52 protein-coding genes, 2 tRNA genes and 1 pseudogene (2 of these 55 running past the window's edge) are annotated in these 56,239 nt (G+C 71.1%); 32 read left to right on the top strand and 23 right to left on the bottom strand.

Annotation, left to right across the window (positions count from 1 at the left end):
* The 7 genes in view from ACE7GA_RS24620 to ACE7GA_RS24590 are tightly spaced (at most 14 nt apart) and all read left to right on the top strand, a layout consistent with a single transcriptional unit that may run on beyond the window.
* A protein-coding gene (locus tag ACE7GA_RS24620) for a fumarylacetoacetate hydrolase family protein (RefSeq protein WP_376092945.1) crosses the window boundary here: on the top strand, window positions 1-863 show its 3' portion. 4 nt of this gene lie to the left of the window's left edge; only the last 863 of its 867 coding nucleotides appear in the window; the start codon falls outside the window, past its left edge; the stop codon is at window positions 861-863.
* Window positions 863-1,570, top strand: coding sequence for a polysaccharide deacetylase family protein (locus tag ACE7GA_RS24615; protein ID WP_376092942.1), 708 nt, complete (start codon window positions 863-865; stop codon window positions 1,568-1,570). Before ACE7GA_RS24620 ends, ACE7GA_RS24615 begins: the two co-directional genes overlap by 1 nt.
* A complete protein-coding gene (locus tag ACE7GA_RS24610; protein ID WP_376092939.1) occupies window positions 1,567-2,526 on the top strand; it encodes a Bug family tripartite tricarboxylate transporter substrate binding protein in 960 nt (319 codons plus the stop codon). The genes ACE7GA_RS24615 and ACE7GA_RS24610 overlap by 4 nt, the downstream gene beginning before the upstream one ends.
* A gap of 14 nt (window positions 2,527-2,540) precedes the next feature.
* On the top strand, window positions 2,541-3,446 hold the full coding sequence (locus ACE7GA_RS24605) for a dioxygenase (RefSeq protein WP_376092936.1): 906 nt from the start codon (window positions 2,541-2,543) through the stop codon (window positions 3,444-3,446).
* An 8-nt stretch (window positions 3,447-3,454) separates the two neighbouring features.
* Window positions 3,455-3,844, top strand: coding sequence for a nuclear transport factor 2 family protein (locus ACE7GA_RS24600; RefSeq protein WP_376092933.1), 390 nt, complete (start codon window positions 3,455-3,457; stop codon window positions 3,842-3,844).
* Between the two features lie 6 nt (window positions 3,845-3,850).
* Window positions 3,851-4,888, top strand: a complete 1,038-nt coding sequence (locus ACE7GA_RS24595) for a 5-methyltetrahydropteroyltriglutamate--homocysteine methyltransferase (protein WP_376092930.1) — start codon at window positions 3,851-3,853, stop codon at window positions 4,886-4,888.
* Window positions 4,888-5,946, top strand: a complete 1,059-nt coding sequence (locus ACE7GA_RS24590; protein ID WP_376092927.1) for a maleylacetate reductase — start codon at window positions 4,888-4,890, stop codon at window positions 5,944-5,946. The genes ACE7GA_RS24595 and ACE7GA_RS24590 overlap by 1 nt, the downstream gene beginning before the upstream one ends.
* A 4-nt stretch (window positions 5,947-5,950) precedes the next feature.
* Here the strand turns inward: ACE7GA_RS24590 and ACE7GA_RS24585 are convergent, their stop codons facing one another.
* Window positions 5,951-6,361: a response regulator gene (locus ACE7GA_RS24585; protein ID WP_376100514.1), complete on the bottom strand. Its 411-nt coding sequence runs from the start codon at window positions 6,359-6,361 to the stop codon at window positions 5,951-5,953.
* Window positions 6,362-6,538: 177 nt separating this feature from the next.
* Window positions 6,539-6,985 carry a hypothetical protein gene (locus ACE7GA_RS24580; protein WP_376092924.1) on the bottom strand — a complete coding sequence of 149 codons (447 nt, stop codon included), beginning with the start codon at window positions 6,983-6,985 and terminating at the stop codon, window positions 6,539-6,541.
* A gap of 150 nt (window positions 6,986-7,135) precedes the next feature.
* Here ACE7GA_RS24580 and ACE7GA_RS24575 point away from each other — a divergent pair, with 150 nt between their 5' ends.
* The gene (locus tag ACE7GA_RS24575; protein ID WP_376092921.1) at window positions 7,136-7,846 is read left to right on the top strand and encodes a response regulator; all 711 of its coding nucleotides are present in this window, start codon (window positions 7,136-7,138) and stop codon (window positions 7,844-7,846) included.
* Between the two features lie 25 nt (window positions 7,847-7,871).
* Here the strand turns inward: ACE7GA_RS24575 and ACE7GA_RS24570 are convergent, their stop codons facing one another.
* Both ACE7GA_RS24570 and ACE7GA_RS24565 read right to left on the bottom strand, forming a co-directional pair.
* Window positions 7,872-11,792: a PAS-domain containing protein gene (locus tag ACE7GA_RS24570; protein ID WP_376092918.1), complete on the bottom strand. Its 3,921-nt coding sequence runs from the start codon at window positions 11,790-11,792 to the stop codon at window positions 7,872-7,874.
* 690 nt (window positions 11,793-12,482) lie between these two features.
* Window positions 12,483-13,256 (bottom strand): FCD domain-containing protein, encoded by a 774-nt coding sequence (locus ACE7GA_RS24565; protein WP_376092915.1) that lies wholly within the window; start codon window positions 13,254-13,256, stop codon window positions 12,483-12,485.
* A 261-nt stretch (window positions 13,257-13,517) separates the two neighbouring features.
* Between ACE7GA_RS24565 and ACE7GA_RS24560 the strand changes: the two genes are divergently transcribed.
* The 6 genes from ACE7GA_RS24560 to ACE7GA_RS24535 are packed head-to-tail and all read left to right on the top strand — an operon-like array spanning window position 13,518 to window position 20,825.
* Complete coding sequence (locus ACE7GA_RS24560) at window positions 13,518-14,495, top strand: ABC transporter substrate-binding protein (RefSeq protein WP_376092912.1); 978 nt, start codon at window positions 13,518-13,520, stop codon at window positions 14,493-14,495.
* A gap of 49 nt (window positions 14,496-14,544) precedes the next feature.
* Window positions 14,545-16,092, top strand: coding sequence for a sugar ABC transporter ATP-binding protein (locus ACE7GA_RS24555; RefSeq protein WP_376092909.1), 1,548 nt, complete (start codon window positions 14,545-14,547; stop codon window positions 16,090-16,092).
* Window positions 16,085-17,032 (top strand): ABC transporter permease, encoded by a 948-nt coding sequence (locus ACE7GA_RS24550; protein WP_376092906.1) that lies wholly within the window; start codon window positions 16,085-16,087, stop codon window positions 17,030-17,032. The genes ACE7GA_RS24555 and ACE7GA_RS24550 overlap by 8 nt, the downstream gene beginning before the upstream one ends.
* Before the next feature lie 52 nt (window positions 17,033-17,084).
* Window positions 17,085-18,044 (top strand): ABC transporter permease, encoded by a 960-nt coding sequence (locus ACE7GA_RS24545; RefSeq protein ID WP_376092903.1) that lies wholly within the window; start codon window positions 17,085-17,087, stop codon window positions 18,042-18,044.
* 13 nt (window positions 18,045-18,057) lie between these two features.
* Complete coding sequence (locus ACE7GA_RS24540) at window positions 18,058-19,146, top strand: mandelate racemase/muconate lactonizing enzyme family protein (protein WP_376092900.1); 1,089 nt, start codon at window positions 18,058-18,060, stop codon at window positions 19,144-19,146.
* Entirely contained in the window at window positions 19,143-20,825 is a 1,683-nt protein-coding gene (locus tag ACE7GA_RS24535) for a GMC family oxidoreductase (protein WP_376092897.1), read from the top strand. The genes ACE7GA_RS24540 and ACE7GA_RS24535 overlap by 4 nt, the downstream gene beginning before the upstream one ends.
* Before the next feature lie 399 nt (window positions 20,826-21,224).
* On the opposite strand, the gene fdhD is transcribed toward ACE7GA_RS24535, so the two are convergent.
* From fdhD to ACE7GA_RS24505, 6 genes are all read right to left on the bottom strand, one after another.
* Window positions 21,225-22,028 (bottom strand): formate dehydrogenase accessory sulfurtransferase FdhD, encoded by an 804-nt coding sequence (gene fdhD / locus ACE7GA_RS24530; RefSeq protein WP_376092894.1) that lies wholly within the window; start codon window positions 22,026-22,028, stop codon window positions 21,225-21,227.
* Window positions 22,025-24,322 (bottom strand): FdhF/YdeP family oxidoreductase, encoded by a 2,298-nt coding sequence (locus ACE7GA_RS24525; RefSeq protein WP_376092891.1) that lies wholly within the window; start codon window positions 24,320-24,322, stop codon window positions 22,025-22,027. Before ACE7GA_RS24525 ends, fdhD begins: the two co-directional genes overlap by 4 nt.
* A gap of 470 nt (window positions 24,323-24,792) precedes the next feature.
* Complete coding sequence (locus ACE7GA_RS24520; protein WP_376092888.1) at window positions 24,793-26,040, bottom strand: cytochrome P450; 1,248 nt, start codon at window positions 26,038-26,040, stop codon at window positions 24,793-24,795.
* Entirely contained in the window at window positions 26,037-26,618 is a 582-nt protein-coding gene (locus ACE7GA_RS24515; protein ID WP_376092885.1) for a TetR/AcrR family transcriptional regulator, read from the bottom strand. Before ACE7GA_RS24515 ends, ACE7GA_RS24520 begins: the two co-directional genes overlap by 4 nt.
* Before the next feature lie 431 nt (window positions 26,619-27,049).
* The gene (glnA, locus tag ACE7GA_RS24510; protein WP_376092882.1) at window positions 27,050-28,471 is read right to left on the bottom strand and encodes a type I glutamate--ammonia ligase; all 1,422 of its coding nucleotides are present in this window, start codon (window positions 28,469-28,471) and stop codon (window positions 27,050-27,052) included.
* A gap of 117 nt (window positions 28,472-28,588) precedes the next feature.
* Complete coding sequence (locus ACE7GA_RS24505) at window positions 28,589-28,927, bottom strand: P-II family nitrogen regulator (RefSeq protein ID WP_376092879.1); 339 nt, start codon at window positions 28,925-28,927, stop codon at window positions 28,589-28,591.
* Window positions 28,928-29,284: 357 nt separating this feature from the next.
* Between ACE7GA_RS24505 and ACE7GA_RS24500 the strand changes: the two genes are divergently transcribed.
* From ACE7GA_RS24500 to ACE7GA_RS24475, 6 genes are all read left to right on the top strand, one after another.
* A complete protein-coding gene (locus tag ACE7GA_RS24500) occupies window positions 29,285-30,484 on the top strand; it encodes an aminotransferase (protein ID WP_376092877.1) in 1,200 nt (399 codons plus the stop codon).
* Window positions 30,485-30,587: 103 nt separating this feature from the next.
* Window positions 30,588-30,663, top strand: a tRNA-His gene (locus ACE7GA_RS24495).
* Window positions 30,664-30,688: 25 nt separating this feature from the next.
* Complete coding sequence (locus tag ACE7GA_RS24490; protein ID WP_376092875.1) at window positions 30,689-31,456, top strand: SDR family oxidoreductase; 768 nt, start codon at window positions 30,689-30,691, stop codon at window positions 31,454-31,456.
* Between the two features lie 31 nt (window positions 31,457-31,487).
* Window positions 31,488-32,294, top strand: a complete 807-nt coding sequence (locus ACE7GA_RS24485) for an aspartate dehydrogenase (RefSeq protein WP_376092872.1) — start codon at window positions 31,488-31,490, stop codon at window positions 32,292-32,294.
* Window positions 32,295-32,298: 4 nt separating this feature from the next.
* Window positions 32,299-32,925 carry a MarC family protein gene (locus ACE7GA_RS24480; protein WP_376092869.1) on the top strand — a complete coding sequence of 209 codons (627 nt, stop codon included), beginning with the start codon at window positions 32,299-32,301 and terminating at the stop codon, window positions 32,923-32,925.
* Window positions 32,926-33,014: 89 nt separating this feature from the next.
* Window positions 33,015-33,257: a hypothetical protein gene (locus ACE7GA_RS24475; RefSeq protein ID WP_376092866.1), complete on the top strand. Its 243-nt coding sequence runs from the start codon at window positions 33,015-33,017 to the stop codon at window positions 33,255-33,257.
* Window positions 33,258-33,270: 13 nt separating this feature from the next.
* Here ACE7GA_RS24475 and ACE7GA_RS24470 read toward each other — a convergent pair whose 3' ends face one another.
* The 4 genes and pseudogenes from ACE7GA_RS24470 to ACE7GA_RS24455 form a co-directional block, all read right to left on the bottom strand.
* Window positions 33,271-33,495 carry a hypothetical protein gene (locus tag ACE7GA_RS24470; protein WP_376092863.1) on the bottom strand — a complete coding sequence of 75 codons (225 nt, stop codon included), beginning with the start codon at window positions 33,493-33,495 and terminating at the stop codon, window positions 33,271-33,273.
* 154 nt (window positions 33,496-33,649) lie between these two features.
* The gene (locus ACE7GA_RS24465) at window positions 33,650-34,825 is read right to left on the bottom strand and encodes a M20 aminoacylase family protein (protein ID WP_376092860.1); all 1,176 of its coding nucleotides are present in this window, start codon (window positions 34,823-34,825) and stop codon (window positions 33,650-33,652) included.
* Window positions 34,826-34,841: 16 nt separating this feature from the next.
* Window positions 34,842-35,698 (bottom strand): annotated as a pseudogene (locus ACE7GA_RS24460) (SDR family oxidoreductase).
* A 58-nt stretch (window positions 35,699-35,756) separates the two neighbouring features.
* On the bottom strand, window positions 35,757-36,425 hold the full coding sequence (locus tag ACE7GA_RS24455) for an extensin family protein (protein ID WP_376092857.1): 669 nt from the start codon (window positions 36,423-36,425) through the stop codon (window positions 35,757-35,759).
* A 152-nt stretch (window positions 36,426-36,577) separates the two neighbouring features.
* On the opposite strand from ACE7GA_RS24455, the gene rplM reads away from it, so the two are divergent.
* From rplM to ACE7GA_RS24425, 6 genes are all read left to right on the top strand, one after another.
* The gene (gene rplM, locus ACE7GA_RS24450) at window positions 36,578-37,063 is read left to right on the top strand and encodes a 50S ribosomal protein L13 (RefSeq protein ID WP_376092854.1); all 486 of its coding nucleotides are present in this window, start codon (window positions 36,578-36,580) and stop codon (window positions 37,061-37,063) included.
* A gap of 5 nt (window positions 37,064-37,068) precedes the next feature.
* Window positions 37,069-37,584, top strand: coding sequence for a 30S ribosomal protein S9 (gene rpsI / locus ACE7GA_RS24445; RefSeq protein WP_376092852.1), 516 nt, complete (start codon window positions 37,069-37,071; stop codon window positions 37,582-37,584).
* 122 nt (window positions 37,585-37,706) lie between these two features.
* Complete coding sequence (argC, locus tag ACE7GA_RS24440; protein WP_376092849.1) at window positions 37,707-38,663, top strand: N-acetyl-gamma-glutamyl-phosphate reductase; 957 nt, start codon at window positions 37,707-37,709, stop codon at window positions 38,661-38,663.
* Window positions 38,660-39,229: a gamma carbonic anhydrase family protein gene (locus ACE7GA_RS24435; RefSeq protein ID WP_376092847.1), complete on the top strand. Its 570-nt coding sequence runs from the start codon at window positions 38,660-38,662 to the stop codon at window positions 39,227-39,229. Before argC ends, ACE7GA_RS24435 begins: the two co-directional genes overlap by 4 nt.
* Window positions 39,230-39,288: 59 nt before the next feature.
* The gene (locus ACE7GA_RS24430; RefSeq protein ID WP_376092845.1) at window positions 39,289-39,873 is read left to right on the top strand and encodes a hypothetical protein; all 585 of its coding nucleotides are present in this window, start codon (window positions 39,289-39,291) and stop codon (window positions 39,871-39,873) included.
* A gap of 85 nt (window positions 39,874-39,958) precedes the next feature.
* A complete protein-coding gene (locus tag ACE7GA_RS24425) occupies window positions 39,959-40,600 on the top strand; it encodes a hypothetical protein (protein WP_376092842.1) in 642 nt (213 codons plus the stop codon).
* Window positions 40,601-40,619: 19 nt separating this feature from the next.
* On the opposite strand, the gene ACE7GA_RS24420 is transcribed toward ACE7GA_RS24425, so the two are convergent.
* Both ACE7GA_RS24420 and ACE7GA_RS24415 read right to left on the bottom strand, forming a co-directional pair.
* A complete protein-coding gene (locus ACE7GA_RS24420; protein ID WP_376092840.1) occupies window positions 40,620-41,279 on the bottom strand; it encodes a hypothetical protein in 660 nt (219 codons plus the stop codon).
* A gap of 111 nt (window positions 41,280-41,390) precedes the next feature.
* Window positions 41,391-43,163, bottom strand: a complete 1,773-nt coding sequence (locus ACE7GA_RS24415; RefSeq protein ID WP_376100512.1) for a PHA/PHB synthase family protein — start codon at window positions 43,161-43,163, stop codon at window positions 41,391-41,393.
* A gap of 1,308 nt (window positions 43,164-44,471) precedes the next feature.
* Between ACE7GA_RS24415 and ACE7GA_RS24410 the strand changes: the two genes are divergently transcribed.
* From ACE7GA_RS24410 to ACE7GA_RS24385, 6 genes are all read left to right on the top strand, one after another.
* Entirely contained in the window at window positions 44,472-45,689 is a 1,218-nt protein-coding gene (locus ACE7GA_RS24410) for an LL-diaminopimelate aminotransferase (RefSeq protein WP_376092837.1), read from the top strand.
* Window positions 45,686-46,972, top strand: a complete 1,287-nt coding sequence (locus tag ACE7GA_RS24405; protein WP_376092834.1) for a homoserine dehydrogenase — start codon at window positions 45,686-45,688, stop codon at window positions 46,970-46,972. Before ACE7GA_RS24410 ends, ACE7GA_RS24405 begins: the two co-directional genes overlap by 4 nt.
* On the top strand, window positions 46,969-47,952 hold the full coding sequence (gene glpX, locus ACE7GA_RS24400; protein ID WP_376092831.1) for a class II fructose-bisphosphatase: 984 nt from the start codon (window positions 46,969-46,971) through the stop codon (window positions 47,950-47,952). Before ACE7GA_RS24405 ends, glpX begins: the two co-directional genes overlap by 4 nt.
* Before the next feature lie 4 nt (window positions 47,953-47,956).
* The gene (recJ, locus tag ACE7GA_RS24395; RefSeq protein WP_376092828.1) at window positions 47,957-49,738 is read left to right on the top strand and encodes a single-stranded-DNA-specific exonuclease RecJ; all 1,782 of its coding nucleotides are present in this window, start codon (window positions 47,957-47,959) and stop codon (window positions 49,736-49,738) included.
* A 102-nt stretch (window positions 49,739-49,840) separates the two neighbouring features.
* Entirely contained in the window at window positions 49,841-50,491 is a 651-nt protein-coding gene (locus ACE7GA_RS24390) for a hypothetical protein (protein ID WP_376092825.1), read from the top strand.
* A 45-nt stretch (window positions 50,492-50,536) separates the two neighbouring features.
* Window positions 50,537-50,612: transfer RNA gene (locus ACE7GA_RS24385), tRNA-Glu, on the top strand.
* Between the two features lie 63 nt (window positions 50,613-50,675).
* Here ACE7GA_RS24385 and ACE7GA_RS24380 read toward each other — a convergent pair.
* From ACE7GA_RS24380 to ACE7GA_RS24350, 7 genes are all read right to left on the bottom strand, one after another.
* Window positions 50,676-53,012: a hypothetical protein gene (locus ACE7GA_RS24380; RefSeq protein ID WP_376092822.1), complete on the bottom strand. Its 2,337-nt coding sequence runs from the start codon at window positions 53,010-53,012 to the stop codon at window positions 50,676-50,678.
* A 4-nt stretch (window positions 53,013-53,016) separates the two neighbouring features.
* Window positions 53,017-53,469: a phage virion morphogenesis protein gene (locus ACE7GA_RS24375; protein ID WP_376092819.1), complete on the bottom strand. Its 453-nt coding sequence runs from the start codon at window positions 53,467-53,469 to the stop codon at window positions 53,017-53,019.
* A 159-nt stretch (window positions 53,470-53,628) separates the two neighbouring features.
* Window positions 53,629-54,048: a hypothetical protein gene (locus ACE7GA_RS24370; RefSeq protein ID WP_376092817.1), complete on the bottom strand. Its 420-nt coding sequence runs from the start codon at window positions 54,046-54,048 to the stop codon at window positions 53,629-53,631.
* Window positions 54,048-54,260 (bottom strand): hypothetical protein, encoded by a 213-nt coding sequence (locus ACE7GA_RS24365; protein ID WP_376092814.1) that lies wholly within the window; start codon window positions 54,258-54,260, stop codon window positions 54,048-54,050. Before ACE7GA_RS24365 ends, ACE7GA_RS24370 begins: the two co-directional genes overlap by 1 nt.
* Window positions 54,253-54,609 carry a DUF6651 domain-containing protein gene (locus ACE7GA_RS24360; protein ID WP_376092811.1) on the bottom strand — a complete coding sequence of 119 codons (357 nt, stop codon included), beginning with the start codon at window positions 54,607-54,609 and terminating at the stop codon, window positions 54,253-54,255. Before ACE7GA_RS24360 ends, ACE7GA_RS24365 begins: the two co-directional genes overlap by 8 nt.
* Window positions 54,606-55,217 carry a hypothetical protein gene (locus ACE7GA_RS24355; RefSeq protein WP_376092808.1) on the bottom strand — a complete coding sequence of 204 codons (612 nt, stop codon included), beginning with the start codon at window positions 55,215-55,217 and terminating at the stop codon, window positions 54,606-54,608. Before ACE7GA_RS24355 ends, ACE7GA_RS24360 begins: the two co-directional genes overlap by 4 nt.
* Window positions 55,218-55,234: 17 nt before the next feature.
* Window positions 55,235-56,239, bottom strand: the 3' portion of a protein-coding gene (locus ACE7GA_RS24350; protein WP_376092805.1) for a hypothetical protein. Its footprint extends 402 nt past the window's final position; the window shows 1,005 of its 1,407 coding nt (coding positions 403-1,407); its start codon lies off the right edge, out of view — the gene reads right to left on this strand; its stop codon occupies window positions 55,235-55,237.

Below are 56,239 nucleotides of genomic sequence, written 5' to 3'. Positions count from 1 at the left end.
GGCTGATCGCGTATCGCGAGGACGGGCGCGCGTCGCTCGGCATCCGGCTGGGCGAGGAGGTCGTGCCGCTCGGCGCCGTCACGCCCGGACTGCCGGCGGACCCGGTCGCGGCGATCGCCGCCCTCCACCTCCCCGCCGCCGCCCCCGACCTGGCCCGCCGCGCCGCGGCCTGCGGTACGCGCCGTCCCCTCGCCGGCCTGCAACTGCTTCCCCCCGTACCGCGGCCGGGGAAGATCGTCTGCATCGGCCTGAACTACGCGCTGCACGCGAAGGAGGGGAACAACCCCATTCCCGACTACCCCGCCGTGTTCATGCGCGGCGCCACCTCCCTCGTCGGCCCGGACGCCGCGATCGTGCGGCCGAAGGCCTCCCAGAAGCTGGACTGGGAAGCGGAGCTGGTGATCGTCATCGGCCGCCGCGCCCGGCACCTGTCGGAAGCCGACGCACTGTCCTGCGTCGCCGGCTATTCCTGCATGAACGAGGGGTCCGTCCGCGACTACCAGCGCAAGTCCACGCAGTGGACGATCGGCAAGAACTTCGATTCCAGCGGCTCCTTCGGGCCGGAGATCGTCACGCCCGACGAGATCCCGCAGGGCCCGAACAAGCTGCGCATCTCGCTCCGCGTGAACGGGGAGACGATGCAGGACAGCAACACGGACGACATGATCTTCTCCGTCCCGAAGATCATCGCGACGCTCTCCGAGGCCATGACGCTGGAGCCCGGCGACGTCATCGCGACCGGCACGCCGTCGGGCGTCGGCTACCCCCGCACCCCGCCGCGCTTCATGACCCCGGGCGACGTGGTGGAGGTGGAGATCGAGGGCATCGGCATCCTCCGCAACACCATCGTGGACGAGGCCTGATGGCGCGCGCGGCGCCCGACACGGCCGCGCCGCGGAGAGGGGCGCCCGCGCCCGCCATCACGCTGACCTTCGACAACGGCCCGGAGCCCGAGGTCACCCCCGTTGTCCTCGACGTGCTGCGCGCGCGCGGGCTGCGCGCGACCTTCTTCGTCCTCGGGCACAAGCTGGCCGAACCCGGCCGCCGCGCCCTCGCCGAGCGAGCGGCGGCGGAGGGCCACTGGATCGGCAATCACTCCTGGAGCCACGCCGTGCCACTCGGCCAGGCGCCGGACGAGGCGCGCGTGGCCGATGCGGAGATCGGGCGCACCCAGGCCCTCCTCGGCCCGCTCTCACACCCCGACCGTTACTTCCGGCCTCAGGGCGGGGCAGGGGCCCTGGGCCAGCACCTGCTCAGCCAAGCCGCACTCGACCACCTTGTCCGGCACCGCATGACCTGCGTCCTCTGGACTGCCGTGCCCGGCGACTTCCGTGACCCCGAGGGCTGGGCGGAAACGGCCGAGGCGCAGTGCGCCGGGCCGGACCCTGTCGTGCTCGTCCTGCACGACCTGCCGAACGGCGCGGTGCGGCACCTCGACCGGTTCCTCGGCACGGTGGCGGACCGCGGCGCGCGCTTCGTCCAGGATTTCCCCGACCGTGTCGTCCCGCTTCGCCGGGGTGAGCGGACCGGCCGGATCGCCGACTACGTCACCCTGGGAGAAGTCGCGTGACCCCGCGCCGCATCCTCCTCGCCGCCGCGGCGGCAATGCCGGCCGCCGCCCGCGCGCAGATCGCCTGGCCCAACCGCCCCATCCGACTGATCGTGCCCTTCGCCGCGGGCACGACCACCGACATCCTCGGACGCATCCTCGCCGAGGCCATCGCGAGGGAGGTCGGCCAGCCCTGCGTCGTGGACAACCGGGCGGGGGCCGGGGGCAATGTCGGCAGCGTCGCCGTCGCCCGTTCCGCGCCGGACGGGTACACGCTCCTGCTCGGCACCAACGGCACGCACGGGATCAACACGTCCCTCTACCCCGATGCGGGCTTCGACCCGGTGCGGGACTTCACCCCGGTGGTGCCCTTCGTGACCACGCCAGTGATTCTGGGCGTGCCCCCTGCGCTCGGCGTGTCGTCGGTTGCGGAACTCGTCGCCCTCGCGAAGCGGCGGTCGCTGTCCTTCGCCTCCGCCGGCAACGGCACGACGGGCCACCTGTCCCAGGCCTTGTTCAACCTGCGGGGCGGGGTCGAGACGCAGCACATCCCCTACCGCAACGCCGGCCAGGCTGTGACCGACCTGATCGCAGGGCGGGTGGACGCGATGTTCTACCACCCGCTCGGCTTCAAGCCGCACATCGAGGCGCGGACCGTCCGCCCGCTGGCGATCACCGGGGCTGCGCGCCTTTCGAACCTGCCCGACCTGCCGACGATCCAGGAGGCGGGCCTGCCGGACTTCATCGTCCTCGGCATCTGGTCGCTCTACGGCCCCACCGGGCTGGCCGAGGAGGTCGTCGCCCGGCTGAACCGCGCCGCCAATGCCCTGCTCGCCGACCTCGCCGCCCTCGCCAACCTCCGCGCCCAGGGCGTGGAGCCGCTGGGCGGTCCCCCGGAACGCCTCGCCGTCATGACGCGCGATGAGGTTTCGAAGTGGCGCCCGATCATCGCCGCCGCCAACATCCGCCCGGACTAGCCGGAGGAACCGCCATGGCCGACCTGAACGAAGAGACCCTGACCGACGCCGTCATCGCACAGATGGCGTCAACGCCCGACCCGCGGATGCGGGAGGTGATGGAGAGCCTGGTCCGCCACCTCCACGCCTTCGCGCGGGACGTCCGGCTGACGCCGCAGGAATGGCTCGGCGCGATCGACTTCCTCACCCGCGTCGGCCAGGCCTGCACACCCTACCGGCAGGAGTTCATCCTGCTCTCCGACACGATCGGCCTGTCGCGCCTCGTCAACCTGATGGACGACAAGGCGAACCGCACGGGCGAGGCGACGGAGGCCAGCCTCCTCGGTCCCTTCTACCGCGAGAATGCGCCGGAATTCGGCCATGCCGAAAGCATGGCGACCCGCGCCAAGGGCCCGGAGATGATCCTCTTCGGCCGCATCCTGGACGATGAGGGACGCGGCGTGCCGAACGCGGTCGTGGAGGCCTGGCAAACCGACGCCGATGGCGCCTACGACCTTCAGGCCAACGACCCGGAGGTAATGGACATGCGGGGCCGCTACCACACGGACGCGGACGGGCACTACGCCGTCCGCACCCTCATACCGCTCGGTTATTCCATCCCCATGGACGGGCCGGTCGGCGCGATGGTGCGCCAGCAGGAGCGCCACGGCATGCGGCCCGCGCACATCCACGTCCTGGTCGCCGCCGACGGCTACCGGGAACTCGTCACCGCCCTCTACCTCGGCCACGACGCCAACATCGACACGGACACGGTCTTCGGCGTATCCGAATCCCTTGTCGTGAACCTGCGGGAGAACCTTCCCGGATCCCCCGTCCCGAGCCTGCCAAGCGTCCGCTACGACTTCCGGATCTCGAAGCGGGCGGCGGGCGACACCACGGGTCGCGTCGGCGCCGACCCGTCGAAGATCGCCGCGGAATAGTCGCCGGCGTGTCCACCGACGACCTGATCCGCGGCCTCGAGGCCCGCCGTTACGACGCGATGGCGGCGGGCGACTTCGCGGCGCTGCGCGAACTCCTGTCGGACCGCCTGACCTACGCCCATTCCGATGCGACCCGCGACACGAAGGCAACCTACCTCGCGACGTTGGCGGACGGGTCGCTGCGCTACCTCAAGACCTGGCACGAAACGGAGCGGGTCATCGCACTCGGCGACAGTGCCGCGGCGATCGGGCGGATGGGCGCCGACATCGTCCGCAACGGCAGCGCGCGCACCATCGGCTCCATCACCCTCGCCCTCTGGGCGAAGGAAGGCGACGCTTGGCGCCTCGTTGCCTACCAGCCCACCGCACTTCCGCCCTCCACGAACAGACAGGCCTGACCTCGCGTGAACACACTGCTGCCCACGACCGTCGTCGGTTCCTATCCGCAGCCCGACTGGCTCGTGGACCGCTCCGCCCTCGCGAAGAACCTCGTCCCCCGCATCCGCATGGCCTCCATGTGGCGGCCGGCACCCGACGTGCTGGAGGGGGCACAGGACGACGCCACGATCCTCGCGATCCGCGACATGGAACGCGCGGGCGTGGACATCATCACGGACGGCGAGGCGCGACGCGAATCCTACTCGAACCGCTTCGCCCTCTCGCTGGAGGGGATCGACCACGAGAACCCGGCCCGAGTCATGGGCCGGGCAGGGCGGGAGACGCTCATCCCCCGCGTCGTCGGGCCCATCCGCCGCATCGGCCCCGTGGAGCTGCGCGACGCCCAGTTCCTCATCGCGAACACGGACCGGCGGACGAAGATTACGCTCCCCGGCCCCTTCACCATGTCGCAGCAGGCGCATGACGAGCACTATGGCGACGAGGAAGCGATGGCGATGGCCTACGCCGAGGCGGTGAACGCCGAGGCCCGCGACCTCTTCGCCGCCGGCGTGGACGTCGTGCAGATCGACGAGCCCTGGATGCAGGCGCGTCCCGAGCAGGCCTCCCGCTACGGCGTCCGCGTCCTGAACCGGGCGTTGGAAGGGCTTACCGGCACCACCGTCGTCCACCTCTGCTTCGGCTACGCCGCGATCGTGAAGGACAAGCCCGCAGGCTACACGTTCCTGCCCGCGCTGGCCGACTGCGGCGCCGACCAGATCTCCATCGAGGCCGCGCAGCCCCGCCTCGACCTCGGCGTCCTGCGCGACTTCCGGCACAAGACGATCATGCTCGGCGTTCTCGACCTTGGCGCCGAGGAGGTGGAGACGCCGGAGACGGTCGCCGGCCGCATCCGCGCCGCCTTCGCCCACCTGCCGCCGGAACAGGTCGTCCCCGCCCCGGATTGCGGCATGAAGTACATGCCGCGCGAACGCGCCTTCGGGAAACTGAAGGCAATGGCTCAGGGCGCGGCCATCGTCCGCCGGGAACTCACCGGACAGGCTTGATGCAGCCCTTCACCTACGAGTCCCTGCCCCAGCGGGTCGTCTTCGGCTGGGGCACGCTGGACCGCGTGGCGGAGGATGTGGAACGCCTGGGCTGCCGCCGCGCCCTCGTCCTCTCCACTCCCGAGCAGCGCGAAGCTGCCGAAGCACTGGCCGTGCGCCTCGGCCCGCTCGCCGCGGGCACCTTCCCCGGCGCCGTCATGCACACGCCCGTCGAGGTCACGGAACGCGCGATGCAGGTCGTCCGCGACCTCGGCGCCGACTGCACCGTCGCCCTCGGCGGCGGTTCCACCACGGGCCTCGGCAAGGCGATCGCCCTGCGCACGGACCTGCCTCAGGTCGCCATCCCCACGACCTATGCCGGCTCCGAAGCCACCCCGATCCTCGGCGAGACGGAGGGCGGGAAGAAGACGACCCGGCGCACCATGAAGGTCCTACCGGAGGTCATCCTTTACGACGTCGCGCTGACGCTCACCCTGCCGCCTGCCCTCACCGCGACCTCCGGCATGAACGCCATCGCCCACGCGGTCGAAGCCCTCTATGCCCGCGACGGGAACCCGATCACCGCGGCGATGGCAGAACAGGGCATCGCCGCCCTCGCCCGCGCCCTCCCACGCCTCGTCGCCGACCCGTCGGACCGCGACGCCCGCTCCGACGCTCTCTTCGGCGCCTGGGCCTGCGGCGTCTGCCTCGGCACGGTCGGCATGGCCTTGCATCACAAGCTCTGCCACACCCTCGGCGGGACCTTCGACCTGCCGCACGCCCAGACGCACACAGTCGTGCTACCCCACGCGACGGCCTACAACGAGGCCGCCGCGCCGGAGGCCATGCGCGCCGTCGCCCGCGCCCTCGGCGTGGATCGCGCGCCCGCCGGGCTGCACGATCTCGCCCGGTCCCTCGGCGCCCCACTGTCGCTCCGCGAACTCGGCATGCCCCAGGACGGCCTGGACCGCGCCGCCGACCTCGCGGCCGCGAACCCCTACTGGAACCCGCGCCCGGTCGAACGCGCCGCCATCCGTGACCTGCTCGGCGCCGCCTGGGAGGGCCACCGCCCGGGCTGACGCGTCAAGCCCTGGCTCCGCTGTTCAGGGCCAGGCGCAGCGTCTCCGCGACATGCTCCAGCGGCACCGGCTTCTCCAGCATCCGATCTTCCGGCACGCCGAGGAGGAGCAGCGCCTGGCGGTCGATCGAGGTCATGTAGCCGCTGAGGACCACGATCGGCAGCGCGGGGCGCCGTTCCCGTACTGCGCGGACCAGTGAGACCCCATCGAGGTTGGGCATTCGCACGTCGGTCAGCAGGGCATCGCACGGATCGCGCGCTTCCTGCTCCAGCGCCACCGCGCCATCCTCGGCCCAGGTCACCGTGAAGCCGGCATCCTCCAGTGCTTCGCGGAGGAGCAGGGCGATGTCGGGCTCGTCCTCTGCCATGAGCACGCGCGGTGCCGTCCCACCGACCATCGGCCGGTTCACCATCATCACTCGTGCAACCCCCGGCAACCCCTGAGGCGGCGCGTCCGGAACGGACAGCACGCCGCCGCTGCCATGATGGTCAGGTCGCGAAGTGTTGTCTGCCCGGGCCTCGGCAGGACACGGCGCACGTCCTCGTGAGGGCGGCCGCATGGCCGGACGGTTGCGCCGGCTGGCATAGGTCCGTCAGGCGACGAGCTTCACCGGCTCAACCGCGAGGCGAAGGCCGTCGATGCCGTTGCCAGTGGCGGGGTCGAAGCGCGCCGCGATCTCGACCGCTTGCATCGCATCGTGGCCGAGCGCCATGACCGCCATCGCGTAATCCCGACCTGACCCGACCGCGACGAAGGGGTCCTCGACGCGCCAGCGGCTGTCGCGGTTGTGCATCCAGCAGGTGCCGTTCGGCATGATCTCCAGCGCCGTCGCCCAACGGTCGGTCTCCTGGCAGGCCGGGCGGGCACCACCGTTCTCGAGCCAGTCCAGCACCTGCCCGCAGACGCCGAAGTCACCGGTCGCGCCAATCAGGCGGCCATCGGCCGTCCGCCGGATCTTTGTCGTGCTGTAGGTGACCGTCCCGCTGGAAATCCGGCGGTCGGCCGTCAGCGTGGTCCCGTCCCATGCGATCGTCGTCACCGGCCGTCTCCATTACCCGGGTGTGACGGTGCCTCACGGGTACGTGATCGGCAAGCGTGAACGGAAGAGCCTCCGACCCGTCCCCTCCGGTTTGACGGGTACGTGTCCGATCCGGCACTTTCCGCCTGGGTTACGAGGCAAGCAGGGTCCATGGCCGCGCCGCGGGTCGTTCTGGTGGAGGATGAGGCGCTCCAACGCCATATCGTGGCGGAATACCTTGCCCAGCACGGCCTTCGCCCCACCACTTGCGCGTCCGGTACGGAGTTCCGCCGACTGGCCGCCCAGAACGTTCCCGACCTCGCCCTGCTCGATGTCCATCTCGGCGAGGCTGAGGACGGCTTCGCCCTGGCGCGCTGGCTGCGCGCCAGATCCTCCCGCGTCGGGATCATCATGCTGACCGCGGCAGGGGAGACGGTGGACCGCGTGGTCGGCCTCGAATCCGGCGCCGACGACTACATCACAAAGCCCTTCGAGCCGCGGGAGCTGCTGGCGCGTATCAAGGCCCTGCTGCGGCGTGCCACGGACGCCGCCCCGCCCCCCCCCCGCCTGACACAGGTCCGTTGCGGCACCGCGATGCTCGACATGGAGCGCCATGTCCTCGTCCGCGCCGACGGCACGGAGGAGCAGCTCGCGGCGAGCGAGTTCGATCTGCTCAAGCTCTTCGTCGAGAACCCGGGCCGGCCGCTGGCCCGCGATTGGCTCCTCGAGGTGACGGCCCACCGGGAGGCCGACGCCTTCGACCGCGCGATCGACAACCGGATCATGCGCCTTCGCCGCAAGGTCGAAGCCGATCCGTCGAAGCCCGAGGCCATCCGGAGCGTCCGCGGCGTCGGCTACATGTTCGTCCCGACTCGGGACTGACGTCGGGGGCCGTCTCGCGCGGCTCTCAGACCCGCGCGCCGTAGGTCGCGCGTGCCGCCTTCAGGGTCCGCTGCAGCAGACCCTCCATGCCCAGGCCTGCCTTCGCCACGGCCTCCTCGTCGCCGTTCCGCGCCGCGGCCTCGATCTTCGCCGCCTGCTCGGCGAGCAGCCGCGCCCCGACCATCCGCGCAGCACCCTTCAGGCGGTGCGCGACGTTCGCGGCCTCCTGGGTCTCGGGACGCGACATCAGGGCGGACACCTCCCGCTCCGCGCTCTCGGCGAAGGAGTCGATGATCCCCTGCAGGCGCGGCCCGTCCGTCCCGAACAGGCCCCGCAGCGCCTCGGGGTCGTAAAGCGCTCCCTCGCTCGGATCGCGCGCCTCGCCCGACAGGCCCGGCACCCAGCGGCCGAGTGTCCGGGCCAGCGCGTCGAGGGCGACGGGCTTGGCGAGGAAGCCGTCCATGCCTGCCGCGTAGCAGCGCTCATCCTCGCCCTTCAACGCATTCGCCGTCACGGCGATGAGGGCGGTTCGCGCGCCTGGATCCGTGATCCCCGCCGCCTCCTCGTCCCGCCGGATCGCGCGCGCCACGTCCAGGCCGTCCATGCGCGGCATGTGCAGGTCGAGCAGGACGACGGGATGACGCTCGCGCTGCCAGGCCTCGAGCGCTGCGACACCGTCCTCGACGAGGTCCGCCCGCAGGCCGAGCAGGTCGAGCTGCCGCTCGATCACTTCCCGGTTCACCGGATGGTCGTCGGCCACCAGCAGGCGCGCCGCGCCCGGCGTCGCCGTGCGGGCGGAGGCAGGGATGCGGTCGGCGCCGGGGACCTCGGCCAGGGCTGGCGCCGCGGAGCCGAGGCGGAGCGTCACGATGAAGCGGCTGCCCCGCCCCGGCTTGCTCTCGACCGAGACGTCGCCGCCCATCAACTGCGCGAGGCGCCGCACGATGGACAGCCCCAGCCCCGTGCCGCCGAAGCGGCGGGTCGTGCTGCTGTCGGCCTGCGCGAAGGGGCGGAACAGCCGGGCGATCGTCTCCGCATCCATGCCGATGCCGCTGTCCTCGACCGTCAGGGCCACGTCCACGGCATCGCCCTCCCTCCGCGTCTCGGCGTTCAGGCGGACGAAGCCGCGTTCGGTGAACTTGATCGCGTTGGACAGCAGGTTGAACAGGATCTGCCGGACCCGCGTCGCGTCGCCCGTTACCCGGTCCGGGCCACCGCCCGGCGGATCGGCGAAGAGGGCCAGACCCTTCGAGGCGGCCTGCGGCGTCAGCGTGTCCACGGTGCCCTCGACGAGCCCGCGAAGGGAGAAGGGCAGCGCTTCCACCTCGAGCCGCCCCGCGTCGATTTTCGAGAAGTCGAGGATGTCGTCGATGATCCGCAGCAGCGACTGCGCCGAGCCCCGCATGATGGAAATGCCCCGCGCCTGCTCCGGCGTGAGGCCCGACCGCTCCAGCACCTCCATCATGCCGAGGACGCCGTTCATCGGCGTCCGGATCTCGTGGCTCATGGACGCCAGGAAGGTCGCCTTCGCCTGGGCAGCGGCCTCGGCGGCGTCGCGCGCGGCCTCGGCCTCGGCCTTCGCGGCGAGCGCGGCTTCCTCGGACGCCTTCACCGCCGTCATGTCGCGGCAGACGATGAGCAACTGCTCCTCCGGCATCGGGACGAAGGTGAAATCCAGCCATCGGCCGGAGGCGGTGCGGCGGATCTGGCGCAGGCCGGCGGGCTGCATGACCTGCGCGCGGCGCTCCGCGACGACCTCCTCGACCGGTCGGTCGAAGCCGAACTCGCCACGGGCATAACGCCAGCGCAGGACGCCGTCGTGCCTCGCGCCGCGGACGACGAGCGCGACGGGAACCTCCAGCAGCGGTGCCGCGCGGTCGTTCGTTTCCAGGATCGTGCCGTCGCGGTCCATGAGGACGACCGCGTCCTGCATGCCGTCCAGCACCCGGCGCAGCAGGTTGCGTTCGGACTCCAGCGCGCCGGCCGCTTCCTTCAGCTCCGTCACGTCCTTGATCGTGACGAGGCGCCGGTCGTCCGGCAGCGGCCGGAAGTCGATCTCCAGCCAGCGGCCGTTGGGGAAGAGCCGGATCTGCCGGTGGCCCTCCGCCGCGGTCAGCGTCGTCCAGCGCTGCTCGACCGATTCCTCCATCGGCCGCTCGAAGCCGTAGAGGCCGATGGCGTAGAGGTGCCGCAGCAGCTCCGTATAGTGCGCGCCGCGCTCGACCACGGTCTCCGGCACGCCCATCAGCCCGGCGGCGCGGCCATTCGTCTCGATGATCGTGCCGCCGCCATCCATCAGCAGCGCGGCATCCTGCATTCCGTCCAGTACGCGGCGCAGCAGGTTGCGCTCCGTCTCCACGGCATTGGCGGCGGCCCGCGCCTCCGTCACGTCGCGCAGCACGCCCAGCAGGCGGCCGTCGGGCAGCGGCCGGAAGCCATATTCCACCCAGCGCCCGTCTTCCAGCCGCCGCACCTGGCGCGACCCGCCGGCTGCGATGCTGCGCAGCCAGTGATCCGCCACCAGCTCCTCGAAGGACTGGTCGAACCCGTAGGCGCCACGGTCGTACTGCCACCGCAGCGCCTCGGTATAGTGCAGCCCGGGCTGCACGAGTTCCGCCGGCACGCCCATGAGCGCCGCCGCGCGCTCGTTCACCTGGGCGATGGTGCCGTCGGGCGACAGCACCACGATCGCGTCCTGCAGGCCATCCAGCACGCCGCGGAGCAGGTTGCGGTCGGCCTCGACGGCAGCGGAAGCCTCCTTGATCTCCGTCACGTCCCGCATCACCGCGAGGATCCGGCCGTCCCCGAGCGGACGGTAGCTGTAGTCCACCCAGCGCCCGTCCTCCGTCCGGCGGATCTGACGCAATCCGCTCCGCCCGGTGTTCTCGGGCTGGCGTTCCCGGAGGATCTCCTCGAAGGACCGGTCGAAGCCGAAGACGCCACGGTCGTAGATCCACCGCAGCGCGTCGGCATAGGGACGGCCGGGTTGCACGAGCGGTGCCGGCACGCCCATGAGCGTGGCCGCCCGATCGTTGGATTGCAGGATCACGCCATCGGGCGAGATCACCACGAGGGCATCCTGCATGCCGTCGAGGACGCCGCGCAGGAGGTTCCGCTCCCCCTCGAGGAGCGCCGCAGCCCGCTTCAGCCCGGTGATGTCGCGGACGACGATCATCATCCGGCCGGCCGGCAGCGGGCTGACGTTGTACTCCACCCAGCGGTCGCCGGGCAGGCGCGACTCGAAGGTCGTCGGTCCCGCCGAGAGGATGGCGGCGCGGCGCTGCCGGATGAACTCCTCCTCGGGCGTGTCGAAGCCGTAGTCGCCGCGTCGGTAGAGGAAGCGGATGATGTCCTGGTGCTTCGTCCCCTTGATCGGCATCTCGGGCGGCAGGCCGAGCAGCTCGCCGCCCTGGTGCGACGTCTCCAGGATGGTCCCGTCCGCGTCGATGAGGACGACGGCGTCGGTCATGTTCGTCAGGAGATGCTCGACGCGCGCCTTCTGGTCGGTGAGGGCCGCCTGGTCCCGGCGCATGGCCGTCACGTCGCGCCAGACGCCCAGCGTTCCTTCCGCGCCTCGCCGGATCAGCAGATCCAGGACCTGTCCGTCACGCGTCACCCAGGTCGTCGGCCCCGGTCCCGTAGTGTAGGGCGCCAGGGCCGCATCCACGTCGGCCTCCGACCCCGTGCCGTCGGGAAGGGCCGGCCCTGCATCGCCGCGCCGGACGTGGTGGCGGATGAACTCGCGCAGCGGGGCGCCTTCGGCGCGCAGCTCCGGCGGCAGCCGCAGGACGGCGTCGAGGCGAGCGTTCCGGACGATGCAACGCCCTTCCGGGTCGAAGAGCGCGACCCCCGCTTCGATGGATTCGAGGCCGAGCGAGATGAGGCGTACGGCGTGCTCCGGATCGACCGGGCGGGGCGTACCATCCTGACGGGTGTCGGGGGGCATCAAGCTCATCTTGCACGCGCCGGCGTAACCGGCACGTGCCGGAACCGTCGCCGAATTGTCGCGTCGGTCGCGCGTGCCGGCGGCACCGCGCGACAAGTGCGACAGGAAGCTGGCCGGTGAGCGACGGGAACGAGACGGGCCGCGTGCGATGACCCTGGCGCCGGTGGATTGCCGGCCGCAACCCGACGAGGACCGGACCGCATGCGCCTGCTGCCGATGCTCATGATGCTGGCCCCCTTACTCCTCTCCGGCGGCGACGCGCGGGCCGAGCCGTTCCGGGAAGACGGAGCCCTGCGCTCGGCTTGCGCGACGGCCCCCCTCGCGTCGCCGGACGGCACCGGGCGCGCCCCTTCGGCGGAACGCTCGGCGAAGCCGCGTAGCCCGGGAGTCAGGCTGGCCTGCGACGGGCAGGGTCCAGCGGGCTGCGGCGCCGCGACAGCCGCATGGCGGTTCCGCGCGGACGGGCGGCCGCTCCCGGATGCCCGCGACGGATGTCCGCAACGCACGTAGCGGCGCGCTGGGGAGGGTGGCCCCGCCCGAAACGGGATCGCTCGGACCGGCGAAGCCGCTCCCCGTGTAATCAAGGGAGCCGGTCGGTGCCGATGACCGTCGGCCTGTGCCGCCTTCGGCTCCACCTGCGCGGTAGGCCTGCCGGATGCGACGCTGCCCGGCACGAGAAGGCCGTCGGCATCAGGCCTTGACCACCTGCTCGGTCGCGGTCGGTCCAGGGGACGGCGATGACGCGAAGGTTGCGCGCAGGAACTCGAGCGCCGTCGCGAGGTGGCGGCGGAGCGCGAGCTCCGCGGCGTCGGGATCGCGGCGCAGGATCGCGTGCAGGATCGCCGCATGTCCGGCATGGTTCAGACGGTCGATGTCGGCGCCGCGCGGCAGCCGCTGCCAGTGAAGCTGCAGCCATTCGACATAGGCGCGGTGGACGGCAGGATAGATGGGATTGCCCGGAATGCGGTAGAGTTCCGCGTGGAAGATGGCATCGGTGGCGTAGAACCGTTCGGGATCGCCGATGGCCGCATGATTCCCCGCCAGGGCCGCTTCGAGCGCTTCGACGTCATCGCGGCGCGCGTGCAAGGCGGCGTGGCGTACGAGCGCCGCCTCCAGCAGGACCCGCGTCTCGAAGAGATCGAGCACGCCACGGCCATCCTCCATCAGGTGCGATACCAGGCTACCGAGCGTCGTCAGCGCCGCCTCGTATCCCGGGCGCTGCACGACCGGCCGGTGCCCGGGCCGCGCGACGATGAGGCCGCGCGCGGCAAGGGCGTGAAGGGCCTCACGCACCGCGGCGCGGCCGACGCCGAAGCGGCGCATGAGGTCGCGTTCCGGCGGAAGCCGTGCGCCCTCCGCCAGTTCGCCGGCGCCGATGCGACGGGCGAGATCGTCGGCCACGCCATCCGCACGCCGGCCGGTCGGTCTAGCCGCATCGAACAGGCGGGGCGGGGCGTCTTGCATCGAAGTAGTGTCATCCACATCGGAACCGCGCCCAAGGGGCGATGGGCCGAAAAAACAGTATCCGGTCGGACCAAACAAGACGACTAGATCGTGCCCGATCAAAGCCAGTCCACCGACGTAACGGCTGAAGTCCTGCGTTGACATGGATCATGGCGCGGTGGAACCCTCTGTTTGGTCGGACCAAAGCCGCCGCTAAGGCGGCATCGGAGCCGGCAGAACCGCGACCGGCCGAAGCCGGCGCCGCCACGGAGGACGTCCCGCATGCCGATGTCACGGCGCAGCCTGCTCACCCTCGCGGCCGCGGCGGCCGCCTCGCCGCTGGCCTCCGCGCTCGCGCAGGGCATGCCGCCCCTGCAGCGCAAGGCGAACTACCGCGTCGGCTTCGCGCAGACCGAGAGCAACAATCCCTGGCGCATCGCGCAGACCGACAGCATGCGGTCCGAGGCGCAGCGCCGTGGCGATGCCTTCGTCTACACCGATGCCGCGGCCTCCGCCGCCAAGCAGGTGGCCGACGTCAACAGCATGATCGCGCAGCGCGTGGACCTCATCTTCCTCGCCCCGCGAGAGGAGCGGCCGCTGGTTCCTGCGGTGATGGCGGCGAAGCGCGCGGGGATCCCCGTGATCCTCCTCGACCGTCGCGTGGACGGGGCGCAGGCGCAGCCGGGCCGCGACTACGTCACCTTCATCGGCTCGGACTTCATCGACCAGGGCCGTCGCGCGGCCGAATGGCTGGACGGCGCCGTGAACGGTAGCGCGCGGATCATCGAGCTGCAGGGCACGACCGGGTCGTCGCCGGCGAACGACCGGCGCAAGGGCTTCGCGGACTATATCGCGGCGAAGTCCGGCATGCGCATCGTCGCGAGCCAGTCCGGCGACTTCGTCCGCGACCGCGGCCGCCAGGTCGCGGAGGCGCTGCTGCAGGCACATCCCGACGCGACCGCGATCTACGCCCACAACGACGAGATGGCGGTCGGCGCGATCGCCGCGCTGGAGGCCCGCGGCCGCCGTCCGGGGCAGGACGTGACGGTCGTCTCGATCGACGGCACGCGTTCGGCGTTGCAGGCCATCATCGACGGCAAGATGGGCGCGACCGTCGAGAGCAACCCGCGGTTCGGCCCCAAGGCCTTCGAGACGCTCGACCGCTACGCCGCCGGCGAAACGGTGGAGCACTGGGTGAAGGTGCCCGACCGGTTCTTCGACCGGAACAACGCGGCGCAACTCATCGGCGACGCATACTGACGGGGTTGCGGGGCGGCCTCTGCTGCCCCGCGTCGCGGAAGGCGTGGTCATGACCGATCCCGGGCCGCTGCTGGCAATGCGCGGCGTCGAGAAGCGCTTCGCCGGCGTGCCTGCCCTTTCGGGAGCGAGCCTGGAGGTCGGGCGTGGCGAGGTGCGCGGCCTCATCGGCCAGAACGGCGCGGGCAAGTCCACGCTCATCAAGATCCTGACGGGCTACCACCGCCGTGACGGCGGCGAGGTGCTTTTCGATGGCGCACCCTTCGAGGCGCGCACGCCGCAGGAGGCGCAGGCGCGGGGGATCAGCACGATCCACCAGGAAATCAACCTGGTGGGCTACCGCTCCGTCACCGAGAACATCCTGCTGGGGCGGGAGCGGCGGCGCTTCGGCCTGCTCGATTGGCCGGCGATGCACCGGGAGGCGCGGGCAGCCGTGGCGCGCCTCGGTCTCGACGTCGACGTGCGGCGGCCGCTCGCGGACTACACGACGGCCGTGCAGCAGATGGTCGCGATCGCCCGCGCGCTCGGCTTCCACGCCCGCCTGATGGTGATGGACGAGCCGACCTCCTCCCTCGACGACCGGGAGGTCGAGGTGCTGTTCGGCGTGATCCGCGGGTTGAAAGCCGACGGCGTCTCCGTCGTCCTCGTCAGCCACAAGCTGGACGAGCTCTACGCGGTCTGCGACGCGGTGACGGTCATGCGCGACGGTCGGACGGTCCGGGCAGCGCTGATGCCGTCCATCTCGCGCCTTGAGCTCGTCTCCGAGATGCTGGGCCGCGAGGGCGTGGCGGTGGCGCCGGCGACGTACCGCGCCGCATCGCGCCCCGCGGCCGAGGAGGTGCTGGCGATCGAGGGCCTGCACGCCCCGCCGCGCGTCCGGGGCGCGTCGCTCCGCGTCGCGCGGGGCGAGATCGTCGGTCTCGCCGGCCTGCTCGGCGCGGGCCGGTCGGAGACGGCCCGCGTCGCCTTTGCCGCGGATGGCGACGTCGCGACCGCCGGGCGGATGCGCTTCAGCGGCCGGGATTTCGCGCCGGAAAGCCCGCGCGACGCGATCCGCGCCGGCATCGGTTTCCTCTCCGAAGACCGCAAGGTCGAGAGCATCGTTCCCGAAATGTCGGTGCGCGAGAACCTGACCCTCGCCCTGCTGCCGCGCCTCACCCGCGCCGGCCTGGTGGACGAGGCGCGGCAGCGCGAGGTGGTGGATCGCCTGATCCGCCGCCTCGGCGTGCGCTGCGCCAGCCCGGACCAGCCGATCAGGGAACTATCCGGCGGCAACCAGCAGAAGGTGCTGCTGGCCCGCTGGCTCTGCACGGAACCGCGGCTGCTGATCCTCGACGAGCCGACGCGGGGCATCGACGTCGGGGCCAAGGCCGAGATTGCCGCGCTGATCCGCTCCCTTGCCGAGGAGGGCCTGGCCGTTCTCATGATCTCCTCCGAGGTCGAGGAAGTCGTGGGTGGCGCCGACCGTGCCTACGTCATGCGCGATGGCCGCACGGTCGCGGAACTATCGGGCCCCGATCTCACCGAAGCCGCCGTCCTCGCCGCCATGGCGCAGGGGCCGCACGAGGTGGCGCTGGCGGAAGGGACGGGCCTTGTCTGAGCTTGCCGCCCCCGCCCCCACCGCGGTTCCGACGCGCCCGCGCGACCTGCGGCGGCTGCTCGCGCGCTGGGGGGCGCTGATCGCCTTTCTCCTGCTCCTCGCGATCAACCTCGCGGTCACGCCGCATTTCGCGTCCTGGCAGACGCTGGAGGTGAACCTCACCCAGGTCGCGCCGATCGTCATCGTCGCGGTCGGCATGACGCTCGTGATCGCGACAGGGGGAATCGACCTCTCGGTCGGCTCGCTCATGGCGATCGCCGGCGCCCTGGCGCCGCTGATCTTCCTCGGGCACGTCGTGCCGATGCCGCACCCGCTGGCCGGCGTCGTGCTCGCCATGGTCCTGCCAGTGCTGGTCACCGCGGCTCTCGGGTGGTGCAACGGCCTGCTCGTCACGCGCTTCGCCATCCAGCCGATCGTCGCGACCCTCGTCCTCTTCATCGCGGGGCGCGGGGTCGCGCAGGTCATGACGGGTGGTAACCTGCAGGAGTTCCGCGTGCCGCAGTTCCAGGCCATCGGCCTCGGGCGGCTTCTCGGCGTGCCCGTGCAGGTTTGGATCATGCTCCTGGCTGTCGGTGCGGCGGCACTGCTGCTGCGCCGCGCCGTCCTCGGGCGGCAGATCCTCGCCATCGGCGGGAACGAGCGGGCCGCGCGGCTCTCCGGCGTGCCGGTCGGGCAGGTGAAGCGGCTGGTCTACGCGATCAGCGGTGCGCTGGCGGGCCTCGCGGGCCTCGTCGTCATCGCCATCAACTCCTCCTCGGACGCCAACCTCGTCGGGCTGGGGATGGAGCTTGACGCCATCGCGGCCGTCGCGGTCGGGGGGACGCTGCTGGCTGGGGGCGCGCGACGGTCCTCGGTACGCTTCTCGGGGCGCTCATCATCGGGCTGCTGCGCTTCACGCTGCTGGCCAACGGCGTACCGGACGCGGCGGCGCTCGTCGTGAAGGCGGGGGTGATCCTCCTTGCGGTCTGGCTGCAACGGGCTGGGCGTGGCTGATGGCGCGGCGGCTCGGCTCCCATGCCGTCTTCCTCGCGCTTCTCGCGCTCATCGTCTTCGGCGCGCTGCGGTACGAGCACTTCCTCGGCTGGTTCAACGTTGCGACCCTGCTCCGCTACAACGCCCTCTTCGCGCTCGTTGCCCTGGGCATGTGCTTCGTCATCTGCACGGGCGGGATCGACCTCTCGGTCGGCGCGGTCGCGGCGCTCGGCAGCGTCGTATCGGCGCTGCTCTCCGCCGCTGGCCCAGTGCCCGCCATGCTCGGCGGGGTCGGGGCGGGGCTGGCGGTCGGCGCGCTGAACGGCGCGCTGGTGACGCGCGTCGGGCTCGCGCCCTTCGTCGTCACCCTCGCGACGATGCTCGGCGCAGGCGGCACCGCGCTGCTGCTGGCCGGCAACGAGAGCGTCGCCGTCTCCTACGACAGCGGCTTCGTGGAGCTCGGCCAGGGCGACATCTTCGGCTTCCCCGTCCCCGGCTGGATCGGTCTCCTCGCCTACGTCGTCGGTGCCGTGCTGTTAAACTTAACTGCCTTTGGACGGACAGTGCTCGCCGTCGGCGGCAACGAAGATGCGGCGCGGCTCATGGGCCTGCCCGTCGGCCGCACCTTCTTCCTCGTCTACCTCATGAGCGGCGGCCTCGCCGGTCTCTCGGGCGTGCTGCTCGCCGCGCAGTTCGGCGCGGGCCAGCCGATCGAGGGCGCGGGGTGGGAGCTCTTCGCGATCGCTGCGACCGTCGTCGGCGGCACGCTGCTCACCGGGGGGATCGGGTCGATCGGCGGCACACTCGCTGGCGTGCTCCTCCTTGGCCTCATCTTCAACATCCTGAACTTCGAGAACGGCCTCGGCACGATCAGCCTGTCCGTCTACTGGCAGTCGGTGATCCGCGGCCTCTTCCTCCTCCTCGTCGTGGTGCTCCAGGCCCGGCTCCTGGCAGCCCGCGGTGCCCCGGCCACACGCTGAAAGACCCGGAACCATGGCGCGCATCGCCTCCCTCCAGATCGGCTTCTACCGCGTTCCGCTGCCCACGCTGCTGACCGACAGCACCCACGGCGAGATGCGCGACTTCGAGCTGAATACGGTGCGCGTGCGCGACGCGGACGGCGCGGAGGGCGTCGGATACAGCTTCACCGTCGGCCGCAACGGCGCCGCGGTGGACGCGGTGCTGACGCGAGAGATCGCCGAGATCGCCGCCGGCGAGGACGCCGACGCGATCGAACGGCTCTGGCACCGCTGCTGGTGGGACCTGCACTATGGCGGCCGCGGCGGGCCGACCGTGCTCGCACTTTCGGCCTTCGACATCGCGTTGTGGGACCTGAAGGCGCGGCGCGCCAACCTCCCGCTGTGGAGGCTCCTCGGCGGCTTCGACCCGAAGGTGCCGTGCTATGCGGGCGGCATCGACCTGCTGCTGCCGCTGGACGAGCTGCTGGCGCAGACAGACGCCAACCTGGCCAAGGGCTTCCGCGCAATCAAGATGAAGGTCGGGCGAAAGCGCCTGGACGAGGACGTCCAGCGCGTCGCCGCCATGCGGGAACACCTCGGGGCGGAGTTGCCCCTCATGGTAGACGCCAACATGAAGTGGACCGTGGACCAGGCGATCCGCGCCGCCCGCGCCTTCCAGCCCCACGACCTCACCTGGCTGGAGGAGCCGATCAGCCCGGACGATCTCGGCGGCCATGCACGGGTCGTGCGCGACGGCGGCCTGCCGATCGCCGCGGGAGAGAACCTCCGCACCCTGTGGGACTTCAAGAACCTCATCGCCTCGGAAGGCGTGACCTATCCGGAGCCCGACGTCACGAACTGCGGCGGCGTTACGGCCTTCATGAAGATCGCGCACCTCGCGGAGGCCTGGAACCTCCCCGTGACCTCGCACGGGGCGCATGACGTGACCGTGCACCTGCTCGCCGCGTGCCCCAACCGCTCCTTCCTTGAGGCGCATGGCTTCGGCCTGGACAGCTACATCGCCGACCCGCTGCGGATTGAGGAGGGCTTCGCGATCGCGCCGGAACACCCCGGCCACGGCATCACCTTCGACTGGGCTGGGCTCGAGCGGATCCGCGCATGATCCCGCGCTACGACCACATCGTCGTTGGCGGGGGCTCATCGGGCTGCGTTGCCGCCGCACGGCTCGTGGCCGCGGGCCACCGCGTTCTGTTGCTGGAAGGCGGGCATTCCCATCGCCACCCGCTGCTCGACATGCCACCGGGCATCTTCAAGATGATCAACGGCAGCAAGTACATGCGCTACCACCAGACGGTACCGCAGCCGCACCTGGATGGGCGCGTGCATGACATTCCCCAGGCGAACGTCCTGGGCGGCGGATCCTCCGTCAACGCACAGGTCTACATGCGCGGACGTCCTTCGGACTACGAGGGCTGGCACGATCTCCTGCGGGGCGACAACGACTATCCGGGCTGGGGCTGGCGCGACGTCCTCCCGCATTTCCGCGGCATGGAGGGAAATGACCGCCTGAACGACGCCCTGCACGGGGCGGACGGGCCGCTCCTCGTTTCCGATCCAGGGCATATCGACGACATGTCGCGCTGGTTCGTCCAGGCGGTGCAGGGGCTTGGCGAGCCCTACAACCACGACTTCAACGGCCCGTCGCAGCGCGGAGTCGGGTTCTACCAGTTCATGAACCGCCGGGGACGGCGCAGCAGCGCGGCCTACGCCTTCATCGCGGCGCTGGAGGGGAACCCGAATCTCACCCTGCGGCTGAATGCTCGGGTGCGGCGGGTGGTGGTGGCGAACGGGCGGGCCGTCGGCGTGGCATGGCGTGATGCGGCCGGGACCGAGCACCAGGCCGCGGCCGACGGTGAGGTGATCCTCGGCGCCGGATCGCTCGTCACACCGCAGCTCCTCATGCTCTCGGGAATCGGACCTGCGGATCAGCTGAGGGAGCACGGAATCGACGTCCTGATCGACCTGCCCGGCGTCGGCGAGAACCTGGTGGATCACCCGGAGGTGCCCATCATCGCCGTGGCGAACGGGAAGTACGGCTACCACAAGCAGGGCGCGGGCTGGCGGATGCTCCTGAACGGCCTGCATTTTCGCCTGTTCGGGACAGGACGTATCCTTTCCGCCGGCGTTGAGGCCGGAGCTTTCGTCAATCCGTCCGATCCAACGGCGGAGCCGACGATCCAGGCCTTCTGCGTGCCGATCGTCTACCTGGACCGCGACACGCTGACCCTGGTGAAGGACACCTACGGCGTAACGGTGACGACGGTCGTCATCAAGCCGAAGTCGCGGGGCTTTGTGCGCCTGCGCTCAGCGGATCCCGACGCGATGCCGCTCGTCTCGCCGAACCTGCTGCAGCACCCGGCCGACGTACGCTCGATGCTGGAGGGGCAGCGTTTCTTCCTTCGTGCTTTCAAGTCCAGCCCGTTGCAGGAACGGATCGCGTCGCTCGCCGTACCGGATCCGGCCGATCTGTCGGACGAGGCGCTCCTGCGCCACTGCAAGCGCTTTGTGAAGACGAACTACCACCCGGCCGGAACCTGCCGCATGGGTCCACCGGGTGACCCGTTGGCTGTGCTCGATTCCAGGCTGCAGGTGCGGGGCTTGGAGGGCCTGCGGGTCTGCGATCTCTCCGCTATGCCGGACATCAATGCGGGCAACACCAACGCACCGGCGATGATGATGGGAAGCCGCTGCGCCGAGTTCGTGAACGGCGCCGCTGGTCACTGGGCAGAGGGGAGGAGGACGACGCCGTTGGTCGGAGCGACGACGTCGTCATCAGCCTGATTCGGTCCCCTCGACGCCGATGCGCCGGGGATGGCCCGCTGACGTAGTGAATGGACCTGCGCGGGCCGACCTTCTTCAGTGTCCGGTCCAACCAGGGTATGTGCTACGGCGATCATGGTGGACGTCGAGGCCCAGGTTTTCGGTCGCGTCCGCGGCGGTGAGGCGCGACGCGTGAGCGGAAACCTGACGCGCCGGCCTCCAACTATGCCTGCTTCTTCCCGCTGAAGCCACGTTTGGAGGACAAAGGCCGCGACAGTTCCATGCCCGCGGCGCGACCGCGAGATCCGACTGCCGATCGTCGCTGCCACCCTCCGCGACGTCGGCCGATACCCGAGAGGGCGCCCGATCCTTTTGGCAAGACGCCTTCCACGCGTCGCAGGGCGCTGAGATCGGCTTCGTTCACCCGCCGACCACGCGCGTGGGATGCGAGAACACCTCGAAGCCGTCGCCGCGAACGAGCGCGACGAGCGTGATTCCGCAGGCGTCGGCGGTACGGATCGCGAGCGCGGTCGGGGCGGAGACCGCGGCGAGAACGGGCGCGCCGATGCGTGCGGCCTTCTGCACCATCTCGACGGAGACGCGGCTTGTCAGCACGACGACGCCGGTCCCCCCGTCCACCCTCGCGCGAGCGAGGGCGCCCGCAAGCTTATCCAGCGCGTTGTGGCGCCCAACGTCCTCGCGGATTGCGACGAGCCCGTCCGCCAGCGTCCAGAACGCGGCCGCGTGCAGCGCGCGCGCGTCGCGGTTCAACACCTGCTCCGCTTCCAGCGCCCGCATCGCCGCGCTGACTGCCCCGGGCCGGAGCCGCAAGGGCGCGGTGACACGGTCGGCAGGACGCGTGGCCTCCCGCAGGGACTCGATCCCGCACAGGCCGCATCCCACAGGTCCGGCCATCATGCGGCGACGTCGCAGGAGCGTTGCTCCGGCGGCTTCGGCGAGGCGCATCCGCACCTCGATCCCGAGGTCGCCCCGCTCCACGATTTCGGTGTCCGTGATCGCGCCCGGCGCGGTGACGATGCCCTCGGACAGCGAGAAGCCGAGGGCGAAGTCTTCCAGGTCGGAAGGGCTTGCCATCATCACGGCATGGCTCGCCCCGTCATAGGACAGGGCAACCGCGACCTCCTCCGCCAGCACGCGGGTACCGACGGAGGGCGAGGCGTTCGCCACCGCCACGCGCGGCGAGGATACGAGGGCGGCGGTCATGCGACGGGATGCAGGTGAACGGGGACCGACTTCGCAGCGGGCACCTTGCTCCGCTCCGCGTGGTGCCACAGCGGGATGAGCGGGTTGCATTCGGGGAAGTAGGCGGCGCAGCAGCCCGGCGGAATGTCGTAGTGGACGACGCGGAAGCCATCCACCCGCCGGTGAACGCCGTCATCGACCGCGGTGGTCATCCCCACGGTCGCACCATCGGCAAGCCCGAAGCGCGCGGCGTCGTCGCGGTTCATCAGCAGGACCATCCTCGTCCCGGAGATGCCGCGGAACCGATCCTCGTAGCCATAGACCGTCGTGTTGAACTGGTCATTGGATCGGAGCGTGATGAGCTGCAGGACGTCGGGCCGTTCGAGGTCGGTCGGCACGTCGCGATCCTCCCGCAGCGAGGTGGGGAGGTGGAAGTTCGCTTTCCCGTTCGGCGTATTCCATTCGCGCTGCCGGACGGGGAGCGGGCGATGGAAGCCGCCGGCGAAGACCCGCGTGTTGAAGTCGTTGAAGATGTGCGGATAGGTCGCCTCGATCGCGTCGCGGATGCGGCCGTAATCCGCCACCCATTCGTCCCACGGCACCCGGGGGTTCACGGGCAGTGCGGCCTTCGCGATCCCGGCGACGATGGCCGGCTCGGAGAGTAGGTGCGGCCCGGCGGGCGCGACCTGGCCGCGGCTCGGGTGGATCTTCGTCATCGTGTCCTCGCAGGTCACCGCCTGCGGGCCGCTTGCCTGTTGGTCCACTTCCAGGCGCCCGAGACAGGGGAGGAGGAAGGCGACCTCCCCGTTGATCAGGTGGTTGCGGTTCAGTTTCGTCGCGACCTGCACCGTCAGCCGGATCCGGGGCCAAGCCGCCTCCATCGCGGCCGTTTCCGGGATGGCGCGGATGAAGTTGCCGCCGAGGCCGAGAAAGGCCGTGACCCGCCCGGCAAGGATGGCCTCGCAGGCTTCGACCGTGTTCATGCCGGTGTCCCGCGGCGGCTCGAAGCCGTATTGCTCCGCAAGGCGGTCGAGCGGCACGAGTTCCGGCTTCTCCGTGACGCCGACGGTGCGCTGGCCCTGGACGTTCGAATGGCCCCGCACGGGCAGGATGCCCGAGCCCGGCTTGCCGAAGTTCCCGCGAAGCAGCAGCAGGTTGACGAGCATGCGCACGTTCTCCACGCCCGCCCGGTGCTGCGTCAGGCCCATGCCGTAGATGGCAATCGCCGTGCGGGCCCGCGCGTAGGTGGCCGCCGCCCTTCCCAGCGCCTCGCGCGCCAAGCCCGATCGCCTCTCCAGATCGGGCCAGTCGGCGGCGCGGGCGCAGGCGACGTAGTCCTCGAAGCCGTGCGTGTGCTCCGCGATGAAGCGGTGGTCGAGCCACGGTTCGCGACCCGCCGCGCGGGCCGCATCGTCGCCTTCGATCAGCGCCTTCGACAGGCCCAGGATGGCGGCGATATCGCCACCCGCGCGGACTTGGTGGTACTGCTCCGAGATCCGGGTTTCCGCGCCGGTCAGCATTTCGATCGGGTTCTGAGGGTTGGTGAAGCGTTCCCAGCCCCGCTCGCGGAGTGGGTTGAAGGAGACGATCGGGACCCCGCGCTTCGCGGCTTCCTGCAGCGGGTGCAGCATCCGCGGCGCGTTGACGCCGACATTCTGGCCGAAGCTCAGGATGCACTCGGCCTGATGGAAGTCACGTAGCGTGACCGTGCCGACGGGCGCGCCGATCGCCTCGGGCAGCGCGACGGACGTGCTCTCGTGGCACATGTTGGAGGAATCGGGCAGGTTGTTGTGCCCGTAGAGCCGCGCGAAGAGACCCCACATGTAGGACGTCTCGAGCGAGGCACGCCCGGAGGCGTAGAACACCGTCGCCTTCGGGTCCATGCGACGCAGTTCCGCGCCGATCTCGCGGAACGCCTCGTCCCAGGACACGCGGACCCACCGGTCCCGGGCGCGGTCGAGCCGCATCGGATGCAGCAGCCGTCCCCCCGCCTCGAGGTCATGGTCGGACCAGCTGAGGAGTTCGGAGATCGTGTGGCTCTCGAAGAATGCGGCCTCCCGGCGCTTGCGCGTGATCTCCCACGCCGTCGCCTTCGCCCCGTTCTCGCAGTACTCGAACCTCCGCAGTTCGTCGGGATCGGGCTTGGCCCAGGAACACGACACGCAGGAATAACCGTCGGGCTTGTTCTGCTTCAGCAGCGTCGCATTCCCGCTTGCGAGCCGATCCTCGCGGAGAAGGATGCCCTCGACCGAGCGGAGAGAACCCCATCCGCCTGCGGGTCCGGCGTACGGCTTCCTTCCATTCTGGTCCGTCATGTCCGGCTCCTGGTCTGCCCGCGTCGTGTACGGCGTGCGAGGACATGGGTAACGACTGCGGAAGGACCATGGTTCAACCGCTGGCCGAGGCAGTCGGACCTGACCCATCCGTCCGCGCGGGTGCCAGCCCAGGCACGGGACGCCGCGTCGCTGCCGCGCGTCGGGGCTCGGATCACGCCTGCCCGGCGATCAGGACGATGCCATGGCCTTAACTGCAACGCGCGGACACGGGCCATGCGGCCGGTCACCCCGACCTCGCAGCCTAAGCGCATACCCCCGGGGCGGAGGTGCAAGCGCAGGGAGACAGCAGCCGCTCGTCCGACCAGTCCAGCGTACCGGCGCCGCTCGGCCATTCACCGTGACCTCCCCTGTCATGTCGTCCTCCGGGCCGTCGTGCCGGGGCGATATGGGACGCATGAGCAGAGCGTCTTGAAGGATCGCAGCACGGGGCGAGACCGGGCGACCCTACGTCACGACCGGACCGGCAGCGCCTCAAGCCCGCGGAGGATGAAGCTGGACCGCCAGCGCAGTTCCCCCGGCGGCCGCGCGAGGCGGAGGTCGGGCGCGCGGCGCAGCAGCGCGGCGAAGGCGACGCCCGCCTCCAGCCGCGTGAGCGAGGCGCCGATGCAGGCATGCACGCCCTGGCCGAAGGCGAGGTGCCGGTTGTCAGCCCGCGCCAGGTCCAGACGGTCCGGTTCGCTAAACCGCGCGGCATCGCGGTTGGCGGAGGCGAGCACCGCGAGCACGAGCTCGCCGCGCGGGATGCGGGTCCCCGCGACCTGCGTGTCCTCCCTCGCGTAGCGCTCGGTCGCCGTCTCGGCGGGCACGACGAAGCGGAGAAGTTCCTCCACGGCGCTGCGGCCGAGCGCGGCGTCGCCGCGCCACCGCGCGAGCTCCGACGGATGGTTCAGCAGCGCGAGCGTCCCGCTGCCGATGAGGTTCACCGTCGTCTCGTGCCCGGCCGAGAGGAGGAGGAAGATCATCGCGAGGACCTCGTCCTCCGACAGCCGGTCGTCCGCCTCCCGCGCCACGACGAGGGCGGAGATGAGGTCGTCGCGCGGCTCAGCGCTCCGGCGGCGGACGAGGCGGCGCATGTACCAGAGGAATCGCAGGACCGTCGGCGCGACGAAAAGCGGATGCCGCTCGCCGAGGCCGACCAAGGCGCGGGTCCAGGCGCTGAACCGCGCGTGATCCTCGTCCGGGACGCCGAGGATGCGGCCGATGACGCGCAGCGCGACGGGCAGGGCGAAGTCGCCGACGACGTCGAAGCCTCCGCGCGGCAGCAGGCGGTCGAGGGTCTCCTCCGTCACCGCCTCCGCGGTCTCCCGCATCCGCTCGACCTGCCGCGCCGCGAAGGCCTTGTGGACGAGCGCGCGCAGCCGTGCGTGGCGCTCGCCGTCCAGGCTGAGGAGGCCCTGCTGTAGGACGCGGAACGGGCCGGGCAGCCGCAGTATGGGCGCGGTCCTCGCCTGCTCCGGCGTCATCGCGGCGCCGGCATCCTTCGTGAAGGTGCCCGGCGCCTTCAGGACCCCGAGCACGTCGTCGTAGCGAGTCACGAGCCACGCCCGCTGCTCCCTGCGCGCAAAGCGCAGCGTGACCGGGTGGACCGGTGCCTCCGCCCGGAGGCGGGCGTAGAAGGGGAAGGGATCCGCCTTGAAGGCTGCGGAGGTGATGTCCACCGCGGCGAACGACGCCGGGGCGAGGCGGGCCACGCTCACGGCGTACCCCCTTGCAGACCCGCGAGGAGAGCGTCGGCGAGTTCCTCCGCCGGGGGCAGCGGCGCGTCCCGGTCGAGGAGGCGCTGCAGGAGCAGGCCGAGGACGATCGCCGAGACGAGCCGCGGGCCCGTGGCGCGGAGGCGCTCGGGCAGGCGCTGCGCCAGCACCTCCCCGCCGGCTTCAAGCATCGGCCCGAGGACGCGGCGGCGGAACTCCTCGGCAAGGTCCGGATCCACCAGGACCTCGGCGAGAAGAACGCGGAAGAGCTCGGTCGCCTCCTCCGTCATGGCGACCAGGGGCCGGCGGATGACCTCGACGAGAAGGTCGCGGCCGCCGGCAAGCGGCGCGGGTGGCGCGGCCTCCACCGCCCGTTCTGCCAGCCGGTCGAAGATCGCAAGAAGCAGCGCCGCCTTGTTGTCGAAGTGGTTGTAGATCGAGCCGGCCGCCACGCCCGCCGCGGCAGCGACGTCGCGCATGGAGGCGGCCCGGAACCCCTTGCGGGCGAAGACAGTGACCGCCGCATCGAGGATGTGATCCTGCTTGAAGCGGGAGACCCGGGCGGCGAGGGGCGTTGTCATCGGCGCAACCTGAACAGACGTTCAGGATAATGATTGGGTGTTCAGGAAGCTCCGTTCAAGCCGTCCCTCCAGCGTGAGGCTTCCTGCCGGACCGCCGTCCAGCACGGGCCTTCCTCGAACAGCGCTCGTCATGTCGCGCCAGCGTCATGCCGCTCGGCCGGGCCCGCTTCGCTCGTGGCAGCCCGCCTTGGCCGGCGCGCTCAGGACCCCTTTGCTCCTCCTCCGTCACCGCCAAGCCGCTAGACGCCAGGCCGGAGAACGCAGCCGCCACCAGGGGAACGCCCATGAGAACACGACGGGGACTCTCGGCGTGCGGAGTCCCGGCACAGTACGCTGCTTATCATGGTTCCGGAAACCCGCGGACACGAAAACGGCCCGCGTCAGTCTGACGCGGGCCGCCCGAAAACGCTGTTGTGGACTGGGTTCTTCGCTCAGACCGAGTAGTACATCTCGAACTCGACCGGGTGCGGCGTGTGCTCGAACTTGTATACGTCCTGCCACTTCAGCTCGATGTAGCTCTCGATCTGGTCCTTGCCGAAGACGTCGCCGGCCAGCAGGAACTCGTGGTCGGCCTCGAGCGACTGCAGCGCCTCGCGCAGCGAACCGCACACCGTCGGGATGCCCTTCAGCTCCTCCGGCGGCAGGTCGTAGAGGTCCTTGTCCATCGGGTCGCCCGGATGGATCTTGTTCTTGATCCCGTCGAGGCCCGCCATGAGCATCGCCGAGAAAGCGAGGTACGGGTTCGCGCCGGGGTCGGGGAACCGCACCTCGACGCGCTTCGCCTTCGGAGACGTCGCGTAGGGGATGCGGCAGGAGGCCGACCGGTTGCGGGCGGAGTAGGCCAGCAGCACCGGCGCCTCGAAGCCCGGGATCAGGCGCTTGTAGGAGTTGGTTAGCGGGTTCGTGAAGGCGTTGAGCGCCTTCGCGTGCTTGATGATGCCGCCGATGTACCACAGCGCGTAGTCCGACAGGTCCGCGTAGCCGTTGCCGGCGAAGAGCGGCTTGCCGTCCTTCCAGATGGACTGGTGCACGTGCATGCCGCTGCCGTTGTCGCCGTAGATCGGCTTCGGCATGAACGTGGCCGTCTTGCCGTAGGAATGCGCGACGTTGTGGATGCAGTACTTGTAGATCTGCATGTGGTCGGCCTGGGTCACGAGCGGCCCGAACTTCGTGCCGAGCTCATGCTGGGACTGCGCGACCTCGTGGTGGTGCTTCTCGCCGGCGACGCCCATCTCGATCATGGTCGAGAGCATCTCGGCGCGCAGGTCCTGCTCGGAGTCGACGGGTGCGACCGGGAAGTAGCCGCCCTTCACGCCGGGGCGGTGGCCCATGTTGCCTTCGGGGAAGTCCTTCATGGACGCGCCGGGGCCCTCGCCGGATTCCAGCTTGTAGTGGCCGTAGTTGCCGCCGGTGCCGAACTTCACGTCGTCGAACACGAAGAACTCGGCCTCGGGCCCGAAGAAGGCGGTATCGCCGATGCCCGTGGACTTCAGGTACTCTTCCGCCTTCTTGGCGGTGCCGCGCGGGTCACGCGTGTAGCGCTGGCCGGTCGACGGCTCGTAGATGTCGCAGAACAGAACCATCTGCGGCTTGGCGCTGAACGGGTCCATGCAGGCGTTCAGCGTGTCGGGCATGAGGATCATGTCGGACTCGTTGATCGCCTTCCAGCCGGCGATCGAGGAGCCGTCGAACATGATGCCGTCCTCGAAGGTGCTCTCATCCACCGTCGAGACATGCTGCGCCGTGTGCTGCCACTTGCCCTTCGGGTCCGTGAAGCGGAAGTCCACGTACTCGACGCTGTTCTCCTTGATCATGTCCATGACCTTGGACACGCCTGACTTGTCGTTCGCCATTCCGGTTGGTCCTGTTCCCCTGCACAGACTGTCCCGCGCCCCCATGGCACGGGGTCACTCATCGGATCGGCGCCACGCAACCCTCAGGCCGCGCGGGAACGCCAACCCGCGAAAGCGTCAGACGGCTTCCTCGCCCCGTTCGCCCGTCCGGATGCGCACCACCTCCTGCACGTCGGTGATGAAGATCTTGCCGTCGCCGATGCGGCCGGTGCGGGCTGCGGCGGTGATCGCTTCCACCGCGCGGTCGGCCAGGTCATCCGGACAGACCACCTCGACCTTCACCTTCGGCAGGAAGTCCACGACGTACTCGGCGCCGCGGTAGAGTTCGGTGTGGCCCTTCTGCCGGCCGAACCCCTTGGCTTCCACGACGGTCAGGCCCTGCAGCCCGATCTCGTGCAGCGCGTCCTTCACCTCGTCGAGTTTGAAGGGCTTGATGATCGCTTCGATCTTTTTCATCGGCTCATCCCGCCCCATCCCGGTCCGCGTCGCCACGTCCGGGCAGGAGCTCTCCTCCCGCATTCGACCCCGCGGCGTCATCCCGCGGCTGCATGGCGGCGCCGTGACGCGCCGCGCGGGGTGTTGCATGCCCCGTGCCCACCCGTCCATGCGCCGCCGGCCGATTTCGCTCGCGCTGGCGGCGGAAGCGACCATGACGCAGGCAGACTGCCCATGTTGAAGGCAATGCGCCAGGGCCCGGTCGTTGCGCGACGAGGGACAGGGGGCCATATTCCGCGGCATGCCCGGGGCCGGGGCAGGGGAGGTTACCCCCAGGCATCGGGCCGCTCCCCAAGCCGATCGGGTGCCTCCGCCGCGATGACCGCCGACCTGAAGCCGCAGAACGACCTTCTCTCCGCGACCGGCACGACCGTGTTTACCGTAATGTCCGCGCTGGCGGTGCAGCATGGCGCGGTGAACCTTGGCCAGGGCTTCCCGGATTATGATGGCCCGGCCGACGTGGTCCGCGCCGCGGCCGATGCGCTGCTGGACGGCCGCAACCAGTATCCGCCGCTGACCGGCGTGCCGGAACTTCGCCAGGCCGTCGCCGACGCCAACCGCCGCTTCTACCGCCTGGAGGTGGACCCGGCCGCCGAGGTCGTCGTGACCTCCGGCGCGACCGAGGCGATCACCGCCTGCCTCATGGCCGTGCTGAACCCAGGCGACGAATGCGTGCTGATCGAGCCGCTCTACGACACCTACCTCCCGGTGGTGCGCATGCTCGGCGCGGTGCCGCGCCTCGTTCGCCTGACGCCGCCGAAGTGGGAGCTGCCGCGTGCCGAACTGGCCGCCGCCTTCGGCCCGAAGACCAAGGCCATTCTTCTGAACACGCCGATGAATCCGGCCGGTAAGGTCTTCACCGCCGCCGAGCTCGCCTTCATCGCCGATCTCGTCCAGCGCCACGGCGCCTACGCCGTTTGCGACGAGGTCTACGAGCACCTGACCTTCGACGGCTGGCGCCACATCCCCCTGATGACCCTGCCGGGGATGCGGGAGCGCTGCATGCGCATCGGTTCGGCGGGCAAGACCTTCTCGCTGACGGGCTGGAAGGTGGGCTACGTCACCTGCGACCGCTCCCTCGCGCCGAACGTCGCCAAGGCGCACCAACTCCTGACCTTCACGACGCCGCCGAACCTGCAGCGGGCCGTCGCGGTTGGGCTGGCGAAGGGGGACGACTACTTCGCCGGCCTCTCGGCCGACCTTCAGGCCAAGCGCGACCGGCTGGCCGCCGGCCTGGCCGCGCTGGGCTTCGGCGTGCTGCCGAGCCAGGGGTCGTACTTCGTGACAACCGACTTCCGCCCACTGGGCTTCGCGGGGGACGACGTCGCCTTCTGCCGTCACCTGACCGAGGTCGCGAAGGTCACGGCCATCCCCGTCTCGGCCTTCTATGCCGGCCCCGATGCCCCAACCCACTACGCCCGGTTCGCCTTCTGCAAGGGCGAGGCGGTGCTGGAGGAGGCGCTGCGCCGCCTCGCGGACTGGAAGGCGGGGCGGCAACAGGCCCGCGCCGCGGGCTGACCGTAAGCCTTCCGCGGGTGCGGCCCCGTTGACGAGCCGACGGCCGGCGCCCTACATCCGCCGCCGGGCCGCGATCCGCCGAAAGGCGGAGCAGCCCCGTGTGGCGGCCTTAGCTCAGCTGGCAGAGCGTCGGCTTGTGGTGCCGAATGTCACGGGTTCGAGCCCCGTAGGTCGCCCCACCCCTCTTCCCCGGATCACGTGACGATGCAGCTTTCCCTCGAAGGCCGCCGTGCCCTGATCACCGGCGGCTCGAAAGGCCTCGGCCTCGCCATGGCCCGCGCTTTCGCCGGAGCCGGCGCCCGCGTGGCGATGGTCGCCCGGGGCGAGGCGGCCCTCGCGGCTGCCGCGGCACAGATCCCGGGCGCCGTGCCCATCACCGCCGACGTTTCCACCGCCGCGGGTTGCCAGGTCGCCTTCGACGGCGCCCGGGCCGCGCTCGGCGGCGTTGACCTGCTGGTGAACAACGCGGGCACTTCCCGCACCGGCGCCTTCCTCTCCCTCTCCGATGCGGACTGGCAGGACGACCTGGACCTCAAGCTCTTCGCCGCCATCCGGCTGACCCGCCTCGCCTGGCCCGGCATGGCGGAGTGCCGGTACGGGCGGATCATCAACGTCCTGAACACCGGGGCGAAGGCGCCGCGCGCCGGCAGCGCGCCGACGACCATCTCCCGTGCCGCCGGCATGGCGCTGACGAAGGTCCTGGCGGGGGAGGGCGCGCCGCTCGGCATCACCGTCAACGCCCTGCTCGTCGGCCGGATCGACAGCGACCAGTGGATCCGCCGCCACGCCGCCGACCCGGGCGGCATGACCTACGAGGAATGGCAGGCCGAGGCCGCCGCGGGCATCCCGATGGGCCGCATCGGCCGTGCCGAGGAATTCGCCGCCATGGCCCTGGCGCTCGTGACCTTGCCGGGGGACTACGTGACGGGCACGGCGATCAACGTGGATGGCGGCGCCAGCCCCGTCGTGTAGGGGGCCGCCGCGACGAGGGGGGAAGAGAGACTTGTCCAATACCGTCGCAATCGCCGGCCTCGGCGCGATCGGGCTCGATCTGGCGCGCGCGCTGGACCGCGGGATCGAGGGCCTGCGCCTGACCGCCGTCGCGGCGCGCGACGCGACGAAGGCCGAAGCCAACCTCGCGGGCTTCGCGAACCGCCCGGCCCTCGTCCCGCTCGGCGAGTTGGCTGAACACGCCGACATCGTGGTCGAGGCCGCACCGGCCGCCGTCTTCGAGCAGGTCGCGATCCCCACCATCCGCCGCGGCCGCATCTTCGTCCCATCCTCCGTCGGCGCGCTGCTGCCGCGCATGCACCTGGTCGAGGAAGCGCGGCGCCACGGCGCCCGCATCGTCGTCCCGACCGGTGCCCTGCTCGGCCTGGACGCCGTGCGCGCTGCCGCCGAGGGCAATGTCGAGAGCGTGACGATCGAGACGCGGAAGCCGCCCGGAGGCCTCGCCGGCGCCCCCTACCTGGTCGAGCGCAACATGGACATGGGCGCGATCAGCGAACCGACGCTTGTCTTCAAGGGCAACGCCGTCGAGGCCGCGCGTGGCTTCCCGGCCAACGTCAACGTCGCGGCCGCGCTGGGCCTCGCCGGCATCGGGCCAGAACGCACGGGCGTCGAGATCTGGGCCGACCCCACCGTCACCCGGAACACCCACACCATCCGTGTGGAGGCCGAGGCCGCCCGCTTCGTCATGACGATCGAGGGTGTCCCGACCCCGTCCAACCCCCGGACCGGCAAGCTGACGCCGCTCTCGCTCATCGCCTGCCTGCGCGGCCTCGTCTCCACCCTGAAGGTCGGGTCCTGACCCGATGTGGGAGGGCGCGGCCTACGCCCTCGTCGCGCTGCTGGTGATCTTCGACCCGCCGGGGACCGCGGTGATCTTCGCCGGCATGACCCCCGGCGACAGCCCGGCCGAGCGGCGGGAACAGGCGATGCGCGCCTGCGGCATCGCCTTCCTCGTCCTCCTGGGCTTCGCGATCTTCGGTGGCTGGCTGCTGCGCGCCATGGGCATCGGCCTTCCCGCGATGAAGGTCGCGGGCGGCCTGCTGCTGTTCCTGCTCGCGGCCGACATGGTCATGGGCAGCACTGCCCTCCGCGCCACCCGCGAGGAGCAGGAGGCCGCTGCCGAAACGGCAGAGGACATCTCCGTCTTCCCGCTCGCCATCCCGCTCCTGGCCGGTCCCGGCGCCATGACGACGATGGTGCTGCTGCGGGAACAGGCGGCCGGGGACGTCGCGCAGATCGCCCTGATCATCGGGGCGCTCGCCGTGGCGCTCCTCGTGACCCTCGCCGCGATGCTTTCCGCGGCGCAGGTCGCGCGCTTCCTGGGCCGGACGGGCGGGCACGTGATCGGCCGCGTGCTCGGCGTGGTGCTCGCCGCGCTCGCGGCGCAGATCGCCCTGGACGGCATCCGGGAGAGCCTCGCCGCTCCATAGGCGGCGCCGAAGGTCGCCATCGGAAGGGCGGTACTGAAACCGCCGCGCCGTTACGCTTTCCTGCCGGTGTTCCCGCCGAGGAGGGCATCGTGAACACCATCGCTAACCACCTGATCGCAGGCGCCATGCTCGCGGTGGCCGGGTTCTCCGGCGGTGTCGCGCTGTCCCAGGGCAACGTCGTCCCGCGGCTGGCGGAGGTCGTCCGCCCCCTCCCGCCCGTCGCGGCCGCCCTTGGCTGCGCCGGGGTGGACGCGGCCGAGGAGGTGGGCCACCGGATCGTGCTGCGGTATGCCGCCACGGCCGATGAGGACGCCTGGTGCCTCCTGCGCTAACCGCAGGGCCGGATCAGGGCAGCCGCCAGACCCGCGCGTACGGATCCCAGACCGCTCCCGGCGGCGGGTAGGCCGCCGTGGACTGGTCGATCAGCGTGCCGATGGCCGCCCCCAACGCAGCCCCGGCCCCCACCGCACCTGTATCGTAGTAGGTTGGGACCGGCACGACGACGCACCCGGGCAGGGCGGCCAAGGCGGCGACGAGGGCACCCGCGCGAAGGGCGGTCGGAATGCCCAAGCCTCCGGATTTCGGACACCGCTTCATGGCTTTGCGGCCTCCTTCGCCGTGGCAATGACAACGCCGGAACGGTCAATCCGGTCACCCTGGACGCGCCGCCATCCGGGCCCGGCCATGGTGCCGCGCGGCCTGCCCCGGGTCGCCCGCCTGGCCGTCAATCCCGCCGCGGCAGTTGCTGCTCGACCAGCGTCGCCCACCAGGAGGCGCCGATAGGCAGGATGTTGTCGTTGAAGTCGTATCGAGGGTGGTGCGGCATCGCATCGTCCGCGCCCCGGGCCGCGCCGAGCATGAGGTAGGCGCCGCGCTTGACGTTCAGCATGAAGGCGAAGTCCTCCCCGCCCATCGTCGGCGCGGGCAGTTCTTCAACCTTCGCATCCCCGGCCACCGCCTTCGCGGCCTCCGCTGCCAACCCCGTGCTGGATTCCTCGTTGATCGTCGCGGGATACATCCGGTCGAAATGGACCTCCGCTTCCGCACCGAAGGCCGCAGCGATGCCGGTGATGAGCGAGCGGACCTTGCTCTCCAGCAGGTCGCCGACCTCCGGCAGGTACCAGCGTGCCGTGCCGCGCAGGGTGACGTTCTGCGGGATGACGTTGAACGCGTTGCCGCCCTTGATCTCGCCGATCGTGACGACGGCGTTCTCCAGCGGGTCCATGTTGCGGGCCACGATCGTTTGCAGGGCGGAGACGCATTGCGCCGCGATCACGATGGGATCGTTGCCGCGGTGCGGCATCGCGCCGTGCGCGCCCTTGCCGGTGATCGTCGCTCGGATGTCGGCGACGGCGGCCATCACCGGGCCGACGCGGTGCAGGAAGATACCCTCCGGCGCGCCGGGCCAGTTGTGCAGGCCGTAGACCCGGTCCATCGGGAAGCGATCGAACAGCCCTTCCTTGACCATCACCTCGCCGCCGCCACCCATTTCCTCGGCGGGCTGGAAGATGACGTAGGCCGTGCCGGAGAAGTTCCGCGTCTCCGCGAGGTAGCGCGCGGCACCCAGCAGCATCGCCGTGTGCCCGTCATGGCCGCAGGCATGCATGACGCCGGCGGTCTTGGACGCATAGGGAAGGCCGGTGTCCTCCTCGATCGGCAGCGCGTCCATGTCGGCGCGCAGGCCGATCGCGCCGCCCTCGCCCCGGCCCTTGATGACGCCGACGACGCCCGTCGTCGCCATGCCCGTCACGACCTCGTCGCAGCCGAACTCGCGTAGCTTCTGCGCGACGATCCCGCTGGTGCGGACTTCCTGGAAGTTCAGCTCGGGGTGCGTGTGGAAGTCGCGGCGCCACGCCGTCATGTCGTCGTGGAACTCGGCGATGCGGTTGATGATGGGCATGGCAGTTTTGTTGCGCCTAACCCCGGGCGAAGGTCAAGGCGAGACCGGTCTCCAGCGGGATGGGGTTCACGCCGAGAAGGTCCCGCATCGGGCCGATGTCGAAGGCCTTGTCCTCCGTCAGCCGGCGGAGTTCTGCCGCCCGCACCTTCGGCAAACCGGGGATCAGGCGTAGGGCACCCGCGGCGAGCAGGAGCGGCGGCAACGGCACCGGCAGGACCGGCGGCGGCCGAAGCCCGGCGGCCCTGCAGACGGCGCGCAGGAAATCGGCATAGGGCAGGGGGTCGGACCCGCGACCGTGACGGCGGCCGGTCCGTTCCAGTCCCGCGACAGCGCCCTCATCAGGCAGCGCGTCACGTCGGATTGATGGATCGGTTGCACCAGCGCCCGCCCGCCGCCGGGCAGGGGCGCGACGGGCAGGCGCCGCAGCAGTGCGGCGAGGCGCTGGACGTTGTCCTCGCCTTCCGCGCCGTAGATCATCGTGGGGTGCAGGACCACGCCGGGCCGGCCGCTCCCCATCAGCGCGGCCTCGCCCGCCCGCACGCCGTCCCCGTGGTCGTCGTGCCAGCGGGAGAAGCGGCGGGTGCTGCCCATCAGCACGATCGGCACGCCCTTTGGCGCCGCGTCCAGGATGGCCGGTGCGTGGCGCGCATGGGCGCCGGACGCGATGCGCCCGGCCCCGGCCAGGGCGGCCCGCAGCGCCGCCGAATCTTTCAGGTCCGCGACCCGCGCTTGGCCGGTGATGCCCGTGGCGGCCCATCGCGCCGCGTCGCGCACCACGGGGATGAAGGGCCGGCCCGCCGCGGCCAGCGCCCGGCAAAGCGCCGCGCCGGAGCGACCGGACGCGCCGATGACCGCGACGGGAGACTCGGTCACGCGCCGGCCCGCCCGCGGCGCGAGATCCGGGGGAAACGGCGGGGCTCTCGTGCAATTCTCAACGGCAGGCGCTCCATCCCCCGCGGTCCAGGTGGAAATGGTCGCGGTGGGCCGCGTTATGCTCCGGACCGAGCACGACGTCGAAGACGCGGCATGCCCCGTCCCGCGCCGCGCGGAGGAAGGCGCCCCGGCCATCCCCGGCCCCCCAGTCCCGCGGTAGCGCGACCGTCCGCCCGTCGGAAAGGGTGAAGGCCTGGACGTCCATCGCCATCCCGAAGGCGTGCCGGCTGCGGTTGCCGCGCTCCGCGTGGTTTACGTTCCGGCAATTGTAGGCGCCGAGGTGCCGCACCCCCGTCACCCGCGCCCCGAGATGGGCCTGGGCCGCGGGCTGCAGCCCGTGCCGCTCGTAGATCGCCCAGGCCGCCGCGAGTGGGCAGGCGACGACCGGGGCGGAGGGCACGTAGGCCAGGGTGCCGGGCAGCCGCACTGGGTTCGCGATCCCGCACCCATCCCGGACCGGCATCTCGGGCGCCCGCGTGACGGGGATGCCGGAATGGGCGAAGGCGGCGAGGCAGGCCTCCGGGTCCCGCTCCATCCGCCGGAGCCTGAACTCCGTCAGTACCCCCGGCGCGTCGCGCAGGTCGAGCGGGGCGAAGGGGTCGTAGTGCGCCGGCAGCTGCACCGCGCCTGGAAAAGCGAGCACGAGCAACAGGGCGACCAGCGGCACGAGGAGGAGGCCCGGCCACCGGCGCCGCCTCCGCGATGGCGGATCGGGCCGCGGCACCAAAGGCTGTGGTATCATGTTACCACAAGAAAATCCCTTGACCCGTCAATCCCTTCCGCCCCATACAGCGCGACCTTCCGCAGTCACCAGGTCCCATGCTCGCCACCCAGACACGCTCCATCAAGCCGGCGGAGGTCCAGAAGAACTGGATCCTCATCGACGCCGACGGCCTCGTCCTCGGCCGGCTCGCCTCCCTCGTCGCCATGCGGCTCCGCGGCAAGCACAAGACGACCTTCACGCCGCACGTCGATTGCGGCGACCACGTGGTCATCGTCAACGCCAAGCGCGTCCGCCTGACCGGCAACAAGGCGGAGCAGAGCGTCTTCTACTGGCACACCGGCTACGCCGGCGGCATCAAAGGCCGTACGGCGCGGGAACGTCTCGAGAGCCGCTTCCCCGAGCGTGTGATCGAGAAGGCGGTGGAGCGGATGATCACCCGCGGCCCGCTCGGCCGCCAGCAGATGCGCAACCTCCACGTCTATGCGGGCGCCGAGCATCCGCACCAGGCGCAGAGCCCGCAGCCGCTCGACGTCGCGTCCCTGAATCCCAAGAACGTCGCCGCGCGCGCGAAGGCGGCCTGAGCACCATGAGCGAACAGACCACCCAGGCGACCGCGACCTCCCTCGCGGACCTCAAGACCCTCGTGGCCGGCACCCCGGCCTCCCCGGCCTCCCCGGACGCGCCCGCGGTGCAGCGGGAGCCGAAGAAGGACGCCTTCGGCCGCGCCTACGCGACGGGCCGCCGGAAGAACGCCGTGGCCCGCGTCTGGATCAAGCCGGGCAAGGGCACCGTCACCGTGAACGACAAGCCGGTGACGCGGTACTTCGCGCGGCCCGTGCTGCGCATGCTCCTCGCGCAGCCCTTCCTCGTCGCGGACCGCTACCAGCAGTTCGACGTCATGTGCACGGTCGTCGGCGGCGGCCTCTCCGGACAGGCCGGCGCGGTGCGCCACGGCCTGTCCCGCGCGCTGGTGAACTTCGAGCCGGGGCTGCGTCCGATCCTGAAGAAGGCCGGGTTCCTCACCCGCGACCCGCGCGTGGTCGAGCGGAAGAAGTACGGCAAGCCGAAGGCGCGACGTTCCTTCCAGTTCTCCAAGCGCTGACGTCGGGCGGGCCGGCGTCGGCCCGCAACGTGTCGTCCCACAGGGGGGCGGGCCCGCAAGGGTCCGCCCCTCTTGCGTTTCGGACTGCCATTCACCCCATATCGGAGCCAGAGGAGAGCCAGATGGCCCAAGGTCACACCCCCAGCGTCTTCATCGACGGGGAATCCGGCACGACCGGCCTGCAGATCCGCGAGCGCCTGGAGACCAACCCGGCCGTCCGCCTGCTTTCCCTGCCGCCCGAGCGCCGGAAGGACCCCGAGGCCAAGCGCGACATCTATGCGGCGGCCGATGCCGTCGTGCTCTGCCTGCCCGATGCCGCGGCGAAGGAGGCCGCGGCGCTGGCCGATTCCCTGCCCGGCGGCGGGCCACGGCTGCTCGACGCGTCCACCGCCCATCGCATCAACCCGGATTGGGTCTACGGCTTCCCGGAACTCTCGGCGGAGCAGGCAGCGGCCGTCGCCGCCGCCCGCCGCGTCGCCAATCCCGGCTGCTACCCGACCGGCGGCATCGCGCTGCTGCGCCCGCTGGTGGATGCGGGGATCATCCCGCGGGACCACCCGATTACGGTGAACGCGGTCTCCGGCTACTCCGGCGGTGGGAAGGCGATGATCGCGGAGTTCGAGGGTGGCACCGCCCCGTCCTTCGAGCTCTACGGCCTAGGCTTGGAGCACAAGCACCTGCCGGAACTGCAAAGGTATTCCGGCCTGATCCGCCGCCCGATCTTCGTACCGAGCGTGGGGAACTACCGGCAGGGCATGCTCGTCTCCATCCCCCTCCACCTCGACACGCTAAAGGGGAATCCGTCGCCCGATGCGCTGCGGGACGCCCTGGTCGCGCATTACCGGGACAGTGCCTGGGTCCGCGTCATGCCGGCATCGGACAACGGCAAGATCGAGCCGGAAAGCCTGAACGAAACCAACGCCCTGGAACTCCGCGTCTTCGGCAACGCCGCGCGGCACCATGCCGTGCTCGTCGCGAAGCTCGACAACCTCGGCAAGGGAGCCTCGGGCGCCGCGGTGCAGAACCTCGGCCTGATGCTCGGCCTCGACGTGGCGCAACGGCTCGAGAAGGCGGCATGAGCGTCGCGGCGCGGATCCAGCCGCAGCCCGCCTCGCCGCCCCTCTACCCCTTTCGCGGAACCTGGCCGTCGGTCCACCCGACGGCCTTCGTCGCCCCGAACGCCGCGGTGATCGGCGACGTGACGATCGGGGAGGGCTCGTCCGTGTGGTACGGCTGCGTCCTGCGCGGGGATACGAACCACATCCGCATCGGCGCCCGGGTGAATCTGCAGGACGGCACCATCGTCCACGTCAACCGCGCCTCCTTCGCCGCGATCATCGGCAACGACGTCTCGGTCGGTCACGCCGCGATCATCCATGCCTGCACGCTGGAGAACCGGGCCTTCGTCGGCATGGGCGCGACCGTCCTTGACGGAGCGGTGATCGAGGAAGGCGGAATGCTCGGCGCAGGCGGCCTGCTCCCCCCTGGAAAACGGATCGGTCGGAACGAGTTGTGGGTGGGAAGCCCGGCCGTCCTGAAGCGCGTCATGACCTTGGAGGAGCGGGTGACCTGGGATCAGACGGCGGTGCACTACGCCGAACTGGCGCAGGAGCACGCGCGGAGCCTGGCCGACACCCGCGGGTGACGCCCAGGCCACCTCGTCCCACGGGAGGAGCGCGGCCCGGCCGCAGGAGGAACGCGAACATGCCGCATTGGCGCACACCCCGTCGGCTCGCCGGCGCCCTCGCCCTGGGACTGGCCCTGTCCGGCTGTGCCGGCGGACCCGCCGGCCAGGTGGACATCCCCATTCCGCCCCGCGCCGCGGCCGGCCCTTACTCCCCCGCGGCCAATGTCATCTCGGGGGCTGCGGAGGCCTTCGCCTCCCCCGCTCGCCTCGCCGGCCATCCCGCGGAGGCCGCGATCGCCGTCGCCCGGCTCGAATGGCTCGCCGAATCCGTGCCGCGGAACCTTGAGTTCACGAATTACAGCCCGATCACAGGGCCCGCGCTGCAGGCGGCGCGGTTCGAGGTCCGGGGTGCCGTCGGGATCGCGCCGGACGCCCCGGCCGCGGTCGTCGTGCCCGCCCTCGACCGGGCCGCGGACGCGCTCCTCCGCGGGGATGCCGCGGGCGCCGAAGCAGCCTTGCCGGCGCCTGTCTTCGCGCCCGGCACGGTCGCGCGCCTTGCCACCCTCCCGCGCCTGCCGCAGGCCAACGCCGCGACCCGGCGCGCGCAGCGCGACCTGGAATTCGGCCGGGACGAATGGGACATCAGCGCCTTGCAGCGCTGACGCCGGCGGCTTGCGGCGGACCCGGGCACGCGCCAAGGGGGCGGAGGGCCGCATCCCGCGCCCCGTCTCGACGGATCGCTCCGCCATGCGCCGCCGCACCCTCCTGACCGCCGCGCTGCTGCTGCCTGCCTGCGCGGAGCTCCGGCGTTCCAACCAGCCACTGCCGCCGCCGGCCGGTCTGCTGCCGACCAACGCGGATCCGGGACGCGCTGCGATCGCCCTGCTGGATCGTGACGCAAGGGGCGCGAGCCTCGGGATCGCGCGGGACCCGACCCGGGCGGCCCGGGTGGCGTCCGTGCTGGAATGGCTGGCGGCCGACATCGCGGGGCAGCCCCGCTGGGCTCCCCTGTCGCGCGGGACGAAGGAGGGCATCGGCACGGCACGGAACGAGACCCGGGCGGCGATCGGGGTGGACGCGCTCGCCCCGGCCGGCCCGCTGATCCAGGCCTTGGCCGCGGCGAGCCGGGCGCTGGGCGCGGGAAACCGGGGTGCCGCCCTCGCGGCCCTGCCGGTCAGCCTCTTCCCACGCGGCGCGGAAGCGGCGCTGGACCGGCTGTCCAACACCGGCCCGTTGCCGGCCCTCGAACTCGGCGTGAACGCGCTGACGGAGGAGGTCCGCCTCCTCGATGCCACCAATGGCTGGCTGGCACGGCCCGAAAGCCCGGTACCGCCCGATCGGGGCGGCCTCGGCGGGTCCGACGCCAACGTGGACAACCTCGGGCGCTGAGACGCGCGGGACGGCGACGTCAGCCGACGATGTTCCCACTCCGCGCGCGCCACTGATACTTCAGCCCATCGCCATCCCGGCCGACGATGCGGAGCGGCAGCACGGGCGCGTAGATCTCCATCGCGTAGGCCGGTTCGTAGTCACAGACGAGCCGGCCACTCGCATCCTTGATGTAGACCCAGGTCGCCGGCCCGACGCGCCAGGTCGCGCCGCCGTGGTTCGCGATGGTCATCGCGACAATGCCGCGGCCCGACATGCCGTAGTTGCGGACCGATGTGATGAAGGGGCGGTACTTCTCCGGCTCGCGGCGGACGGCTTCCGCGATGATCCCGTCCTCGTGGTCCTCGACGAGCGCCTTCACCACGCCCGTCACGATTCCCGCCGCCGCGCCGATCGGGCCTGTCAGCCCCGCCGCCGTCGAGAGACCCCAGAGCGGGATGTCGCCCGGCTGCGGCATCTTGCCGCCCAGAAGCCAGACGGCCGGCTGGACGAAGGCGCCCGCCCCCTTGCCCAGCGTCGCCTTGCCTGCCGCCTCAAGGCTACGGCTCAAGCCCTCCGAGACGATGGTCTGGGTGACCTCCTTGCCGATATTCGAAGAGTTGTTGATGAGGTCCGTCACGCCGTTGCCGGGTGGGGGCGGGGTGAAGTCGCCGCCCGCCGTGCCAGTGGAACCGCTCATGATCGCCTCCCGTCGGATGGCGATCACGCTGCCCTCAGGGCTGTCCTCGTCGCAAAGATGGCCGTGTCGCGCCGGTAGCGCGACGAAGCCGCTCGCTCAGCGCGCCGCCGATCAGTCCTGCGCCATGACCTTCACGTAGGAACCGGGCGCGTCCTCCAGCGCCGGCAGTCCGCCTGAGCCCGGCACGCGGGCCGGCACCGTCGCGTCGTCCTGCGCGTGGACCCAGCGGTTCCAATCGCCCCACCAGGACCCAGCCATCTCCTGCGCACCCTCGAACCAGGAATCCGTCGAGGTCGGAAGGCTCTCGTTGATCCAATGCGAGTACTTCCCGGCTTCCGGCGGGTTCGCGACGCCCGCGATGTGGCCGGAGGCCGCGAGGACGAAGCGGATCGGTCCCTTGAAGAGCTGGGTCGCGCGGTAGCTGCTCTTCCACGGCGCGATGTGGTCTTCCCGCGTGGCGAGGATGTAGGTCGGCGTGCGGACGTCCCGCAGGTCCAGGCGCTCGCCCAGCAGCTCGATGCCGCCGGGCTTCACCAGGTCGTTCTCCTGGTACATCCGGCGCAGGTAGAAGGAGTGCATCTTCGCCGGCATCCGCGTGGAATCGCTGTTCCAGTAGAGCAGGTCGAAGGGGAAGGGCTCCTGCCCCAGCAGGTAGTTCTGCACGACGAAGGACCAGATCAGGTCGTTGGCGCGGAGCATGTTGAAGGTCGTCGCCATCTCCGCGCCGGAGAGGAAGCCACGCTCGTTCATCTTGGCTTCGAGCGCCTGCAGCTGCTCCTCGTCGATGAACACGCCGAGTTCGCCGGCCTCCTCGAAGTCCAGCATCGTCGTGAAGAACGTCGCCGACGCCACGCGGTCATCGCCCGTCCTCGCCATGTGCGCGAGCGTCGCGCCGAGCAGCGTGCCGCCGAGGCAGTAGCCGATGGCGTTCACCTGCCGCTCGCCCGTCGCGTTCTCGATCGCTTGCAGAGCGGCGTAGGGGCCGAGGCGCATGTAGTCCTCGAAGCCCATCTGCGCGAGCGACTCGTCCGGGTTCACCCAGGAGCAGATGAAGACCGTATGGCCCTGCGACACGGCCCAGCGAACGAAGGAATTCTTCGGGCGCAGATCGAGGATGTAGTACTTGTTGATCCAGGGTGGCAGGACCAGGAGCGGCCGCTTCAGCACCGTCTCCGTCGTCGGGCTGTACTGGATCAGCTCCATCAGCTCGTTGCGATAAACCACCTTGCCCGGCGTGACCGCGATGTTCTCGCCGACCTTGAACTTCGTCTCGTCGGTCATCGAGATTCGCAGCTTTCCCTTGCCGCGCTCGAGGTCCGTCAGCAGGTTGGACAGGCCCTTCAGGAGGTTCTCGCCCCCCGTCTCCGCCGTCTTCCGCAGGACCTCGGGGTTCGTCATCCAGAAGTTCGTCGGGCTCATCGCATCCACGAACTGGCGCGTGTAGAAATCGACCTTTTGCGCCTGCTTCGGATCCAGCCCGTCCGTCTGCTGGGCGAGCGTCGTGAAGAAGCGCGACGACAGCAGGTAGGACTGCTTGATGAAGTCGAAGACCTCGTTGTCCTTCCAGGCTTCGTCCTTGAAGCGGCGGTCGCCCTTGGCTTCGGTGATGACCGGCGCGGTTTCCCCGCCCATGAAGCGCCGCGCCGTGTTCTGCCAGAGCGTCAGGTAGTCCTGCCAGAATCCGATCTGCGCCTGCATGAGCTGCGCGGGGTTCGTCATCATCCGCGCCGTCATTTCCATGAAGGCGGAACCGATGTTCAGCGGGTCCGGGTTGGCGGCCGCGGCCTCCTGCGGCGTCTGGCGTCGCAGGAAGTCGGCGACCAGGCGCTGCCCGCGCTCCGCGACGTCCGCCATGGTGCGGGAGACGACGGCGGGATCGGGCATGCGGAAGGCCGGCACGGCCTCCTTCGCCTCCTCCTTCGGCGCAGGGTTGGCCGAGGGCTTCGGAGCCTCGACTTTCGGCGCCACGTCCTGCTTCGCGCTGGCCTCGCCTTCGGACCTCGCCGCATCGAGATGCGCCGCAGGCTTCGGCGGCGCGCTCACCGGGATCGGGTCGACGGGCGGCGCGTCGGGCGAGGCGCCAACCGCGAGGGCGACGGGGGAGGCGATGGTCGAAGCCGCCGCGGCCTCCACCACCGCCTCGCCGGGCGACTGGCCTTCATGTCCCGCACCGTTCGCGGCGATCCTGACCGCCGCCGCGTCGTCGTTCGCAGGGGGGACTTCGCCCGCTTGCCACCCTTGCCGGCCTTTTCCCTGGGGGGTCCTTGGCGGGCGGCGCGCCGTCGGTCGGGCCGCCGAGCGCGCCTGCGCCGGCCAGCGCGTTGCCGGCCGGGCCGGCTTCCGGCGCGATGTCGCCGGTCCGGTCGCCTTCGACCCGACCCGTCTGCCCGTCCTGGCTCACCTTGGTCATCCCCGTTCCCGCGGCGCGGCGCGCCGATCCGTCCGGTCCCCGCTTCCGCCCGCCGCCGCTTTACGGCAAACCGGTCGACGAAGAGGATCGCCCCATGCAGCGCGACGCGGTGCCGCCCCGAAGCGGCCCCGGACCATCCACGCCGGCACTTAGGAAAGACGCGGGGGCGGGGCAAGCGCGGACGGGGCATGCCGGCCTCCTGCTGCTCGGGGTCATGGCCGTTCCGCTCGGGGCCTGCGTCGGTTCTCCGTCGGAGAGCCCCTTCGAGTTCTACCGCCAGGTGACGGGCGATCCGCTGCAGGGTCGGCGCACGCCGGCGGGGTTGGAGTCGCCACGGCCGAACTTCTCGGTCGTACCCGCCCGGCCGGATCGCGGCCCGGCTGAGATCTCGGGCGGAGCTGTCGGCCGCGCTCGCCGCCAACCGCGCTGCGGCCGCGACCCCGGCACCCCTCGGCCTGCCCGTCCCGACCCGGCCGCAAACCGAAGGCGCTGCGGCCATCCCGGAAGCGCCGCCCCCGCCACCGCGGCTCGCGGCCGCGCCGCCGGTCGGGACCGGGCCGGCGACGCTGACCCTCCCTGGAACGCGGTCTGCCGCCGGTGCCGCGCCAGCCGTGCCGGAGATCGGCGGGATTCCGGCGCCCCCGCCCGCCGAGCTCACCGCGCCGGTGGCGCCGAGCCTCTCGGCACCGCCGCCCCCGCCGCGGCTGTAGGTTCCCTCGGCCGGCTGGTTCCAGCCGCCGGCGATCCGATCTACTGACGCCCTCGACCCAGGGATCCGTGCCATGCCCGAAGAGTTCCACCGCATCCGCCGACTGCCGCCCTACGTCTTCGCCGAGGTGAACGGGGCGAAGGCCAAGGCGCGCGCCGCGGCAGAGGACATCGTGGACCTCGGCATGGGCAACCCGGACAGCCCGACGCCGCCGCACATCGTCGCCAAGCTGGTGGAGGCCGTGCAGGACCCGCGGACGCACCGATATTCCGCGTCGAAGGGCATCCCGGGGCTCCGCAAGGCCCAGGCCGCCTACTACGCCCGCCGCTTCGGCGTGAAGCTGGACCCGGAGACGGAGGTCATCGCCACCCTCGGCAGCAAGGAGGGGCTGGCGAACCTGGCGCAGGCCATCTCCTCGCCGGGCGACACCATCCTCGTCCCGAACCCGTCCTATCCGATCCACCAGTTCGGCTTCCTCATCGCCGGCGCCTCCGCGCGCAGCCTGCCCTACACGCCGGACGACACGATGCTCGCGGCGATCGAGCGGGCGGTGCGGCTCTCCGTCCCCAAGCCGACGGCCGTCATCGTGAACTACCCGTCGAACCCGACGGCGCTCATCGCGAGCCTCGACTTCTACCGGGAACTCGTCGCGCTCTGCCGGAAGCACGAGCTGTTCATCCTCTCGGACCTTGCCTATGCCGAGCTGTACTACGACGGGAACCCCCCGCCCTCCGTGCTGGAAGTGCCCGGGGCGAAGGACGTGGCGGTCGAGTTCACCTCGATGTCCAAGACCTACAACATGCCGGGCTGGCGCATGGGCTTCGCGGTCGGCAATCCGCGCCTGATTTCCGCCCTGACCCGCGTCAAGTCCTACCTGGACTACGGCGCTTTCACGCCGATCCAGGTCGCGGCGACCGCCGCTCTGAACGGGCCGCAGGACTGCATCGAGGAGATGCGGACGCTCTACCGCGAACGCCGCGACGTCCTCATCAAGGGCCTGCGCGGCGCCGGCTGGGAGGTTCCCTCGCCCGAGGCCTCCATGTTCGTCTGGGCCCCCATCCCCGAACGGTTCCGGCACCTCGGCTCCGTCGAGTTCAGCAAGCTGCTGCTGGCCCGCGCCAAGGTCGCGGTCGCGCCGGGCATCGGCTTCGGCGAACACGGCGACGACCACGTGCGGATCGCGCTGGTCGAGAACTCCCACCGCATCCGGCAGGGCCTGCGCGGCATCAAGGCCTTCCTGCAGGGCGACAACGTGGCGCCGGCCATGGAGCCGGAAGAGGCTCGCGCGTGACGAAACCGCTTTCCGTCGGCGTCGCGGGCCTTGGCACCGTCGGGGCGGGCGTCCTCACCCTCCTGCGGGACAACGCGGACATCGTCGCGGCGCGGGCCGGCCGGCCCGTGGCGGTCGTCGCGGTCTCCGCGCGCGACCGCTCGCGCGACCGCGGCGTACCGGTCTCCGGCCTGCGCTGGTACGAGGATGCGGCGGCGCTCGCGGCCGATGCCGGCGTGGACGTCATCGTCGAGGCGATCGGCGGCAGCGAGGGCCCGGCCCGTGCACTGCTGAATGCTGCACTGGCGGCGGGCAAGCCCGTCGTCACTGCGAACAAGGCGCTGCTGGCCGTGCACGGCGCCGAACTGGCCGTGGCGGCCGAGCGCGCCCGCGTCCCCCTGGCCTTCGAGGCTGCGGTGGCCGGCGGCATCCCCGCCATCAAGGCGATCCGCGAAGGCCTGGCCGGCAACCGCATCCGCCGCGTCACCGGCATCCTGAACGGCACCTGCAACTACATCCTGACCCAGATGCGCGAACGCGGCCGCGAGTTCGCGGAGGCGCTGAGCGAGGCGCAGAAGCTCGGCTACGCCGAAGCCGACCCTTCCTTTGACGTGGATGGGGTGGATGCGGCGCACAAGCTGGCCATCCTGGCGGCCCTGGCCTTCGGGCGGCCGGTGGACTTCGGCGCGGTCCACGTCGAGGGCATCCGCAACATCAGCGCCCTCGACATCCGCCTCGCGGAGGAACTGGGCTACCGCATCAAGCTCCTCGGCCTCGCATCGCAGGGCGATGCCGGCGTGGACACGCGGGTGCACCCCTGCATGGTGCCGGTCTCCCACCCCATCGCCCGCGTGGACGGCGTCTTCAACGCGGTGGTGGCCGAGGGCGACCACGTGGGTCGCATCGTGCTGGAAGGCCGCGGCGCCGGCGCGGGCCCGACCGCTTCCGCGGTCGTCGCGGACCTCGTGGACATTGCGCGGGGACGGCACACGCCGGTCTGGGGCGCGGAGACGCTCGCGAACACGCCTTCCCTCGGGATCGCGAAGCGCGTCGGCGCCTACTACCTCCGCCTCATGGTCGTGGACCGCCCGGGCGTGATCGCGGACGTGACGGGCGCGCTGCGGGACGCCGGCATCTCCCTCGAATCCATGCTCCAGCGCGGCCGCTCGCCCGGTGAGGCGGTGCCCGTCGTGCTCACCACGCACGAGTCCACGGAGACCGCGATGCAGGGTGCCATCGCCCGCATCGCCGCCCTCGACGCCGTGCTCGAACCCCCCGCCCTCATCCGGATCGAAGCCCTATGAGCGACACGCCGCGCCATTCCGACCGCAACCTGGCCCTCGAACTCGTCCGCGTGACGGAAGCGGCGGCCCTCGCGGCATCGCGCTGGATCGGGCGGGGCGACAAGAACGCGGCCGACGGCGCCGCGGTGGACGCGATGCGCCGCGCCTTCGACAGCGTCGCCATCTCCGGCACCGTGATGATCGGCGAGGGCGAGATGGACGAGGCGCCGATGCTCTACATCGGCGAGAAGGTCGGCATGGGCGGGCCCGAAATGGACATCGCCGTCGACCCGCTGGAGGGTACGTCCATCTGCGCCAAGGGCATGCCGAACTCCATCGCGACGGTCGCGGTGGCGGAGAAAGGCGGCTTTCTCCACGCGCCCGACATCTACATGGACAAGATCGCGGTTGGCGCGGGCTTGCCGGACAACCTCGTGGACCTTGACGCGAAGCCGGAGGAGAACCTGCGGGAACTGGCGCGCGCGAAGAAGGTGGAGGTCGGCGACCTCGTCGTCTGCATCCTCGACCGCGATCGACACAAGGAGATGATTCGGGCCTGCCGCGCCGCTGGCGCTCGGATCATGCTGATCCCCGATGGCGACGTCGCCGGCGTGGTCGCGTGCAGCCAGCCGGAAGCCGGCGTCGACATGTACATGGGCTGGGGCGGCGCGCCGGAGGGCGTGCTGGCCGCCGCGGCGCTGCGCTGCATCGGCGGCCAGATGCAGGGCCGGCTGATCTACGAGGACGAGGACCAGAAGGCCCGCGCCCGCTCGATGGGCATCACCGATCCGGACAAGAAGTTCACGGTCGAGGAGATGGCGAAGGGCGACGTCATGTTCGCCGCGACCGGCGTGACCACGGGCGCCATGCTGAAGGGCGTGCGGCGCGAGGCGCAGGGCGCCTTCACCCATTCCATCGTCATGCGCAGCAAGTCCGGCACGGTCCGTTACATCGAGGGCCACCACAATATGACCCGCAAGCCCGGCGTGTTCGTTGCCTGATTCGTTGCCTGACCTGGGCGTCTCGGACGCCGTCCTCGGCGTCACGCGTTCCGTCACCGGCCGTCGCTGGGTCTGGCGGCAGGGCGACGCGCGCGCGGGCCTGGCCATCGCGCAGCGGCTGGACGTGCCGGAGATCGTCGGCCGCCTCCTCGCCGCTCGTGGCGTGGGCGTCGAGGAGGCGACGGACTTCCTGGAGCCGAAACTCCGCGCCCTGATGCCCGACCCGTCCTGCCTCCGCGACATGGACCCTGCGGCGGATCGGCTGGCCGCAGCGGTGCGGTCCGGCGAGACGGTCGTCGTCTACTCCGACTACGACGCGGACGGAGCCTGCGCCGGCGCCCTCCTCGTGCAGGTCCTGCGGGACCTCGGCGTTGACGCGACGCACTACGTTCCCGATCGGATGAGGGAGGGCTACGGCCCCAACGCGCCGGCGATCGCCGCGCTCTGCGACCGCGGCGCGACCCTCATCGTCTGCGCCGACTGCGGGATCGCGGGACACGCCGCCTTCGTCGCGGCGGAAGGGCGGGCGGACATTGTCGTCCTCGACCACCACAAGGCCGAGGGGCCGCCACCCGACATCCTCGCGACGGTCAACCCGAACCGTCTCGACTGTACCTCCGGCCTGAAGAACCTCTGCGCCGCCGGCGTCGCCTTCATGGCCTCGGTTGCGCTGCACCGCGCCTTGCGCAAGGCCGGCTGGTTCGCGACGCGTCCCGAGCCTTCGCTACTGGAGCACCTGGACCTCGTCGCCCTCGCCACGGTCTGCGACATGATGCCGCTGACCGGGCTGAACCGCGCCCTCGTGACCCAGGGCCTGCGCATCATGGCGCGCCGCGGACGGCCGGGTGTCGCGGCGCTGCTGGAGATCGCCGGCGTGAAGGACGCGCCGACGGCCCATTCGCTCGGCTTCGGGCTGGGCCCACGCGTCAACGCGTCCGGCCGCATCGGGGAGAGCGACCTCGCCCTGCGCCTCCTCCTCGAACAGGACACGATCGAAGCGCGCGCGATCGCCGAACGCCTGCACGAGATCAACCGCCGCCGGCAGGAGGTCGAGGCCGAGGTCGTCGCTGCCGCGACCGTCATGGCGGAAGCCGCGGTCGCGGAGGGCCACCCCGTCCTCCTCGTCTGCGCGCAGGGCTGGCACCCCGGCGTCGTCGGCATCGTCGCGGGCCGGCTGAAGGACCGCTTCCACCGCCCTGTCCTCGTCGGCGGTATAGCGAACGGGCTGGTGAAGGGCTCCGGCCGCTCGGTGCCCGGCATGGACCTCGGCGCCGCCGTCATCGCCGCGCGCCAGGCCGGGCTGTTCGAGACGGGGGGCGGCCACACCATGGCGGCCGGCTTCTCCTTCCGCGACGGACGGCAGGACGAGGTCCAGGCTTTCCTCTCCGCACGCCTGACCCGGCCCGCCGGCCTGCCGGAAGTCGCCGACCTGATCGTCGAGGGCACGCTGTCCGTCGGTGCTGCGACCGCGACGCTGGCGACCCAGGTTTCCCGCCTCGCGCCCTTCGGTGCCGGCAACGAGGAACCGGTCTTCGCCCTTCGCCACGCCCGTGTCGTCCGTGCCGACCGCGTGGGGAAGGAGGGCGCGACCATTCGCGCCTTCCTGGAAGGGGAGGGGGGCGAACGCCTCAAGGCCGTCTGCTTCCGCGCGAAGGAAGGCGCCCTGGCCGACGCGCTGCTGAACGCCCGTGGCCGCCCGCTGCACCTCTGCGGCGCCTTGCGCGCCGAGACCTGGCAGGGTGACACCTCAGCCAGCCTCCACGTCCAGGACGCCGCCCCGGCCTGAGCCGGGAGCGGTTGCTCGACGGCGCTGCAGGCCCTACCTCGCGCCCCGGTCGCCGGGACCCCGCCCCGAAGGCCGCGCCTGCCCCTCGCCGGAGTTCCCGCCGTGTCCCCCCAGCGCCACGCCCCCGCGTTCCTCGCGCTCGGTCTGCTGCCCGGACTCCTGGCCGGCTGCGGCTCCCGCTACTCGGCCGACATCTACGCCACCCGGGCCGTACAGCAGGCCAACCAGGTGCAGCAGGGCGTGATCGTCGGTGCGCGTCGCGTGCAGGTGCAGGCGGACGGGTCCGCAGGCGCCGCGGCCGGTGCGGCCGCGGGCGGCATCGTTGGCGGTGCGGCCGGCGGCGGGGGGATCAGTGCGGCCCTGGCCGGCGTCGGCGGCGGTCTGGTTGGCGGCCTCTTCGGCTCCGCGAGCGAGCGCGTGGCGGGCGACGCCGAGGCCACGGAATACGTCGTTCGCAAAGGCAACGGGGAGCTCGTCTCGGTGACCCAGCGCGATGTGCCGCCGCTGACGGTCGGGACGCGCGTGCTGGTGATCGCCGGCGCGCAGGCGCGGATCGTGCCGGACTACACCGACCCCGCGGTCCCTGGCCCCACCAATCCCGCCGGCGCTCCCTCGGTCGTCGAGGGGCCGGTCCGGGCCGACCCGCCCGCCGCCACGTCGCAGCCCCAGCCGCCCCCGGTGCGCGAGCCCCTGCCGGCACCCTCGGCCGCCCCGACCCCGCCCGTCCCGCCCGAGGTCCCACTCGCGCTGTAGCGGCGCTGGACGCCCCCGCCGCGACGTTGTAGGCACCGCCGCGCGGTCCCGTTCGTCTAGAGGCCTAGGACGCGGCCCTTTCAAGGCTGCAACACGGGTTCGAATCCCGTACGGGACGCCAATCATTACAATGGTTTGGCCGGTTTCTCCACAGACCGTCTCCAATACCTTCTCCGATATCGATTCAGGCCCACCCCTGACCGGGTAGCGCGCGCCGCGGGTCGAAGCGCCCTGCCGCCTCGACCGGTCGCTCGGCGTCTCGGCCCATGTGCTGCACGACGACCTCGGTGATCCGCCGGCCGTCCAGGTGCACCGGCACGCGAATAGTCATCCCGCCGCCTCCCCCGGGAGGGACGTAGGAGGCGAGGTTGCCCCAACCCCCTCCGAGGTCGCCGCGCTGGTCGGGCCGCAGCTGGTCGCGGGGAATCAGGACGGGCGGAGCGCCAGGCGCCGTCCCATTCTGCCGGTCCATCCGGTTGAAGAACTCCGGGTTCTGCCGCCGCAGCTCCTCCAGCTCACGGCTCATGCCCGGCGTGCTGCCGACCCCGCCGTTCGTCTCGCCAGGGCGTAGGAAGTAGAGGAAGGCCGCCGCGCCGCCTGCCACCGCCGCAAGGCGCGACAGCAGGGCGATGGCCCCCGTCAGGCCCATGGCAGCCGCTCCGCCCGCCGCGAACCCGCCCAGGGCGCTTGAGAGGGCGGGCAGGCCGGTGGCAGCCACCAGCGCCCCAAGACCCGACATGGCGAGGCTGCCCGCGGCGAAGAGCGCGCCCGCCGTCGCGAGTCCGGTCAGGCCGACAGCGATGTTCAGCAGTGTGCGGGCATCGTCGGGGTTCTCGCGAGCCCAGGCGCTGAAGCGGTTCATCGCAGCGGTCATCTGATCCATAACTCGGATGACGTCCTGCATTGCGCTGGACCCGAAGGCACCGGAGAGATTCGTCAGCGACGCCTGAAGGCCAGAGAGGCCGCCCGCGAAGCCCTCGGTCAAGAAGCCCCGCCACTCGTCCCCCACAGCACGCACCGCCTCGATGTCCGCGCGGATCGCCTGCGGGTTGAGGCCGAAGGACCAGAGCTGACGGCCGGGAGCCGTGGAGCCCGCCGCGTTGGCAAAGGAGTCTCGTTCGTCCTGAGTGCGTATGCCGCGGGACTCGAGGTGGCGGACAGCCCATTCGAAGAAGAGATCTGGACGGGTCGCGGCCAGGTCGGAGTTGATGATGTGCCGCCGGTTGAACCGAGCCGCGGCTCCGGTGCGGAGCCGGCCCGCCATCTCGTCGTCGATCTCGCCCCGCGCGAGAAGCGATCGGATTTCGGCCTCGGGCACCCGCGCCCCGCGCGCGTTCGCCGCGATGAATCCATGCTGCTTCAGGAGGTCGGCCGTCTGGTTCGGCATGATGCCGTTGACCATCTGCCGACCGAAGGCGTTCAGGGCCGTGCCGAAGACGTTGCCCGACAGGTTCTGGATGCCCGCCGATACCCACCCGCCGAAGTATGCCTCCGGGTCCATGCGCTCGCCCATCACCCGTGCACGCCTCTGGAACAGCTCGAGTTCTGCTGGGTTCACGCGCCGGCCGCGGTAGGCGAACATCATCCGCCCGGCCATGTCGAGTTCACGCATCCCACGCTCAGGGTCGGGTTCACCGGTGATTTGGTTGTAGAAGGACCCGCGGAGGCCGAGCGCGGCGCCGAGGCGCCCTGCCACGCCTTCGGGATCGGTCCCGCTCGCCCGGCCCAGGGTGTGCGCGATCAGCTGAAACTCCGGGAGGAGCCGGATGATGTTCTGCAAGTAGCCTGGGTTCCCGCCCAGGACGGTCCTCAGTTCGTTGCCGGTGGCGATGTTCTGCGCGACCGTCGTGCCGCGCACTAGTTCTGCCGTCTCGATCGCACGCCGCATCAAGGCGCTCTCGAAGGCGGCGGCATCCATGCCCCGATCGGCTGGAAGTCGTCCGGTCTGGGCCCGCAGCAACGCCTGTTCCGTCTGGATCGCACCCGCGTCCGTCACCACGCGCCCGACGACACCCTGCCCCGATCGCGCGGCAGCTCCGAGGGCCGCCATTTCCCCCAGGCGGTCGCCTCGAGGATTGGCGGACGTGCCGGTTCCCGTGGGCGCGCGCGGTGCGGTGGTCGTCGAGAGCCCCCGCATCGCCGCCACCGCGCCAGAGGCGGCAGCGGCCATAAGGCGCGCTGCCGCGGTCGTCCGCATCATGGCCGACCCGGTGCGGTCGATGGACGCGGCCGCCGTATCCGCCGCGGTGCCGGTGCCCGTGAGGGTCCGATTCAGGCCCGAGGCGGTCTGTGAGGCCGCCCGCATCTGCCCCCGCAGCTGATCCGCCGCCGTGCCGAGTGCCGTCAGCCTCGCCCCCGCGGCGTTCAGGCCGCCGAAGCGGGAAATGAGCGACCCCAGGTTACGCTCCGTCGCCTTGATGCGCGCATCCACAAGGCCGAGGCCGCGCGCGACCGAGGCCAAGACCTGCGGCGCGTTGGACTGGACGTTGATGGAGGCGGAAGCGGTGTAGCTGCCCGACATGGCGTCAGGTCCTCCGGGTGAAGAAGGGGGTCAGAACCTCACGCGCGATCGCATCGCCGGCGCGGTCGAGGTTCCGCACCACGGCGGGCCCGAGGAACGGCCTTGGCGCCATCCGCCTGGTCCCGAACTCGTGGTGTGGTGCGATTGGTGATCGGGTGAAGACGTGCACCGTCCTCCCCTTCACCTCGTGGTGGATGGTGTCCCGCAGGTCGCCGGACCGCTTCAGCGGCTCGTTGGCGCTGAAGCCGTGCCGGAGCCGGTCGGCGATCGTCGCATCTTTCAGGTCCGCCCATCGGGGAAACGGGGCGGCCGCGGCTTGGTAGGTGCCTAGGGAGGCCCGCGCCTCCTCCTCGAGCATCTGGCCGGCCGCCTTCAGGCCTCGCGCCTCGCCGCGCGCTGCCGAAGCCGCCGCCAGGGCCATCTGCCGCGCCAGCGCGGAAAGCGTCATCGCCGCCATGTCGTCACCCCTTGGGCTTCTCCCACCGCATCGCCGCCCAGTCGAAGGTGCCACCCAGCTGCTCGCCGATGTTAACGCACCACGACAGCGCCTCGCCGGTCTCGAGGCTCCAGGCCACGTCGAAGGGGATGCCGTGCCGCACCAGGAAGAGCCTCAGCGTCAGCTCAGGGTGCCGGCTGCGCCTTTTGCGCTATCCGGGTCCGCCCGGCCGCCCTCCCCTTGCCGGATTCGCCCCGCTTCAGCCGCGGACTCGAAAAGGGCTTCGATGCCCTCATCGCCGAGACGCTGAACCAGCGCTTCCAGTTGCAGCTTCGTCGCCGGCTTTGGCGTCCTCTCGCCGTCGATCTCCTGGACCGAGTAGGCCGCGTTTGCGAACAGCATGTACTGACCGTTCTCGATGTTCGACGCACCGACGATCTCGGCCAGCTTCATGTTGTCGAACGCGCCGAGGGCCTTCCAGACGATTCGCCGGCCGCGCGAGTCAGTGCAGACGCGGGGCTGGTTCGCTGCCCGCACGATCGCCTGCGACGCCGTCTCGGGGACGGGCGCAGGCGCCGCGTCGTGGATCTCCACAGGCATCAGGGTTCGTCCTTCCAGTGTCGGTAGGAGGCAAGAGGCGAGGGCGCGCGCAGCGCCGCGAGGATCGCCGCCACCCTCTCGGGCGTCGGGTGCGTCTGCCGGTATGCGATCAGCGCCGCGAGCGTCGGCGTGGCACACACAACCCGCGCGATCGCCTCCAGGTCCAGCGTGCCGCGCGCGGCCGTCGCGCCGTTCAGCGCCGCGTCAGTCATGGACCTTGCCGCCGCCCCGGACGTGCGCCATGCGGGCGACCGGGTCCATGCGGTCCCACAGCGCGCGCGGCACGGAGTTCCCCCGCTTCAGCAAGGACGCGCTTTGCGGAGACCTATGCGCGAGGATGCGCACCGCCTCCTCGAAGTCCGCCGGCATGCCGGGCCGCGACGGACTCATGAGCCGGTTGCCCTCGGCGTCCTTCGCCACGATCGCCCCCGCCGCGTCCACCTCGAAGAAGGACATCAGGGTCGCCCGCAAGACAGCCGGCGGCACCGACGCCTCCTGCTTCACGAAAGGAGACGCCGCGAAGCTGCGGTCGAGCTCCGTCACGAACTGATCAATGTTCATGCCGCCTGCTCCTCGCCGACCAGCGTCCTCCAGCCCTGCCACCATTCGTGGCGGACGTGCGCCTCGCCCGTCCAACGATGCAGCTCTTCGGCGTAGGGCTTCACCAGCTGCCCGAAGTCCTGGATCATGGCCGGGGTGCCCTGACCCTTCGCGAACTCAAGCATCCCCGTCGCGAGATCGAATTCCCGCTGCGCGGCCCTTAGCAGCGCCTGCCCAGCGTCGAACTTCCGCGCAGCCTCCAGCCGTCGCTCGATACCCGCGGCGAAGAGCGGCTGATGCGCGCGACCACGCTCCACCAGGAAGAGTTCGTCCGCCTTCTCGACACCCCGTTCGGCCGCCTGGGCCACCAGGTTCGCCAGCCGCACCGCCTTTTCGGCCGCCTCGAGCTGGTCGTGAGCCCCCGCGACGCCGATCTCACCCTCGCCCGCCAGCGCCTTGTCCATCTGGACCTTCGCGAGAGCCAGGTCATTGCCCGCCTGGGTCCTGGCGCGCTTGGCTTCCGCGACTTTCTCGTGCGCGGCGTCCACCGCCTTCCGCGCCGCCGAGATGACTCCCTTGTCCACCAAGCGGCCCGCCTCGGCCGCGACAGTCGGTAGTTGTTCGCTCATGGATGGTTCCTTTCAGGTCAGAGTCGGAGATGAGTGACGAACGCGGGCGAAACTGCGGACGGCATCGCCAGCAGCAGCGCCCCCGCCACCGCATTCGCGACGTCGTCGTGCGCGCCCGGCGCGTGATCGATCGAATCCCGCCCGCCGCGCGACGTGCGGCGCTCCAGCCCGCACAGCTGTGAGGAGAGGCGCGCCAGATCCAGCAGTTCGGCCCGCTGCGCGTTCAGCAGCGGCAGGAAATCCCGGTACAGGTCGCTCTTCGGCTTCTCGCTGCACTCGTACGTGATGCCGTGCACCCGGAACCGCTCCCGCGGCCACTCGCCGGCGTAGCGGTCGCCCGTCACCTTCGTGACGCGATAGGTCTTCAGCAGCGCCGCGAAGTCCTGCACCACGGCATCGGGCGCGAAGGGCGCGTGACTCTCCCGGACCGCATCGAGGATCGGCCGGCCCTTCTCGTCATGCGCGATGGCCAGCGTCATGCTGTCGGACGATCCGCCCGAGGGGTCCACGAACGCGACGTACCGCACGCCCGACACGGGCGGCAGCTCGCGCCTCCCCGTCACGGTGCAGGCGTCCACCACGTCACGCGAGACGAAGTCGGCCAGGTCATCCCGGAACTCGGCCCCGTACTCAGCCGCCGCCGAGACCGGATCGTCCTCGTACGCCTCGGCCACGATGGCGGGGTTCAAGCCGGGGTTCATCTCCAGCGTGGCGCCGCGCCACACCAGCACGCGGGCACCGTCCTTTCCGAAGTGCCGGCGGAAGTCCGTCCACAGCACGCCGCGCTTGCCGTAGGGGCTAGACGCCTTCAGCAGCATGGACCCGGGGATCGTCGCGAGGCCCGGCCGCACGGCCCGTAGGATCTCGTCGGCCGGGTTCGCCGAGGCGTCGTCGCGCCAGAACGCGACCTCATCCCCGAGGACCGCGAGGAAGCTGTAACCGCGAGTCACGCGCCACGACGCGGTGGCGATCTCGATCACGACGCGGTTGGTCAGGGTGATGGTGTCGGCCGTCGTGCTGTC

The sequence above is a fragment of the Roseomonas sp. CCTCC AB2023176 genome (genome assembly GCF_042259275.1).
Taxonomy (GTDB): domain Bacteria; phylum Pseudomonadota; class Alphaproteobacteria; order Acetobacterales; family Acetobacteraceae; genus Roseomonas.
This window is presented reverse-complemented; position numbering and strand designations above follow the sequence as displayed.

Bases quoted from the DNA above. Each gene is read 5' to 3' on its own strand.
- ACE7GA_RS24410 (WP_376092837.1), top strand. From the start codon at position 44,472: ATGCCCGAAGAGTTCCACCGCATCCGCCGACTGCCGCCCTACGTCTTC.
- ACE7GA_RS24585 (WP_376100514.1), bottom strand. From the start codon at position 6,361: ATGATGGTGAACCGGCCGATGGTCGGTGGGACGGCACCGCGCGTGCTC.
- argC (WP_376092849.1), top strand. From the start codon at position 37,707: ATGGCCCAAGGTCACACCCCCAGCGTCTTCATCGACGGGGAATCCGGC.
- ACE7GA_RS24435 (WP_376092847.1), top strand. From the start codon at position 38,660: ATGAGCGTCGCGGCGCGGATCCAGCCGCAGCCCGCCTCGCCGCCCCTC.
- ACE7GA_RS24415 (WP_376100512.1), bottom strand. From the start codon at position 43,163: ATGCCCGATCCCGCCGTCGTCTCCCGCACCATGGCGGACGTCGCGGAG.
- ACE7GA_RS24490 (WP_376092875.1), top strand. From the start codon at position 30,689: ATGCAGCTTTCCCTCGAAGGCCGCCGTGCCCTGATCACCGGCGGCTCG.
- rpsI (WP_376092852.1), top strand. From the start codon at position 37,069: ATGAGCGAACAGACCACCCAGGCGACCGCGACCTCCCTCGCGGACCTC.
- ACE7GA_RS24605 (WP_376092936.1), top strand. From the start codon at position 2,541: ATGGCCGACCTGAACGAAGAGACCCTGACCGACGCCGTCATCGCACAG.
- ACE7GA_RS24500 (WP_376092877.1), top strand. From the start codon at position 29,285: ATGACCGCCGACCTGAAGCCGCAGAACGACCTTCTCTCCGCGACCGGC.
- ACE7GA_RS24615 (WP_376092942.1), top strand. From the start codon at position 863: ATGGCGCGCGCGGCGCCCGACACGGCCGCGCCGCGGAGAGGGGCGCCC.
- ACE7GA_RS24555 (WP_376092909.1), top strand. From the start codon at position 14,545: ATGACCGATCCCGGGCCGCTGCTGGCAATGCGCGGCGTCGAGAAGCGC.
- ACE7GA_RS24480 (WP_376092869.1), top strand. From the start codon at position 32,299: ATGTGGGAGGGCGCGGCCTACGCCCTCGTCGCGCTGCTGGTGATCTTC.
- ACE7GA_RS24360 (WP_376092811.1), bottom strand. From the start codon at position 54,609: ATGAACATTGATCAGTTCGTGACGGAGCTCGACCGCAGCTTCGCGGCG.
- ACE7GA_RS24515 (WP_376092885.1), bottom strand. From the start codon at position 26,618: ATGACAACGCCCCTCGCCGCCCGGGTCTCCCGCTTCAAGCAGGATCAC.
- ACE7GA_RS24380 (WP_376092822.1), bottom strand. From the start codon at position 53,012: ATGTCGGGCAGCTACACCGCTTCCGCCTCCATCAACGTCCAGTCCAAC.
- ACE7GA_RS24425 (WP_376092842.1), top strand. From the start codon at position 39,959: ATGCGCCGCCGCACCCTCCTGACCGCCGCGCTGCTGCTGCCTGCCTGC.
- ACE7GA_RS24525 (WP_376092891.1), bottom strand. From the start codon at position 24,322: ATGACGGACCAGAATGGAAGGAAGCCGTACGCCGGACCCGCAGGCGGA.
- ACE7GA_RS24590 (WP_376092927.1), top strand. From the start codon at position 4,888: ATGCAGCCCTTCACCTACGAGTCCCTGCCCCAGCGGGTCGTCTTCGGC.
- ACE7GA_RS24465 (WP_376092860.1), bottom strand. From the start codon at position 34,825: ATGCCCATCATCAACCGCATCGCCGAGTTCCACGACGACATGACGGCG.
- ACE7GA_RS24430 (WP_376092845.1), top strand. From the start codon at position 39,289: ATGCCGCATTGGCGCACACCCCGTCGGCTCGCCGGCGCCCTCGCCCTG.
- ACE7GA_RS24420 (WP_376092840.1), bottom strand. From the start codon at position 41,279: ATGAGCGGTTCCACTGGCACGGCGGGCGGCGACTTCACCCCGCCCCCA.
- glpX (WP_376092831.1), top strand. From the start codon at position 46,969: ATGAGCGACACGCCGCGCCATTCCGACCGCAACCTGGCCCTCGAACTC.
- ACE7GA_RS24535 (WP_376092897.1), top strand. From the start codon at position 19,143: ATGATCCCGCGCTACGACCACATCGTCGTTGGCGGGGGCTCATCGGGC.
- rplM (WP_376092854.1), top strand. From the start codon at position 36,578: ATGCTCGCCACCCAGACACGCTCCATCAAGCCGGCGGAGGTCCAGAAG.
- ACE7GA_RS24365 (WP_376092814.1), bottom strand. From the start codon at position 54,260: ATGACTGACGCGGCGCTGAACGGCGCGACGGCCGCGCGCGGCACGCTG.
- glnA (WP_376092882.1), bottom strand. From the start codon at position 28,471: ATGGCGAACGACAAGTCAGGCGTGTCCAAGGTCATGGACATGATCAAG.
- ACE7GA_RS24370 (WP_376092817.1), bottom strand. From the start codon at position 54,048: ATGCCTGTGGAGATCCACGACGCGGCGCCTGCGCCCGTCCCCGAGACG.
- ACE7GA_RS24540 (WP_376092900.1), top strand. From the start codon at position 18,058: ATGGCGCGCATCGCCTCCCTCCAGATCGGCTTCTACCGCGTTCCGCTG.
- ACE7GA_RS24560 (WP_376092912.1), top strand. From the start codon at position 13,518: ATGCCGATGTCACGGCGCAGCCTGCTCACCCTCGCGGCCGCGGCGGCC.
- fdhD (WP_376092894.1), bottom strand. From the start codon at position 22,028: ATGACCGCCGCCCTCGTATCCTCGCCGCGCGTGGCGGTGGCGAACGCC.
- ACE7GA_RS24545 (WP_376092903.1), top strand. From the start codon at position 17,085: ATGGCGCGGCGGCTCGGCTCCCATGCCGTCTTCCTCGCGCTTCTCGCG.
- ACE7GA_RS24575 (WP_376092921.1), top strand. From the start codon at position 7,136: ATGGCCGCGCCGCGGGTCGTTCTGGTGGAGGATGAGGCGCTCCAACGC.
- ACE7GA_RS24355 (WP_376092808.1), bottom strand. From the start codon at position 55,217: ATGAGCGAACAACTACCGACTGTCGCGGCCGAGGCGGGCCGCTTGGTG.
- ACE7GA_RS24375 (WP_376092819.1), bottom strand. From the start codon at position 53,469: ATGGCGGCGATGACGCTTTCCGCGCTGGCGCGGCAGATGGCCCTGGCG.
- ACE7GA_RS24565 (WP_376092915.1), bottom strand. From the start codon at position 13,256: ATGCAAGACGCCCCGCCCCGCCTGTTCGATGCGGCTAGACCGACCGGC.
- ACE7GA_RS24570 (WP_376092918.1), bottom strand. From the start codon at position 11,792: ATGCCCCCCGACACCCGTCAGGATGGTACGCCCCGCCCGGTCGATCCG.
- ACE7GA_RS24505 (WP_376092879.1), bottom strand. From the start codon at position 28,927: ATGAAAAAGATCGAAGCGATCATCAAGCCCTTCAAACTCGACGAGGTG.